At 71.0% G+C, this 56,190-nt stretch carries 54 protein-coding genes (2 of these 54 cut by a window edge); 39 read left to right on the top strand and 15 right to left on the bottom strand.

The window, feature by feature from the left end:
- From ACZ5WC_RS00540 to ACZ5WC_RS00520, 5 genes are all read left to right on the top strand, one after another.
- Positions 1-126, top strand: the end of a protein-coding gene (locus ACZ5WC_RS00540; protein WP_468538597.1) for an MHYT domain-containing protein. 669 nt of this gene lie to the left of the window's left edge; the window shows 126 of its 795 coding nt (coding positions 670-795); its start codon lies beyond the left edge, outside the window; the stop codon is at positions 124-126.
- A 39-nt stretch (positions 127-165) separates the two neighbouring features.
- Positions 166-2,298: an excinuclease ABC subunit UvrB gene (uvrB, locus tag ACZ5WC_RS00535; RefSeq protein ID WP_468538595.1), complete on the top strand. Its 2,133-nt coding sequence runs from the start codon at positions 166-168 to the stop codon at positions 2,296-2,298.
- Between the two features lie 147 nt (positions 2,299-2,445).
- Positions 2,446-3,024 carry a TerD family protein gene (locus tag ACZ5WC_RS00530; protein ID WP_096629140.1) on the top strand — a complete coding sequence of 193 codons (579 nt, stop codon included), beginning with the start codon at positions 2,446-2,448 and terminating at the stop codon, positions 3,022-3,024.
- Positions 3,025-3,244: 220 nt separating this feature from the next.
- Complete coding sequence (locus ACZ5WC_RS00525; protein WP_468538594.1) at positions 3,245-5,191, top strand: TerD family protein; 1,947 nt, start codon at positions 3,245-3,247, stop codon at positions 5,189-5,191.
- A 239-nt stretch (positions 5,192-5,430) separates the two neighbouring features.
- Positions 5,431-6,450 carry a TerC family protein gene (locus ACZ5WC_RS00520; RefSeq protein WP_468538593.1) on the top strand — a complete coding sequence of 340 codons (1,020 nt, stop codon included), beginning with the start codon at positions 5,431-5,433 and terminating at the stop codon, positions 6,448-6,450.
- Positions 6,451-6,695: 245 nt separating this feature from the next.
- On the opposite strand, the gene ACZ5WC_RS00515 is transcribed toward ACZ5WC_RS00520, so the two are convergent.
- Positions 6,696-7,352, bottom strand: a complete 657-nt coding sequence (locus tag ACZ5WC_RS00515) for an MBL fold metallo-hydrolase (RefSeq protein WP_468538591.1) — start codon at positions 7,350-7,352, stop codon at positions 6,696-6,698.
- A gap of 10 nt (positions 7,353-7,362) precedes the next feature.
- Positions 7,363-8,052: a maleylpyruvate isomerase family mycothiol-dependent enzyme gene (locus ACZ5WC_RS00510; protein WP_468538589.1), complete on the bottom strand. Its 690-nt coding sequence runs from the start codon at positions 8,050-8,052 to the stop codon at positions 7,363-7,365.
- Positions 8,053-8,227: 175 nt separating this feature from the next.
- Between ACZ5WC_RS00510 and uvrA the strand changes: the two genes are divergently transcribed.
- Both uvrA and ACZ5WC_RS00500 read left to right on the top strand, forming a co-directional pair.
- Complete coding sequence (gene uvrA / locus ACZ5WC_RS00505) at positions 8,228-11,281, top strand: excinuclease ABC subunit UvrA (RefSeq protein WP_468538587.1); 3,054 nt, start codon at positions 8,228-8,230, stop codon at positions 11,279-11,281.
- Between the two features lie 266 nt (positions 11,282-11,547).
- A complete protein-coding gene (locus ACZ5WC_RS00500) occupies positions 11,548-11,976 on the top strand; it encodes a Rieske (2Fe-2S) protein (protein ID WP_468538585.1) in 429 nt (142 codons plus the stop codon).
- A gap of 37 nt (positions 11,977-12,013) precedes the next feature.
- On the opposite strand, the gene ACZ5WC_RS00495 is transcribed toward ACZ5WC_RS00500, so the two are convergent.
- Positions 12,014-12,940 carry a hypothetical protein gene (locus tag ACZ5WC_RS00495; protein ID WP_468538584.1) on the bottom strand — a complete coding sequence of 309 codons (927 nt, stop codon included), beginning with the start codon at positions 12,938-12,940 and terminating at the stop codon, positions 12,014-12,016.
- Positions 12,941-13,168: 228 nt separating this feature from the next.
- Here ACZ5WC_RS00495 and ACZ5WC_RS00490 point away from each other — a divergent pair, with 228 nt between their 5' ends.
- The 15 genes from ACZ5WC_RS00490 to ACZ5WC_RS00420 all read left to right on the top strand — a co-directional run bounded on the left by ACZ5WC_RS00490 (position 13,169) and on the right by ACZ5WC_RS00420 (position 28,846).
- Positions 13,169-13,795: a papain-like cysteine protease family protein gene (locus ACZ5WC_RS00490; protein WP_468538582.1), complete on the top strand. Its 627-nt coding sequence runs from the start codon at positions 13,169-13,171 to the stop codon at positions 13,793-13,795.
- Positions 13,796-13,799: 4 nt separating this feature from the next.
- Complete coding sequence (locus ACZ5WC_RS00485; RefSeq protein WP_468538581.1) at positions 13,800-14,714, top strand: hypothetical protein; 915 nt, start codon at positions 13,800-13,802, stop codon at positions 14,712-14,714.
- A gap of 119 nt (positions 14,715-14,833) precedes the next feature.
- Positions 14,834-16,876 (top strand): excinuclease ABC subunit UvrC, encoded by a 2,043-nt coding sequence (uvrC, locus tag ACZ5WC_RS00480; protein WP_468538579.1) that lies wholly within the window; start codon positions 14,834-14,836, stop codon positions 16,874-16,876.
- A complete protein-coding gene (rapZ, locus tag ACZ5WC_RS00475; protein ID WP_468538577.1) occupies positions 16,873-17,832 on the top strand; it encodes an RNase adapter RapZ in 960 nt (319 codons plus the stop codon). Before uvrC ends, rapZ begins: the two co-directional genes overlap by 4 nt.
- Positions 17,829-18,863 carry a gluconeogenesis factor YvcK family protein gene (locus ACZ5WC_RS00470; protein ID WP_468538575.1) on the top strand — a complete coding sequence of 345 codons (1,035 nt, stop codon included), beginning with the start codon at positions 17,829-17,831 and terminating at the stop codon, positions 18,861-18,863. Before rapZ ends, ACZ5WC_RS00470 begins: the two co-directional genes overlap by 4 nt.
- A complete protein-coding gene (gene whiA / locus ACZ5WC_RS00465; protein WP_030919772.1) occupies positions 18,854-19,843 on the top strand; it encodes a DNA-binding protein WhiA in 990 nt (329 codons plus the stop codon). The genes ACZ5WC_RS00470 and whiA overlap by 10 nt, the downstream gene beginning before the upstream one ends.
- A gap of 270 nt (positions 19,844-20,113) precedes the next feature.
- On the top strand, positions 20,114-21,124 hold the full coding sequence (gene gap / locus ACZ5WC_RS00460) for a type I glyceraldehyde-3-phosphate dehydrogenase (protein ID WP_007448512.1): 1,011 nt from the start codon (positions 20,114-20,116) through the stop codon (positions 21,122-21,124).
- 143 nt (positions 21,125-21,267) lie between these two features.
- Entirely contained in the window at positions 21,268-22,479 is a 1,212-nt protein-coding gene (locus ACZ5WC_RS00455) for a phosphoglycerate kinase (protein ID WP_468538573.1), read from the top strand.
- A 6-nt stretch (positions 22,480-22,485) separates the two neighbouring features.
- Positions 22,486-23,262 carry a triose-phosphate isomerase gene (gene tpiA, locus ACZ5WC_RS00450; protein ID WP_468538572.1) on the top strand — a complete coding sequence of 259 codons (777 nt, stop codon included), beginning with the start codon at positions 22,486-22,488 and terminating at the stop codon, positions 23,260-23,262.
- A gap of 115 nt (positions 23,263-23,377) precedes the next feature.
- On the top strand, positions 23,378-23,611 hold the full coding sequence (gene secG, locus ACZ5WC_RS00445; RefSeq protein ID WP_096629166.1) for a preprotein translocase subunit SecG: 234 nt from the start codon (positions 23,378-23,380) through the stop codon (positions 23,609-23,611).
- Between the two features lie 111 nt (positions 23,612-23,722).
- Positions 23,723-24,058, top strand: a complete 336-nt coding sequence (locus ACZ5WC_RS00440) for an RNA polymerase-binding protein RbpA (protein WP_096629167.1) — start codon at positions 23,723-23,725, stop codon at positions 24,056-24,058.
- Positions 24,059-24,255: 197 nt separating this feature from the next.
- Complete coding sequence (pgi, locus tag ACZ5WC_RS00435; RefSeq protein ID WP_468538570.1) at positions 24,256-25,914, top strand: glucose-6-phosphate isomerase; 1,659 nt, start codon at positions 24,256-24,258, stop codon at positions 25,912-25,914.
- A 4-nt stretch (positions 25,915-25,918) separates the two neighbouring features.
- Positions 25,919-26,425 (top strand): PH domain-containing protein, encoded by a 507-nt coding sequence (locus tag ACZ5WC_RS00430; protein ID WP_468538568.1) that lies wholly within the window; start codon positions 25,919-25,921, stop codon positions 26,423-26,425.
- On the top strand, positions 26,422-27,966 hold the full coding sequence (locus ACZ5WC_RS00425; protein WP_468538567.1) for a PH domain-containing protein: 1,545 nt from the start codon (positions 26,422-26,424) through the stop codon (positions 27,964-27,966). The genes ACZ5WC_RS00430 and ACZ5WC_RS00425 overlap by 4 nt, the downstream gene beginning before the upstream one ends.
- Before the next feature lie 40 nt (positions 27,967-28,006).
- Positions 28,007-28,846 (top strand): poly-gamma-glutamate hydrolase family protein, encoded by an 840-nt coding sequence (locus ACZ5WC_RS00420; RefSeq protein ID WP_468538565.1) that lies wholly within the window; start codon positions 28,007-28,009, stop codon positions 28,844-28,846.
- Positions 28,847-28,922: 76 nt separating this feature from the next.
- Here ACZ5WC_RS00420 and ACZ5WC_RS00415 read toward each other — a convergent pair whose 3' ends face one another.
- Positions 28,923-29,285: a VOC family protein gene (locus ACZ5WC_RS00415; RefSeq protein ID WP_468538563.1), complete on the bottom strand. Its 363-nt coding sequence runs from the start codon at positions 29,283-29,285 to the stop codon at positions 28,923-28,925.
- A 78-nt stretch (positions 29,286-29,363) separates the two neighbouring features.
- On the opposite strand from ACZ5WC_RS00415, the gene ACZ5WC_RS00410 reads away from it, so the two are divergent.
- Complete coding sequence (locus tag ACZ5WC_RS00410; RefSeq protein WP_468538562.1) at positions 29,364-30,146, top strand: barstar family protein; 783 nt, start codon at positions 29,364-29,366, stop codon at positions 30,144-30,146.
- Positions 30,147-30,237: 91 nt separating this feature from the next.
- Here the strand turns inward: ACZ5WC_RS00410 and pgl are convergent, their stop codons facing one another.
- The 5 genes from pgl to tkt are packed head-to-tail and all read right to left on the bottom strand — an operon-like array spanning position 30,238 to position 36,850.
- The gene (gene pgl, locus ACZ5WC_RS00405) at positions 30,238-31,020 is read right to left on the bottom strand and encodes a 6-phosphogluconolactonase (RefSeq protein WP_468538560.1); all 783 of its coding nucleotides are present in this window, start codon (positions 31,018-31,020) and stop codon (positions 30,238-30,240) included.
- The gene (gene opcA, locus ACZ5WC_RS00400) at positions 31,017-32,075 is read right to left on the bottom strand and encodes a glucose-6-phosphate dehydrogenase assembly protein OpcA (protein WP_468538558.1); all 1,059 of its coding nucleotides are present in this window, start codon (positions 32,073-32,075) and stop codon (positions 31,017-31,019) included. Before opcA ends, pgl begins: the two co-directional genes overlap by 4 nt.
- Positions 32,072-33,604 carry a glucose-6-phosphate dehydrogenase gene (gene zwf, locus ACZ5WC_RS00395; RefSeq protein WP_096632846.1) on the bottom strand — a complete coding sequence of 511 codons (1,533 nt, stop codon included), beginning with the start codon at positions 33,602-33,604 and terminating at the stop codon, positions 32,072-32,074. The genes opcA and zwf overlap by 4 nt, the downstream gene beginning before the upstream one ends.
- A 5-nt stretch (positions 33,605-33,609) precedes the next feature.
- Entirely contained in the window at positions 33,610-34,728 is a 1,119-nt protein-coding gene (gene tal, locus ACZ5WC_RS00390; protein WP_468538557.1) for a transaldolase, read from the bottom strand.
- Between the two features lie 34 nt (positions 34,729-34,762).
- Entirely contained in the window at positions 34,763-36,850 is a 2,088-nt protein-coding gene (gene tkt, locus ACZ5WC_RS00385; RefSeq protein WP_468538555.1) for a transketolase, read from the bottom strand.
- A gap of 288 nt (positions 36,851-37,138) precedes the next feature.
- Here tkt and ACZ5WC_RS00380 point away from each other — a divergent pair, with 288 nt between their 5' ends.
- From ACZ5WC_RS00380 to ACZ5WC_RS00370, 3 genes are all read left to right on the top strand, one after another.
- Positions 37,139-38,092, top strand: a complete 954-nt coding sequence (locus tag ACZ5WC_RS00380; protein ID WP_179500355.1) for a heme o synthase — start codon at positions 37,139-37,141, stop codon at positions 38,090-38,092.
- A 103-nt stretch (positions 38,093-38,195) separates the two neighbouring features.
- On the top strand, positions 38,196-38,573 hold the full coding sequence (locus tag ACZ5WC_RS00375) for a hypothetical protein (protein WP_468538553.1): 378 nt from the start codon (positions 38,196-38,198) through the stop codon (positions 38,571-38,573).
- Between the two features lie 94 nt (positions 38,574-38,667).
- A complete protein-coding gene (locus ACZ5WC_RS00370) occupies positions 38,668-39,801 on the top strand; it encodes an amidohydrolase family protein (RefSeq protein ID WP_468538551.1) in 1,134 nt (377 codons plus the stop codon).
- Positions 39,802-39,866: 65 nt separating this feature from the next.
- Here the strand turns inward: ACZ5WC_RS00370 and ACZ5WC_RS00365 are convergent, their stop codons facing one another.
- The 3 genes from ACZ5WC_RS00365 to ACZ5WC_RS00355 form a co-directional block, all read right to left on the bottom strand.
- Complete coding sequence (locus ACZ5WC_RS00365) at positions 39,867-40,853, bottom strand: COX15/CtaA family protein (RefSeq protein ID WP_468538549.1); 987 nt, start codon at positions 40,851-40,853, stop codon at positions 39,867-39,869.
- Positions 40,854-40,931: 78 nt separating this feature from the next.
- Positions 40,932-41,699, bottom strand: coding sequence for an ABC transporter permease (locus ACZ5WC_RS00360; RefSeq protein WP_468538547.1), 768 nt, complete (start codon positions 41,697-41,699; stop codon positions 40,932-40,934).
- Positions 41,696-42,622, bottom strand: a complete 927-nt coding sequence (locus tag ACZ5WC_RS00355) for an ABC transporter ATP-binding protein (protein ID WP_468538545.1) — start codon at positions 42,620-42,622, stop codon at positions 41,696-41,698. Before ACZ5WC_RS00355 ends, ACZ5WC_RS00360 begins: the two co-directional genes overlap by 4 nt.
- 136 nt (positions 42,623-42,758) lie before the next feature.
- Between ACZ5WC_RS00355 and ACZ5WC_RS00350 the strand changes: the two genes are divergently transcribed.
- The 9 genes from ACZ5WC_RS00350 (at position 42,759) to ACZ5WC_RS00310 (ending at position 49,746) form a co-directional block, all read left to right on the top strand.
- Entirely contained in the window at positions 42,759-43,502 is a 744-nt protein-coding gene (locus ACZ5WC_RS00350; protein WP_468538543.1) for a helix-turn-helix transcriptional regulator, read from the top strand.
- Positions 43,499-44,920, top strand: coding sequence for a Fe-S cluster assembly protein SufB (gene sufB / locus ACZ5WC_RS00345; protein ID WP_468538541.1), 1,422 nt, complete (start codon positions 43,499-43,501; stop codon positions 44,918-44,920). The genes ACZ5WC_RS00350 and sufB overlap by 4 nt, the downstream gene beginning before the upstream one ends.
- A 68-nt stretch (positions 44,921-44,988) precedes the next feature.
- Complete coding sequence (gene sufD, locus ACZ5WC_RS00340; protein ID WP_311119042.1) at positions 44,989-46,170, top strand: Fe-S cluster assembly protein SufD; 1,182 nt, start codon at positions 44,989-44,991, stop codon at positions 46,168-46,170.
- Positions 46,170-46,487 (top strand): bifunctional 3-phenylpropionate/cinnamic acid dioxygenase ferredoxin subunit, encoded by a 318-nt coding sequence (locus tag ACZ5WC_RS00335; protein WP_014156911.1) that lies wholly within the window; start codon positions 46,170-46,172, stop codon positions 46,485-46,487. Before sufD ends, ACZ5WC_RS00335 begins: the two co-directional genes overlap by 1 nt.
- Before the next feature lie 7 nt (positions 46,488-46,494).
- On the top strand, positions 46,495-47,259 hold the full coding sequence (sufC, locus tag ACZ5WC_RS00330; protein ID WP_096632668.1) for a Fe-S cluster assembly ATPase SufC: 765 nt from the start codon (positions 46,495-46,497) through the stop codon (positions 47,257-47,259).
- Positions 47,256-48,524, top strand: a complete 1,269-nt coding sequence (locus ACZ5WC_RS00325; protein WP_468538539.1) for a cysteine desulfurase — start codon at positions 47,256-47,258, stop codon at positions 48,522-48,524. Before sufC ends, ACZ5WC_RS00325 begins: the two co-directional genes overlap by 4 nt.
- A gap of 10 nt (positions 48,525-48,534) precedes the next feature.
- The gene (gene sufU, locus ACZ5WC_RS00320; RefSeq protein WP_096632664.1) at positions 48,535-48,990 is read left to right on the top strand and encodes a Fe-S cluster assembly sulfur transfer protein SufU; all 456 of its coding nucleotides are present in this window, start codon (positions 48,535-48,537) and stop codon (positions 48,988-48,990) included.
- Positions 48,987-49,325, top strand: a complete 339-nt coding sequence (locus ACZ5WC_RS00315; protein WP_468538537.1) for a metal-sulfur cluster assembly factor — start codon at positions 48,987-48,989, stop codon at positions 49,323-49,325. The genes sufU and ACZ5WC_RS00315 overlap by 4 nt, the downstream gene beginning before the upstream one ends.
- Positions 49,326-49,380: 55 nt before the next feature.
- A complete protein-coding gene (locus tag ACZ5WC_RS00310; RefSeq protein WP_468538536.1) occupies positions 49,381-49,746 on the top strand; it encodes a VOC family protein in 366 nt (121 codons plus the stop codon).
- Between the two features lie 60 nt (positions 49,747-49,806).
- Here ACZ5WC_RS00310 and ACZ5WC_RS00305 read toward each other — a convergent pair whose 3' ends face one another.
- Positions 49,807-50,796 carry a DUF7847 domain-containing protein gene (locus tag ACZ5WC_RS00305; RefSeq protein ID WP_468538534.1) on the bottom strand — a complete coding sequence of 330 codons (990 nt, stop codon included), beginning with the start codon at positions 50,794-50,796 and terminating at the stop codon, positions 49,807-49,809.
- Positions 50,797-51,058: 262 nt separating this feature from the next.
- Between ACZ5WC_RS00305 and ACZ5WC_RS00300 the strand changes: the two genes are divergently transcribed.
- A complete protein-coding gene (locus ACZ5WC_RS00300; protein ID WP_096632658.1) occupies positions 51,059-51,385 on the top strand; it encodes a DMT family transporter in 327 nt (108 codons plus the stop codon).
- Entirely contained in the window at positions 51,385-51,948 is a 564-nt protein-coding gene (locus ACZ5WC_RS00295; RefSeq protein ID WP_468538533.1) for a TetR/AcrR family transcriptional regulator, read from the top strand. The genes ACZ5WC_RS00300 and ACZ5WC_RS00295 overlap by 1 nt, the downstream gene beginning before the upstream one ends.
- Before the next feature lie 124 nt (positions 51,949-52,072).
- Here the strand turns inward: ACZ5WC_RS00295 and ACZ5WC_RS00290 are convergent, their stop codons facing one another.
- Positions 52,073-52,954 carry a winged helix-turn-helix transcriptional regulator gene (locus ACZ5WC_RS00290; protein WP_468538531.1) on the bottom strand — a complete coding sequence of 294 codons (882 nt, stop codon included), beginning with the start codon at positions 52,952-52,954 and terminating at the stop codon, positions 52,073-52,075.
- A gap of 92 nt (positions 52,955-53,046) precedes the next feature.
- On the opposite strand from ACZ5WC_RS00290, the gene ACZ5WC_RS00285 reads away from it, so the two are divergent.
- Both ACZ5WC_RS00285 and dapD read left to right on the top strand, forming a co-directional pair.
- Positions 53,047-54,291, top strand: a complete 1,245-nt coding sequence (locus tag ACZ5WC_RS00285) for an MFS transporter (RefSeq protein ID WP_468538530.1) — start codon at positions 53,047-53,049, stop codon at positions 54,289-54,291.
- Positions 54,292-54,301: 10 nt separating this feature from the next.
- Positions 54,302-55,300, top strand: coding sequence for a 2,3,4,5-tetrahydropyridine-2,6-dicarboxylate N-succinyltransferase (gene dapD, locus ACZ5WC_RS00280; protein WP_468538528.1), 999 nt, complete (start codon positions 54,302-54,304; stop codon positions 55,298-55,300).
- Between the two features lie 18 nt (positions 55,301-55,318).
- Here the strand turns inward: dapD and dapA are convergent, their stop codons facing one another.
- A protein-coding gene (dapA, locus tag ACZ5WC_RS00275) for a 4-hydroxy-tetrahydrodipicolinate synthase (RefSeq protein WP_468538527.1) crosses the window boundary here: on the bottom strand, positions 55,319-56,190 show its 3' portion. It continues 10 nt past the right edge of the window; only the last 872 of its 882 coding nucleotides appear in the window; the start codon falls outside the window, past its right edge; its stop codon occupies positions 55,319-55,321.

Raw genomic sequence — 56,190 nt, 5'->3', positions numbered from 1 at the left:
ATCGGCCCCGGCTGCTTCCTGCTGCTGGCCGCGCTGGTGCTCATGTTCGACCCGCGCGCGGTGACCGACGAACCGGAGCGGCGCCCAGGGGCCCGGGAGGCCGCCGTACGGCCCCGGTACCGCTGATCCGGGGCTGTTGTCAGTGGGGAGCCGTACGGTGGTTGCATGCGGCCCGTTTCCAAGATCGAACGTTCGGTGGCGCCCTTCGAGGTCGTCAGTCCCTACCAGCCCAGCGGCGACCAGCCGGCGGCCATCGCCGAGCTGGAGCGGCGCATCCGCGCCGATGAGAAGGACGTCGTCCTGCTCGGCGCGACCGGCACCGGCAAGTCGGCGACCACCGCCTGGATGATCGAGAAGCTTCAGCGACCGACCTTGGTGATGGCGCCGAACAAGACGCTCGCCGCCCAGCTGGCCAACGAGTTCCGCGAGCTCCTCCCGAACAACGCGGTGGAGTATTTCGTCTCGTACTACGACTACTACCAGCCCGAGGCGTACGTCCCGCAGTCGGACACCTACATCGAGAAGGACTCCTCCATCAACGAGGAGGTCGAGCGGCTGCGCCACTCGGCGACGAATTCGCTGCTCACCCGGCGCGACGTCGTCGTGGTCGCCTCCGTCTCCTGCATCTACGGCCTCGGTACGCCCCAGGAGTACGTGGACCGCATGGTCCGGCTCAAGGTCGGCGAGGAGATCGACCGCGACCAGCTGCTGCGCCGCTTCGTCGAGATGCAGTACACCCGCAACGACCTGGCGTTCACCCGTGGCACCTTCCGGGTCCGCGGCGACACCATCGAGATCTTCCCGGTCTACGAGGAGCTCGCCGTCCGCATCGAGATGTTCGGTGACGAGATCGAGGCCCTGTCCACGCTTCACCCGCTGACCGGCGAGGTCATCAGCGAGGACCCCACGGTCCACGTCTTCCCCGCCAGCCACTACGTCGCGGGGCCCGAGCGCATGGAGAAGGCCGTCGGGGGGATCGAGCGGGAGCTGGAGCAGCGCCTGGCCGAGCTGGAGAAGCAGGGCAAGATGCTGGAGGCCCAGCGGCTGCGCATGCGCACGACGTACGACATCGAGATGCTCCGCCAGATCGGCACCTGCTCCGGCGTCGAGAACTACTCGATGCACTTCGACGACCGCGCCCCCGGCACCGCCCCCAACACCCTCCTCGACTACTTCCCGGACGACTTCCTGCTCGTCCTGGACGAGTCCCACGTCACGGTCCCGCAGATCGGCGCGATGTACGAGGGCGACGCCTCCCGCAAGCGGACCCTCGTCGACCACGGCTTCCGGCTGCCCTCCGCGATGGACAACCGGCCGCTGAAGTGGGAGGAGTTCCTGGAGCGGATCGACCAGACGGTGTATCTGTCGGCCACACCGGGGAAGTACGAACTCTCGCGTGGCGACGGGTTCGTCGAGCAGATCATCCGCCCCACCGGCCTCGTCGACCCCGAGGTCGTGGTCAAGCCCACCGAGGGCCAGATCGACGACCTGGTGCACGAGATCCGCAAGCGCACCGAACGCGACGAGCGGGTCCTGGTCACCACGCTCACCAAGAAGATGTCGGAGGACCTCACCGACTACTTCCTGGAGCTCGGCATCCAGGTCCGCTATCTGCACAGCGACGTCGACACCCTGCGCCGTATCGAGCTGCTGCGCGAACTGCGCTCCGGTGAGTACGACGTGCTCGTCGGCATCAACCTCCTGCGCGAGGGCCTCGACCTCCCCGAGGTGTCCCTCGTGGCCATCCTCGACGCCGACAAGCAGGGCTTCCTGCGCTCGGGCACTTCGCTCATCCAGACCATCGGCCGCGCCGCCCGAAACGTGTCCGGCCAGGTCCATATGTACGCCGACAAGATCACCCCGGCGATGGAGCAGGCGATCGACGAGACCAACCGCCGCCGCGAGAAGCAGATCGCGTACAACACCGAGCGCGGCATCGACCCGCAGCCGCTGCGGAAGAAGATCAACGACATCGTCGCCACCATCGCCCGCGAGGAGGTCGACACCGAGCAGCTCCTCGGCACCGGCTACCGGCAGGGCAAGGAGACCAAGGCCCCGGTGCCCGCGCTCGGCGGCAAGGCGGCCGAGGCCGGGGCGAAGGGCCGGACGGCGGCCTCGGCCGGCGCGGTGGTCAGCGACCGCCCCGCGACCGAACTGGCCGGGATCATCGAGGAGATGACCGAGCGGATGCGGGCCGCCGCCGCCGATCTGCAGTTCGAGGTGGCCGCCCGGCTCCGCGACGAGGTCGGCGAACTGAAGAAGGAACTGCGCCAGATGAAGGAAGCGGGCCTCGCCTGATTCCGCCGAGCCGGGCCCGGGGCGCCCGGTGTGTTGCAAGACCGACACAAAAACGGACCGAACCTGCTGCCGCCCGAGGGGGAATGCGTAGGGTGCGGGGAAACCGCACACGGACGGTTGCGGGGCAATGCCGAGAGGGGACAGCGCGTGACGGTCAATATGACCAAGGGTCAGGCCATCAGCCTGCAGAAGAGTGACGGGGGGACCCTGACCGCGGTACGGATGGGGCTCGGCTGGCAGGCGGCTCCGCGCCGCGGCCTGTTCGGCTCGCGCACCCGGGAGATCGACCTGGACGCCTCGGCGGTGCTCTTCGCCGACAAGCAGCCGGTCGACGTCGTGTTCTTCCGCCACCTCGTCAGCGATGACGGCTCGGTCAAGCACACCGGCGACAACCTGGTCGGCGGCGCCGGCTCCGGCGGGGACGACGAGGCGATCCTCGTCGACCTCCAGCGCGTGCCGGTCCACATCGACCAGATCGTCTTCACGGTGAACTCCTTCACCGGGCAGACCTTCCAGGAGGTCCAGAACGCCTTCTGCCGCATCGTCGACGAGACCAACGGCCAGGAGCTCGCCCGGTACACGCTGGACGGCGGCGGCCAGTACACCGCCCAGATCATGGCGAAGGTGCACCGCGCGGGCAGCGGATGGCAGATGACGGCCCTCGGCAACCCGGCCAACGGCCGCACCTTTCAGGACCTGATGCCGTCCATCCTGCCGCACCTGTAGGCGGCGGACCGGGCCGGAACGGACGGGATCGGCCCGGCTCCGTACCGGACCGGTACCGGTCTCGGCACGAGCAGCTCCCGGAGGCACCCGCCGCCGGGAGCTGCCCCACGCACGGCATACATCAGCACCGGCACAACGCGAACGCGGCACCGCACGAAACGCGCGACACCGCGCGGCACCGCACCCGTGGGCGCGGGCCATCGTCGAGGGGGACAGGGCAATGACGGCCGAACTGGTCCGGGGGCAGAACCACACCTTGCCCCAGACCCGTCTGGAGATCCGGGTGTCCGCGGGCACGCCCGTCATCGCCGGAGCGACCCTCGGCGATGAGCGGGGCACGGTGCGCGGCGCCGAGCGGATCGCCCACCCCGGCGCACCCCAGCTCCCCGGGCTCGAAGTCTCCCAGCAGGCGGCGGCCGACCACCGGCTCGCCGTCGACCTGGAGGCGCTGCCTGCCGAGGTGCACCGGGTGACCGTGCTGCTGGCGCTGCCCGTGGGCGTCGGCGGCCCGGTGCGCTTCGGCGCGGTCCCCGCCCCCTTCGTCGCTGTCACCGGCCTCGACGGCGCCGAGATCGCCACCTTCACGCTGACCGGCCTCGACGCCGAGTCCGCGGTCAGCGCCCTGGAGCTCTACCGCCGCCAGGGCGCCTGGAAGGTCCGCGCCGTCGGACAGGGGTACGCGGCGGGGCTCGCCGGAATGCTCGCCGACCAGGGCGTGGCCGACGCCGACGCCCTGGCCGGTTCCATACAGGAGGCCGTCACCCGGGGGCTGGCCCGCTCCGTGGCGCCACCGCCGCCCCGGACCCCGGAGGGCGACCGCGTACGGCAGGCCAACGGCCCTGCGGACCGCCGCCGGCCGTCGGCCTCCCCGGCGACCCCGGCCGCCCAGCCCTCCGAGCCGCTGACCGACCCCGCCGCACCCGGCCCGCCGACCGCCGCGGGAGGGCCCATCGACTACGCCCACCCGCGCCGCCGGCACGCCGCGCCCCCGTCGCCGCCGCCCACCGCACCCCCGGCCCAGCCCGGGCAGCCCGCGCAGCCGGTCGCCGGGGACGCCACGGGCTGGTCGATGGACGAACGCCTCTACAACCAGATCTGGGGCATGTTCGAGGATCTGGCCCGGGCGGTGGCCGCCTATCGCAGTGCCGTGGACTTCGCCGAGTCCCGGATGAGCCAGGAGCTCGACCACGTCCTGTCCGACCCGCGCAACCGGATCGGCGGCGCGGGCGACCACGCCCGCGCGCAGGCCCGCGCCAAGCGTGACGAGCTGACCGCCCGGGCCCGGGAGGCCCTCGACCGGGACCTCGGCCAGCTGGCCGCCGAGGCGGCCGTCGTCGAGCCCGCGCTCCCCGCCGCGTACGCGGGCTGGGGCAACCCCGTCTGGCACGCCCACCGCATCCCCATGGAGATACCGATGGCCCTGCGCATCGGTGACCTCCATCTGCCCGAGCGCACCGACCTGCGCATCCCGTTGCTGGTCCGGCTGCCGCTGGAGCGCGGGATGTGGGTGGACAGCGGCCGGACGGCGTCCGAGGCCGCCGCCCTGACGGACTCCGACCGGTTGCGCCGACTGGCCATGGAGACCGCGGTGGCCCACGCGGCCCGGCTGCTCGCGGTGTATCCGCCCGGTGAGTTCGCGGTGCACGTCATCGACGCGGCGGGTGCCGCGGCCGGTCCGCTCGCGCCGCTGGTCGAGGCGGGGGTCCTCGCCGGGCCGCCCGCCGCGGGACCCGGGGGAGTGTCCTCGGTCCTGGCCCACCTCACCCGGCGGGTGGACCTGGTGCAGATGGCGGTCCGGGCCGGGGCGGCCGACTCGCTCCCGCCGGACCTGGACACCGCCGAGCAGCTCCTCGTCGTCAACGACTTCCCGCTCGGCTTCGACGACCGGGCCGTCACCCAGCTCCGCTACCTCGCCGACGAGGGCCCCTCGGTCGGGGTGCACCTCCTGATGGTCGCGGACCGGGAGGACGCCACCGCGTACGGGCCGGTGCTCGACCCGCTGTGGCGTTCGCTGCTGAGGATCACCCCGGTCGCCGACAATCACCTCGCCGACCCCTGGGTCGGGCACGCCTGGACGTACGAGCCGCTGGCGATTCCGCCGGCCAGCCGTGTCCTGGAGCAGGTGCTCACAGCGGTGGCAGCCGCTCGCCGGGCTGCGGGCCGCTGATCAGGCAGCAGCCCCGACCTGCGAATTTGACTGTCCCTTTACCATTTCCTTTACCTTTCCTTGGTGGTGCCTGTACTGTTCGGGGTACGGAGGGGAGTACTCCTTACGCGACGTCCCGTCAATACGGACCGTTGACCGGTCCCGGGGCGTCGGCCCAGGCGCGCCGTGCGCCAGGGTGGAAGAGACCTTCGGCAGCGACGACGCTGAATCAGTAGCCGTAGCGAACTGCCGGAGGCGCAGTGGACGTTTCATGGACCCTTTGGGCTCTGACCATCTTCGGTCTGTCAGCCCTGATCGCCGTCGACTTCTTCATCGGGCGCAAGCCCCATGACGTGTCGACCAAGGAAGCAGGGATCTGGACGATCGTCTGGATCGTGCTGGCGGTCATCTTCGGACTCGGCCTGCTGGTGTTCGGCAACAGCCAGGCCTCCGGCGAGTTCTTCGCCGGATTCATCACCGAGAAGTCGCTGAGCGTCGACAACCTCTTCGTCTTCGTCCTGATCATGGCGAAGTTCTCGGTGCCCTCGCACCTCCAGCAGCGGGTACTGCTGATCGGTGTGCTGATCGCCCTGGTGCTCCGGGCGATCTTCATCGCCGCCGGCGCCGCCGTGATCGCGAACTTCTCCTGGGTCTTCTACATCTTCGGCGCGTTCCTGATCTACACCGCCTGGAAGCTCATCCAGGAGGCACGGGCCGGTGAGGAGGAAGAGGAGTTCGAGGAGAACCGTCTCCTCAAGTCGATCGAGCAGCGCTTCGGTGTCGCCGACCAGTACCACGGCACGAAGCTCTTCATCCAGCGGAACGGCAAGCGCATCCTGACCCCGCTGATGGTGGTCATGCTCGCCATCGGCACCACCGATGTCCTGTTCGCGCTGGACTCCATCCCGGCGATCTTCGGCCTGACCCAGGACCCGTACATCGTGTTCACGGCCAACGCGTTCGCGCTGATGGGTCTGCGCCAGCTGTACTTCCTCATCGGCGGTCTGCTGAAGAAGCTGGTCCACCTCAGCTACGGCCTGTCGGTGATCCTCGGCTTCATCGGCGTCAAGCTGGTGCTGCACGCCCTGCACGAGTCCGGGGTGGACGTCCCCTCGATCTCCATCCCCTTCTCCCTCTCCGTCATCTGCGGCGTGCTGGTGATCACCACGGTCACCAGCCTCATCGCCAGCAAGAAGCAGACGGCGGCCGAGGCGGAGAAGGCCGAGAAGGCGGAGGCCGTCGGCCCCGCCGACGAGGAGAGCGAGCGCGTCGGCAGCTGACCCCGGGCCGCCCGGAGCGGCAACAGGGACACACCGGCAGCGGCCGGGGCGGGAACGGCGAAGACCGTTTCCACCCCGGCCGCTGTGCGTGCGTGACCGGTCGGCGTGCGCCCCGGCGGGGGATCGCGACCGGGGGCCCGGGTGACCGGGCGGTACGCGACCGGTCGGCGGCGTTGCCGACCGCGGGCGCGCTACTCGGGCGGGCGCTGCTACTGGCCGCGGGTGTGCCACTCGGGCAGGCGGGGTTACCAGCCGCGGGTGTGCCACTCGGGCAGGTGGGGCCGCTCGTCGCCGAGCGTGGTGTCGTGCCCGTGGCCGGGGTAGACCCACGTCTCGTCCGGCAGCCGGTCAAACAGCTTCGTCTCGACGTCGTGCAGCAGGCTCGCGAACGCCTCCGGGTCCTGGTGCGTGTTCCCGATCCCGCCGGGGAAGAGGCAGTCCCCGGTGAACAGGTGCGGGGCCCCGTGCGGGTCGTCGTAGACCAGCGCGATGGAGCCCGGAGTGTGACCGGTCAGATGGCGGGCGGTCAGCTCGACCCGGCCCACGGTGATCGTGTCGCCGTCCTCGACCAGGACGTCGGTCGGCACCGGGATGCCCTCGGCGTCGTAGCGGCCCGCGTACGTCCGGGCGCCGGTGGCCGCCACCACCTCGGCCAGTGCCTGCCAGTGGTCCCCGTGCTGATGGGTGGTGACGACGGAGGCGATGCCGTCGTCACCGATCAGGGCGAGCAGGGTCCCCGGCTCGGCGGCCGCATCGATCAGCAGCTGCTCGCCGGTGGCCCGGCACCGCAGCAGATAGGCGTTGTTGTTCATCCCGCCGACGGCGACCTTGGAGATCATCAGGTCCGCCAGTTCATGCACGCTCGCCGGTCCGCCGACCTTCACCGCTCCGCTGTACGTCATGCGGCTCAGCCTATAGCGGGGGCAGGGCGGGCAGCGGGCCCCCGGCCACCGTCAGGGCGGAGCCGTCACGGCGTCCGGCGAGCCAGCCCAACAGCCCGGCGGCCGTCCCCTGGACCGTGACCAGGGCACTCCGCGGACCGCCCCCGGTGCTCCAGGTGCGGCCGTCCTCGTCGGTCAGCGCGGTGGCGGGCACATCGGGGTTGCCGGTGAAGCGCTCGGCGAGGAAGGCGATCTCCCGGGACGTGAAGTCCGCGGGCAGGTCCTCCAGCTCGTAGCCCACATCGAGGTCGACGTGGTGCACGTCCACCTCGATCCAGCGGCGGAAGGGGATCCGGGAGGCCGGGTCCGTCACGCCGTTGCGCAGGGTGACGATACGAGTCCAGTCCGCCGGTTCCGCGGCGGTCGCGAAGAGGCGGTCCGCGCTCTCCCGGAGGTCGGCCAGCTGCTCGGCCAGGGGGCGCGAAGCGCCCTCGGCGATGTCGGCGTCCCGGGTTTCGCTGCTCGCGTACATCGGGAGACCCCGGAGAACATTTCCGAGCGCGTCGGCGTTACGTGACAGGTGGGCCAGTACATGGCCCCGACTCCATCCGGGCAGCCGTGACGGCTCGGCGACAGCGGCGTCGTCCAGTTTGCCGACTGCGTCGAGCAGCCGTTCGGTCGCTTCGCGTACAGCTCCCAGGTCGTGCGCATGATCCATCATGCGGCCGAGCCTAGCCCTGCCACTCGTTCGGGTGAAGGAGTGGCAGGGTGACCGTAAATCGAATGTGCGTGCTATACGCTCGGAGTCGAAAGCTTCGTACACCGCTGTGGCGCCCCCCATACCCTGGGACAGGGGCTCAGTTCCCCCGCTTCTCTCTAGAAAGGTGCGGACCGGCGTGGCCGACCGTCTCATCGTCCGTGGCGCGCGCGAGCACAACCTGAAGAACGTCTCGCTCGACCTGCCCCGTGACTCCCTCATCGTCTTCACCGGGCTCTCCGGGTCGGGCAAGTCGTCCCTCGCGTTCGACACGATCTTCGCCGAGGGGCAGCGGCGCTACGTGGAGTCGCTCTCCTCGTACGCCCGGCAGTTCCTCGGCCAGATGGACAAGCCGGACGTCGACTTCATCGAGGGGCTTTCGCCCGCCGTCTCCATCGACCAGAAGTCCACCTCGCGCAACCCGCGCTCGACGGTCGGCACCATCACCGAGGTCTACGACTACCTCCGGCTGCTCTTCGCCCGGATCGGCAAGCCGCACTGCCCCGAGTGCAGCCGTCCCATCTCCCGCCAGTCGCCGCAGGCCATCGTCGACAAGGTCCTCGGCCTGCCCGAGGGCAGCCGCTTCCAGGTCCTCTCGCCGCTGGTGCGCGAGCGCAAGGGCGAGTTCGTCGACCTCTTCGCCGACCTCCAGACCAAGGGCTACAGCCGGGCCCGGGTCGACGGCACCACCATCCAGCTCGCCGAGCCGCCCACGCTCAAGAAGCAGGAGAAGCACACCATCGAGGTGGTCGTCGACCGTCTCACCGTCAAGGACAGCGCCAAGCGCCGGCTGACCGACTCGGTCGAGACCGCGCTCGGCCTCTCCGGCGGCATGGTCGTTCTGGACTTCGTCGACCTCCCCGAGGACGACCCCGAGCGTGAGCGGATGTACTCCGAGCACCTCTACTGCCCGTACGACGACCTCTCCTTCGAGGAGCTGGAGCCGCGCTCCTTCTCCTTCAACTCGCCCTTCGGCGCCTGCCCCGACTGCACCGGCATCGGGACGCGCATGGAGGTCGACCCCGAGCTGATCGTCCCGGACGAGGAGAAGTCGCTCGACGAGGGCGCGATCCACCCCTGGTCCCACGGCCACACCAAGGAGTATTTCGGCCGGCTGATCGGCGCGCTCTCCGAAGCCCTCGGCTTCCGCACGGACATCCCCTGGGCCGGACTGCCGCAGCGCGCCAAGAAGGCACTCCTCTTCGGTCACAAGATCCAGACCGAGGTCCGCTACCGCAACCGCTACGGGCGCGAGCGCGCCTACACGACCCCCGCCTTCGAGGGCGCGGTGCAGTTCGTGAAGCGGCGGCACACCGAGGCCGAGAGCGACTCCAGCCGGGAGCGCTTCGAGGGCTATATGCGCGAGGTGCCCTGCCCGACCTGTGAGGGCACCCGCCTCAAGCCGATCGTCCTCGCGGTGACGGTGATGGAGAGGTCCATCGCCGAGGTCGCCGCGATGTCGATCAGCGAGTGCGCCGAGTTCCTCGGCCGCCTCAAGCTGAACGCCCGCGACAAGAAGATCGCCGAGCGGGTCCTCAAGGAGGTCAACGAGCGGCTGAAGTTCCTCGTCGACGTCGGCCTGGATTACCTCTCACTGAACCGCGCGGCGGGCACCCTGTCCGGCGGCGAGGCCCAGCGCATCCGGCTGGCCACCCAGATCGGTTCCGGCCTGGTCGGCGTGCTGTACGTCCTGGACGAGCCGTCCATCGGCCTGCACCAGCGCGACAACCACCGACTCATCGAGACCCTGGTCCGCCTCCGCGACATGGGCAACACGCTCATCGTCGTTGAGCACGACGAGGACACCATCAAGGTCGCCGACTGGGTCGTCGACATCGGCCCCGGCGCCGGTGAGCACGGCGGCAAGGTCGTCCACTCCGGCTCTTTGAAGGAGCTGCTGGCCAACAAGGACTCGGTCACCGGCCAGTATCTGTCGGGCAAGCGGTCGATCCCGACCCCCGACATCCGCCGCCCGGTCGACCCGGCCCGCAGCCTCACCGTCCACGGCGCCCGGGAGAACAACCTTCAGGACATCGACGTCTCCTTCCCTCTCGGCGTCCTCACCGCCGTCACCGGTGTCTCGGGCTCCGGAAAGTCGACCCTGGTCAACGACATCCTCTACACCCACCTGGCCCGCGAGCTGAACGGCGCGAAGTCGGTGCCCGGCCGCCACACCCGGGTCGACGGCGACGACCTCGTCGACAAGGTGGTCCACGTCGACCAGTCGCCGATCGGCCGGACCCCCCGGTCCAACCCGGCCACGTACACCGGGGTCTTCGACCACGTCCGCAGGCTGTTCGCCGAGACGATGGAGGCGAAGGTGCGCGGCTATCTGCCGGGCCGCTTCTCCTTCAACGTCAAGGGCGGCCGCTGCGAGAACTGCTCCGGCGACGGCACGATCAAGATCGAGATGAACTTCCTGCCCGACGTGTACGTCCCGTGCGAGGTCTGCCACGGTGCGCGCTACAACCGGGAGACCCTGGAGGTCCACTACAAGGGCAAGTCCATCGCCGAGGTGCTGGACATGCCGATCGAGGAGGGCCTGGAGTTCTTCGAGGCCGTCCCGACGATCGCCCGCCACCTCCGTACGCTCAACGAGGTCGGCCTCGGCTATGTGCGGCTCGGCCAGTCCGCGCCCACCCTCTCCGGCGGCGAGGCACAGCGCGTCAAGCTGGCGAGCGAGCTCCAGAAGCGGTCCACCGGCCGCACGGTCTACGTCCTGGACGAGCCGACCACCGGTCTGCACTTCGAGGACATCAGCAAGCTGATCACCGTGCTCTCCGGCCTTGTCGACAAGGGCAACTCGGTGATCGTCATCGAGCACAACCTCGATGTCATCAAGACCGCCGACTGGGTCGTCGACATGGGCCCCGAGGGCGGCAACGGCGGCGGTCTGGTCGTCGCCGAGGGAACCCCGGAGCAGGTCGCCTCGGTCCCCGCGAGCCACACCGGGAAGTTTCTCCAGTCCATCCTGGACGCGGACCGGATCAGCGAGGCCGCAGTGCCCTCGGGCGGGGGGACGCCCCGCAAGGCGGCCGCCCGCAAGACCGCCCCGGCGAAGAAGTCGGCGGCCACGAGGACGGCGGCCGCGGCCAAGAAGGCCACGGCGGCCAAGGCGAAGGCGACGGTGACCAAGGCGACGGCGACCAAGGCGAACGCCGCCAAGAAGACCACCCGGGCCCGCAAGGCCTGAGCGCGGCCTTCACCGACCGCGGCGGCCCCCCCTGCCACAGGAGGAAAGGGGGCTGCCGCGGTCTGCCGGGGCAGCGGGTACGGCCCGGCCGCAAGGCTTCCACCGGCCGCCGGTATCGTCGGTTCTGTCACCGGCGCCAGGGGGCGTGGTCGTCGCCCTGACGCATGTCCGGCGACCCCACCCGCACCACGGTGATCCTCACCCACACCCACCGTGATCCGCTCCGAGCCGCTGATCCGCCTCGAACGACAACCCGTGGAGTCCGCATGCCCGGCCTGCCCGCCGCCCGCCGTACCGTGCTGAAGGGGGCCGCGCTCGCCGGTGCCGCCGGGCTGGGGGCGGCCGCCTGCTCGACCGAGTCCAAGCTCGGCCACGCCAAGAACCCCGTCCCGACCGCGCCCGTCGACCTCGGAGCCGCCGCTGACGTCCCCGTCGGCGGAGCCAAGCTCTACCGCGAGCAGCGTCTCGTCGTCAGCTGTCCGGCGAAGGGCGAGTACAAGGCGTTCAGCGCCCAGTGCACCCACGGCGGCTGCGTCCTGACCAAGGTCGAGGGCACCGAGGGCCACTGCGCCTGCCACGGCAGCCGGTTCGACGCGACCACCGGCGAGGTCGTCCAGGGCCCGGCCACCGTGCCGCTGCCCTCCGTCCCCGTCACCGCCGAGGGCGGAAAGCTCGTCGCGGGCCCCGAGGCCTGAGCGGCCCGAGCCACCGGATTCCGGCCCTGCCCCGGCCTCACTCCCAGTCCCAGTCGATCCCGATCAGGCCGGGCCGTACACCCTCCTCCACCAGGTGCACGGTCCGGTGCCGGCCGGTCAGCGTGAGGTCCCCGCGGGACCCGCGCGCCGCCCCCGCCGACGCCTGCGCGAACCGGCGGCACCGCACCGGGAGCGCCGCCTCGTCGAAGCCGACCTGAAGCACGTACTGGCCGCCCCCGAAGGTGAAGCCGCGTACGTACTCACCGCTGGCCCCGCCCGTACCGTCCTCGAAGCCGTAGCCGAAGACGTACGTCTCGCCGGACCGAAGCCGGGTGTCGAAGAGCAGCTCCGCCACCAGCAGCCCCGCCTCCCGGTCCCAGCGGACCCGGCCCGTCCGGCAGTTCTCCAGCGCCAGCACCGTGATCCGCGACGGGTCGCACCCCGGATCGCCCCGGTGCACCGCGAGATAGCGGTCGACGCCGTCCCGGTGCGCGCGCACCACATGGCGCGAGGTGCGGCCCGCCAGTTCCCGCCGCGCCCCGATCCGTACCCGCTCCTGGTGCCCCACGGTGTGCAGCCCGCCGTCCACGGGTGACTCCATCGCCGCGAGGAGCCGTTCCACCGAGCCCGACGCCTCCATCAGTGAGCGGTACGAACGGGCCGCCGGGCGGTCCGCGTCCGCCGGGGTGTCGTCGTTCCGCAGCAGGCGCAGCAGTGAGCCGTCCGGCAGCGCGAGCACGCCCTCCAGCGCGCTCACGGCCCGCAGGGACTCGGCGCGCCGGGGGCGGCGCACGCCCTGCTGCCAGTAACTGAGACTGGTCACCCCGAGCTTGATGCCCCGGTGCGCCAGATGGTGCTGCACCCGCTGGAGCGGCAGCCCGCGCACCGCCAGGGCAGTGCGCAGCGCCAGATGGAACGGGCCGGTCCGCAGCACCTGCGCCAATTCGGTGTCGGTCTGCCGCATGGCGGGCCTCCGGTGAACGTTCACGTGGGGGGTGGTGACATCGGCCCCCGGGGGATGCGGGGGAGCAGGTGACGGGGGCGGAGTTGTTCACACGGGTGCCGTGCCGTTCACACCGTGATGTCACCTCGCATTGAAGCGTGTTGACCTGCTCCGGACAACGCCGGATGCTCCTCATCAGCGTCCGGACGCGCTCCTCCGATCCCCACCCCCCGCCTTGGGAGGACCGCCATGCGCAACCGAAGAGTCAGGCCCGGAAGGTTCTCGTTCACCGCCCTCCTGGCCGCCGCCCTGCTCGCCGTCCCCGCGGCGACCGCCACCGCCACCGCGTCCCCGGCCCCTGCCCCGTCCACGGAAAAGGCCGACCTCGGCATCGCCGCCGCCCAGCGGCTGAACATCACCATGCAGGCCCAGCAGAAGAGCAACTGGTGCTGGGCGGCCGGAGGCAACACCATCGCCGCCTGGTTCGGCCGCGACTACTCCCAGAACCAGTTCTGCAACGCCTCCTTCAGGCGGAACCAGAACACCACGTGCCCCAACTCGCAGGCCACCCTCGGCAACGTCCAGACCGGCCTGTCCTGGACCGGGATCAGGCCCGGCTCGTACGTCACCGGCTGGCTGCGCTACTCGACCGTGCGGACCGAGATATCCGCTCAGCGCCCCATCGAGACCCGTATCCAGTGGTCCTCCGGCGGCGGCCACATGCACGTCATCTACGGCTACGACGACGCCAACAGCTGGGTCTACTGGGGCGATCCATGGCCCTCCAGCCACCGCTACAACTGGGCCTCGCACGCCTGGTACGTGAACAACAACGAGTTCTCCTGGACCCACTCGCTCTACCGGATCGGGGCGTGAGGACATGACCGCGACCACCCGGCGCCTCGCCGTCGCCACCGCACTCACCGCCACCGCCCTGTTCACCGCCGCGCCCCTGGCAACCGCCGACGAGGGCCCCGCCGCCCCGCCGAAGCTGACCGCCGCCACCCTCGAAGCCGCCCACGAAGCGGCCACCGAGGCCGCCACCCTGGACACCCTGTCCCGGTTCTTCGCCCGGGAGGGAGCGGTGAGCCGGGCGAAGGCCGCACCCCGGATCACCGAGAGGGCCGTCCCCGTACGGACGCTCTCCGCCGCGTTCGTCGCAGGCAAGCCGGGGGCTGCTCCCAGCACCCTGGACTACCTCGCCAGCACCGCCGTCTCCTCCGACGGCCAGAAGGCCTCGCTCTGGACGGTCCCGGGAGCGGGCGGCGGCGATGACTGGCAGGTGGTGAACATCGCCACCGGCGACGACGAGGCCCGCTACACCGCCCGGGGCGCCCGCGCCCTCCCCGGCGGCACCGTGTTCCGGGAACCGCAGATCGACGCCTGGTACGTCCACGACGCCTCCCGGGTCCTCCCGCTGGACGAGGACGCGACGGCCGCCGTGGGCACGAAGGGCACGACCCTGAACGCCTACCGGGCCCGGGTGCAGGAGGCGTACGGCGACAAGCTGCCCGGCTCCGGGTACGCGAAGTCCGGCAAGGCGGGCGGCTACGGCCCCGGGGCGACCGGTGCCGACGCGGCGGCCGGCACCGCCCCCGGCCCGGCCCCGGACCGGGCCCCCGAAGCCGCCGGAGGCCCCGCGCCCGCCGGAGCGGCGTCGGGCTCCCCGGACACCGCCCTGACCGCCGTCTCCACGGTCGCCGGAGCCGGGGCCCTGCTCGCCCTGGTCCTGTGCGGGGCCGCCGCCCTGCGCTGCCGGGGCCGCACCGCGGGAGCCCCGGCCGCGGACGCCTGAGCAGGAGTCCCACCGGACCGCAGGCCCGCGCTCCGGGGTGCGAACACCCCACGGCACCCCGGAGCGCGGTACCACCCGACGACGACGTTCTGTCACACCCCGCAAGTAGGGTGTGAGACATGGCAGACCCCTCCAGCTACCGCCCCAAGCCGGGACAGATCCCCGACTCCCCGGGGGTCTACAGATTCCGCGACGAGCACCGCCGGGTGATCTACGTCGGGAAGGCCAAGAACCTCCGCCAGCGCCTTGCCAACTACTTCCAGGATCTCGCCGGCCTCCACCCGCGCACGCGCACCATGGTCACGACGGCCGCCTCCGTCGAGTGGACGGTCGTCTCCACCGAGGTCGAGGCGCTCCAGCTGGAGTATTCCTGGATCAAGGAGTTCGACCCCCGGTTCAACGTCAAGTACCGCGACGACAAGAGCTATCCGTATCTCGCGGTCACGCTGAACGAGGAGTTCCCCCGCGTCCAGGTCATGCGCGGCGCCAAGAAGAAGGGCGTGCGCTACTTCGGTCCGTACGGCCACGCCTGGGCGATCCGCGAGACCGTCGACCTGATGCTGCGCGTCTTCCCCGTCCGTACCTGCTCCGCCGGGGTCTTCAAGAACGCCGCGCGCACCGGCCGCCCCTGCCTCCTCGGCTACATCGGCAAGTGCTCGGCCCCCTGCGTCGGCCGGGTCACCCCCGAGGAACACCGGGAGCTGGCCGAGGACTTCTGCGACTTCATGGCCGGACGCACCGGCACGTACATCCGCCGCCTGGAGAAGGACATGATGCAGGCGGCCGAGGAGATGGAGTACGAGCGGGCCGCCCGCCTCCGCGACGACGCCGAGGCCCTCAGGCGGGCCATGGAGAAGAGCGCCGTCGTCCTCGCCGACGCCACCGACGCCGACCTGATCGCCGTCGCAGAGGACGAGCTGGAAGCCGCCCTCCAGATCTTCCACGTGCGCGGCGGCCGGGTCCGCGGCCAGCGCGGCTGGGTCACCGACAAGGTGGAGGCGGTCGACACCGCCGGGCTCGTCGAGCACGCCCTCCAGCAGCTGTACGGGGAGGAGCGCGGCGACGCCGTCCCCAAGGAGGTCCTGGTCCCCGCCCTGCCCGAGGACACCGAAGCGGTCTCCCAGTGGCTCGCCGAGCGCCGGGGCTCCCAGGTCAGCCTGCGCATCCCGCAGCGCGGCGACAAGAAGGACCTCATGGTCACCGTCCAGCGCAACGCCCAGCAGGCGCTCGGACTGCACAAGACCAAGCGCGCCTCCGACCTCACCACCCGCTCCCGCGCCCTGGAGGAGATCGCCGAGGCGCTGGGCCTGGACAGCGCCCCCCTGCGCATCGAGTGCTACGACATCTCCCACCTCCAGGGCGACGACGTGGTCGCCTCCATGGTCGTCTTCGAGGACGGCCTCGCCCGCAAGAGCGAGTACCGCCGCTTCCAGATCAAGGGCTTCGAGGGCCAGGACGACGTCCGCTCGATGCACGAGGTGATCGGCCGCCGCTTCAAGCGCTACCTCCAGGACAAGGAGCGCACCGGGGAGTGGGAGGGGGCGCAGGACGCCCCGCTCACCCCGCAGGACGCCCCGCCCGCCCCCGCGGGCGGCCCTGGCACCGCTGCCGACGACGGAGAGCCCCGCGAGGACGACGGCCGCCCCAAGCGGTTCGCCTACCCGCCGCAGCTCGTCGTGGTCGACGGCGGGCAGCCCCAGGTCGCCGCGGCCAAGCGCGCCCTGGACGAGCTGGGCATCGACGACATCGCCGTCTGCGGCCTCGCCAAGCGCCTCGAAGAGGTCTGGCTCCCCGATGACGACGACCCTGTCGTCCTGCCCCGCTCCAGCGAGGGTCTCTACCTCCTCCAGCGCGTCCGGGACGAGGCCCACCGCTTCGCCATCACCTACCAGCGCGCCAAACGGGCCAAGCGCCTCCGCTCCAGCCCCCTCGACGACGTGGCCGGCCTCGGCGAGACCCGGAAGCAGGCCCTGATCAAGCATTTCGGCTCCGTGAAGAAGCTCCGGCAGGCGACAATCGACGAGATCTGCGAGGTCCCCGGGATAGGTCGCAGGACGGCGGAATCGGTGGCCGCGGCCCTCGCCACGACCGCTCCCGCGGCGCCTGCCGTGAACACGGCCACAGGAGAGATCATTGAAGAGGACGACGGGGGCAGCTCATGACCGAGAACACCCACGAGACCGCACAGAACACCGCAGACCGAGCAGACGGAGCAGCAGACGTGAGTACGAACACCCCGAACGAGCCGGGTGAGGCGGCCATCCCCGAGCTGGTGATCATCTCCGGGATGTCGGGCGCCGGCCGCAGCACCGCCGCCAAGTGCCTGGAGGACCTCGGCTGGTTCGTCGTCGACAACCTGCCGCCCGCGCTGATCCCCACCATGGTCGAGCTCGGCGCCCGCTCGCAGGGCAACGTGGCCCGGATCGCCGTCGTCGTCGACGTGCGCGGCCGGCGCTTCTTCGACAACCTCCGCGAGTCCCTCGCCGACCTGGAGGCCAAGCACGTCACCCGGCGGATCGTTTTCCTGGAGTCCTCGGACGACGCCCTGGTCCGCCGCTTCGAGTCCGTCCGCCGCCCGCACCCCCTCCAGGGCGACGGCCGCATCGTCGACGGCATCGCGGCCGAGCGCGACCTGCTGCGCGAGCTGCGCGGCGACGCCGACCTGGTCATCGACACCTCCAGCCTCAACGTGCACGAGCTGCGGGCCAAGATGGACGCCCAGTTCGCGGGCGAGTCGGAGCCGGAGCTGCGAGCCACGGTGATGTCCTTCGGCTACAAGTACGGACTGCCCGTCGACGCCGATCTGGTCGTCGACTGCCGCTTCCTGCCCAACCCGCACTGGGTCCCCGAACTGCGCCCCTTCACCGGAGTGAACGAGGAGGTGTCCGACTACGTCTTCGACCAGCCGGGCGCCAAGGAGTTCCTCAACCAGTACACGGAGCTGCTCCAGCTGATCGCCGCCGGTTACCGCCGCGAGGGCAAGCGGTACGTGACCATCGCCGTGGGCTGCACGGGCGGCAAGCACCGCTCCGTCGCCATGTCGGAGAAGCTCTCGGCCCGCCTCGCCACCGAAGGCATCGAGACCGTCCTCGTGCACCGGGACATGGGGCGAGAGTGACCGGACGCAATCTGCGGATGCGGCGACTGAGCCGTGCCACCTCGGCGCTCTCGGGCCGCAAACGCGGTGCCCAGCCCAAGGTCGTCGCCCTCGGCGGCGGCATGGGCCTCTCGGCGTCCCTGGCGGCGCTGCGCCGGATCACCGGCGATCTCACGGCCGTGGTCACCGTCGCCGACGACGGCGGCTCCAGCGGCCGGCTGCGCGAGGAGCTGGGCGTGCTGCCGCCCGGCGACCTCCGCAAGGCGCTCGCCGCGCTGTGCGGCGACGACGACTGGGGCCGCACCTGGTCCCGGGTCATCCAGCACCGCTTCGAGTCCAAGGGCGACCTCCACGAGCACGCGGTCGGCAATCTGCTGATCGTCGCCCTCTGGGAGCAGCTCGGCGACCACGTCCAGGCGCTCGACCTGGTCGGCAAGCTGCTCGGCGCGCACGGCCGGGTGCTGCCGATGTCGGCCGTCCCGCTGGAGCTCCAGGCGCTGGTCAAGGGCCACGACCCCGAGCTGCCCGACGCGATCGTCACTGTGCGCGGCCAGGCCACGGTGGCGCTCACCCCGGGCGAGGTGCAGTCCGTGCATCTCGTCCCGCCCGACCCGCCGGCCGTCCCGGAGGCCGTGGAAGCGGTCCTGGACGCCGACTGGGTGGTGCTCGGTCCCGGCTCCTGGTTCTCCTCGGTGATCCCGCACCTGCTCGTGCCGGAACTGCTCGACGCCCTGGTCACCACGAAGGCCCGTAAGGTCCTCTCGCTGAACCTCGCGCCCCAGCCCGGGGAAACAGAAGGCTTCTCACCGCAGCGTCATTTGGAGGTTTTGGGACGACACGCCCCTAAACTCGCCTTGGACGTGGTGCTGGCCGACGAGGCCGCCGTGCCCGACCGCGAGTCCCTCTCCCATGCCGCGCAGCGGCTCGGAGCCGCGGTCGAGCTGGCGCCGGTGGCCTCGCCCGACGGCGTTCCGGTTCATGATCAGGAGCTGTTGGCCGCCGCGTACGACCGTATTTTTCGGATGCATGGAAGGATCGGCCCATGGCGATGACGCCAGCGGTGAAGGACGAAATCTCTCGGCTTCCCGTCACCCGGACCTGCTGCAGAAAAGCAGAGGTCTCGGCGATTCTTCGGTTCGCGGGCGGGCTGCACCTGGTGAGCGGCCGGATTGTGATCGAGGCGGAGCTGGACACCGCGATGGCGGCGCGCCGGCTCAAGCGCGACATCCTGGAGATCTTCGGGCACAGCTCGGAGCTGATCGTGATGGCCCCCGGCGGGCTGCGGCGCGGCTCGCGCTATGTCGTACGCGTGGTGGCGGGCGGTGACCAGCTGGCCCGCCAGACCGGCCTGGTGGACGGCCGCGGCCGCCCCATCCGCGGGCTGCCCCCGCAGGTGGTCTCGGGGGCCACCTGCGACGCCGAGGCGGCCTGGCGCGGGGCCTTCCTGGCGCACGGCTCGCTCACCGAGCCCGGCCGCTCCTCCTCCCTGGAGGTCACCTGCCCCGGCCCGGAGGCGGCCCTCGCCCTGGTCGGCGCGGCCCGCAGGCTCTCCATCGCCGCCAAGGCCCGTGAGGTGCGCGGTGTGGACCGGGTCGTCGTCCGCGACGGCGACGCCATCGGCGCCCTGCTGACCCGGCTCGGCGCACACGAGTCGGTGCTGGCCTGGGAGGAGCGCCGGATGCGGCGCGAGGTCCGCGCCACGGCCAACCGCCTCGCCAACTTCGACGACGCCAACCTGCGCCGTTCGGCCCGCGCGGCGGTCGCCGCCGGGGCCCGGGTGGGCCGCGCGCTGGAGATCCTCGGCGAGGAGGTCCCCGAGCACCTCGCGGCGGCCGGCCGGCTGCGCATGGAGCACAAGCAGGCCTCCCTGGAGGAGCTGGGCGCCCTCGCCGACCCGCCGCTGACCAAGGACGCGGTCGCGGGCCGTATCCGCCGCCTGCTGGCCATGGCCGACAAGCGGGCCCAGGACCTGGGCATTCCGGGCACGGAGTCGACCCTCAGCGAGGAGCTCGCCGACGGCCTCGTCGGCTGACCCGGCCGACTCGGCGGCGAGCGGGGGACGTTGGTCCCGAGCGGCCGGGACCGACGTCCCGGCGGCGCCGGGACCCAAGTCCCGACCGGCGAAACCGAGGCCCGTACCCCTACTGGCGAGTACGGGCCTCCGGCCGTGTCCGGTGGCGTGTACGGGCCCTCTCGATGTCACTCCCGGGCCCTTGGAGAGGTAGGGTCGGAAGCGGTCGGGGACATCCCTATACAACTCGCCGGCGTCGAAAACCGGCGTACCTAACGAGGAGATCGGTTCGTGACGATCCGCGTAGGCATCAACGGCTTCGGCCGCATCGGTCGCAACTACTTCCGCGCGCTGCTTGAGCAGGGTGCGGACATCGAGATCGTGGCTGTCAACGACCTGGGTGACACTGCGACCACGGCTCACCTGCTGAAGTACGACACCATCCTGGGCCGCCTCAAGGCAGAGGTCAGCCACACCGCCGACACCATCACCGTCGATGGTCACACGATCAAGGTGCTCTCCGAGCGCAACCCGGCGGACATCCCCTGGGGTGAGCTGGGCGTCGACATCGTCATCGAGTCGACCGGCATCTTCACCAAGAAGGCCGACGCCGAGAAGCACATCGCGGGCGGCGCCAAGAAGGTCCTCATCTCGGCTCCGGCCAAGGACGAGGACATCACCATCGTGATGGGCGTCAACCAGGACCAGTACGACGCGGCCAACCACAACGTCATCTCCAACGCCTCCTGCACCACCAACTGTGTGGCGCCGATGGCCAAGGTTCTCGACGAGAACTTCGGCATCGTCAAGGGCCTGATGACGACGGTCCACGCGTACACCAACGACCAGCGGATCCTGGACTTCCCGCACTCGGACCTGCGCCGCGCCCGCGCCGCCGCCGAGAACATCATCCCGACCACCACCGGCGCCGCCAAGGCCACCGCCCTGGTCCTCCCGCAGCTCAAGGGCAAGCTCGACGGCATCGCCATGCGCGTCCCGGTCCCGACCGGCTCCGCCACCGACCTCGTCGTGACGCTGGCGCGCGAGGTCACCAAGGACGAGGTCAACGCCGCGTTCAAGAAGGCCTCCGACGACGGCGCCCTCAAGGGCTTCCTGACGTACACCGAGGACCCGATCGTCTCCTCGGACATCGTCGGCGACCCGTCGTCCTGCACCTTCGACTCCTCCCTGACCATGGTCCAGGAGGGGAACTCGGTGAAGATCCTCGGCTGGTACGACAACGAGTGGGGCTACTCCAACCGCCTCGTCGACCTCACGGTCTTCGTCGGCGAGCAGCTCTGATCCTCGGATCGCGGGCAACACGTTGTGAGTAAGGGGCTCGACCGGCGCAGCGCGGCGCCGGTCGAGCCCCTGGCCGTGTCCACGAACACGCCGACACGGCCTAGCATGCTCATCCGTCCTTGCAAGGAGTAACGGAAGACCAGATGAAGACGATCGACGAACTTCTCGCCGAAGGGGTCGCGGGCAAGCGGGTATTCGTCCGCGCCGACCTCAATGTGCCGCTGGACGGCACCACGATCACCGACGACGGCCGTATCCGTGCCGTGGTCCCGACGGTCGCCAGGCTGGCCGAGGCCGGCGCGCGCGTCGTCGTCGCCTCCCACCTCGGCCGCCCCAAGGGCGCCCCGGACCCGGCCTACTCGCTGGCGCCCGCCGCCGCGCGGCTGGGTGAACTCCTCGGCGCCGAGGTCGCGTTCGCGACCGACACGGTCGGCGAGTCCGCCCGCGCCACGGTCGCCGGCCTAGCCGACGGCCGGGTCGCCGTCATCGAGAACCTCCGGTTCAACGCCGGTGAGACGGCCAAGGACGACGCCGAGCGCGGCGCGTTCGCCGACCGGCTGGCCGAGCTCGCCGACGTCTACGTGGGCGACGGCTTCGGGGCCGTGCACCGCAAGCACGCCTCGGTCTTCGACCTCCCGGCCCGGCTGCCGCACTACGCGGGCTTCCTCATCGCCACCGAGGTCGGCGTTCTGAAGAAGCTCACCACCGACGTCCAGCGCCCGTACGCGGTCGTCCTCGGCGGCGCCAAGGTCTCCGACAAGCTCGGGGTCATCGACCATCTGCTGGAGAAGGCCGACCGCATCCTGGTCGGCGGCGGCATGGCGTACACCTTCCTCAAGGCCCAGGGCCACGAGGTCGGCATCTCGCTGCTCCAGGAGGACCAGGTCCCGACCGTCCAGGAGTACCTGAAGCGGGCGGCGGAGCGCGGTGTGGAGTTCGTGCTTCCCGTCGACGTCCTGGTGGCGGGCGAGTTCCCGGACCTGAAGACGAAGGCCCCGGCCAACCCCACCACGGTCGCCGCCGACGCCATTCCGGCCGACCAGGAGGGTCTGGACATCGGTCCCGAGACCCGCAAGCTCTACGCCTCGAAGCTCGCCGACGCGGCCACCGTCTTCTGGAACGGCCCGATGGGCGTCTTCGAGCACCCCGACTACGCCGAGGGCACCCGCGCGGTCGCCCAGGCACTCGTCGACTCCCCGGCCTTCAGCGTCGTCGGCGGTGGCGACTCCGCCGCGGCCGTCCGCATCCTGGGCTTCGACGAGAATGCTTTCGGACATATTTCGACCGGTGGTGGCGCGAGCCTCGAATACCTTGAGGGCAAGACGCTTCCCGGGCTCGCCGCACTGGAGGACTGACTTTTCATGACCACCCGCACCCCGCTGATGGCGGGCAACTGGAAGATGAACCTCAACCACCTTGAGGCCATCGCCCACGTCCAGAAGCTCTCCTTCGCGCTGGCCGACAAGGACTACGAGGACGTCGAGGTCGCCGTCCTTCCGCCCTTCACCGACCTGCGCTCCGTGCAGACCCTGGTCGACGGCGACAAGCTGAAGATCAAGTACGGCGCCCAGGACATCTCCGCGCACGACTCCGGCGCGTACACCGGTGAGATCTCCGGCCCCATGCTCGCCAAGCTGCGCTGCACCTACGTGGCCGTCGGCCACAGCGAGCGCCGCCAGTACCACGGCGAGAGCGACGAGATCTGCAATGCCAAGGTGAAGGCCGCCTACAAGCACGGCCTGACCCCGATCCTCTGCGTCGGCGAGGGCCTGGACGTCCGCAAGGCCGGTGAGCAGGTCCCGTACACGCTCGCGCAGCTCGACGGCGCCCTCAAGGACATCCCGGTCGAGCAGGCCGAGACCATCGTCATCGCCTACGAGCCGGTCTGGGCCATCGGGACCGGCGAGGTCGCCACCCCCGAGGACGCCCAGGAAGTCTGCGGTGCGATCCGCGGCCGGCTGGCCGAGCTGTACTCGCAGGAGCTGGCCGACGCCGTCCGTATCCAGTACGGCGGCTCGGTGAAGTCGGGCAACGTGGCGGCCATCATGGCGCAGCCCGACGTGGACGGCGCCCTGATCGGCGGCGCCGCGCTGGACGCCGACGAGTTCGTCAAGATCGTCCGCTTCCGCGACCAGTGAGTATGCCGTAGCGTCGATCCGTCGTAGTCTTGCGGGGGCCGAAGGGGTTATCGCCCTTCGGCCCCCGGTGTACGTACACGCAGTAGTCAAGAATTCCGGAAAGTAGGGACCAGCCGTGGTTTTGGCGTTCCAGATCGCTCTGATCGTCTTCAGCCTGCTGCTGATGCTGCTGGTGCTCATGCACAAGGGCAAGGGCGGCGGCCTCTCCGACATGTTCGGTGGCGGAATGCAGTCCTCCGTCGGTGGCTCATCGGTCGCCGAGCGTAACCTCGACCGGATCACCGTCGTGGTCGGTCTGATCTGGTTCGCGTGCATCGTCGTCCTCGGGCTGCTCATCAAGCTGGACTGAACCAGCCGTTCCGAGATTCCGGTAACGGTGTAACTCCTTCCACTGGACGCGCGTTGGGCCTTACGTAGACTGGGGCATCCTCCGAGCACCATCACGCAGGGAGTTACGACCGTGGCAAGTGGCAACGCGATCCGGGGAAGCCGGGTCGGAGCGGGGCCGATGGGCGAGGCCGAGCGCGGCGAGTCCGCGCCGCGCCTGCGCATCTCCTTCTGGTGCTCGAACGGGCACGAGACGCAGCCGAGCTTCGCCCATGACGCGCAGGTGCCGGACACCTGGGACTGCCCGCGCTGCGGCTTCCCGGCCGGCCAGGACAAGGACAGCCCGCCCGACCCGCCCCGCACCGAGCCGTACAAGACGCACCTCGCGTACGTACGGGAGCGGCGCAGCGACGCCGACGGTGAAGCGATCCTCGCCGAGGCGCTGGCCAAACTCCGCGGCGAGATCTAGAGCTTCACCGCCCCGGTCCGCCCCGTTTCCCCGCACCACCCGAGCCTTCCCCGGCCGGACACCCGCCTCACGGGTGTCCGGCCGGTCGCGTTCCCGCCCCCCACCGCTCGCCTCCGCGCCACCCGTCCCCCCGATCAATTAGGTTGGAGGGGCAGCGGGGATGCTGAGGTACGAGAAGAAGTGGGCTGATATCCCGGATGAACGCAGCAAGCCGAGCCAAGCTCAACCAGACGCCCGAGTGGGCGGCTCTCGCCAAGCACCGTGAGGAGTTCGGAGCGACGCGGCTGCGCGAGCTGTTCGCGCGACAGCCGGACCGCGCCGCCGACTGCACCCTCCGGGTCGGCGAACTCTCCGTCGACTACTCCAAGAACCTGGTCACCGACGAGACGCTGCGCCTGCTGCGCGAGCTCGCCGCCGCGACCGGCGTCGCCGAGCTGCGGGACGCCATGTTCCGCGGCGAGAAGATCAACACCACCGAGGACCGGGCCGTCCTGCACACCGCGCTCCGCGCCCCGCGCGACGCGGTGATCGAGGTCGACGGCGAGAACGTCGTACCCGGTGTCCACGCCGTCCTGGACAAGATGGCCGCCTTCTCCGAGAAGGTCCGGACAGGACAGTGGACCGGCCATACCGGCCGCCCCGTCAAGAACATCGTCAACATCGGCATCGGCGGCTCCGACCTCGGCCCCGCCATGGCGTACGAGGTGCTGCGCTCCTACACGGACCGCGCTCTCACCCTCCGCTTCGTCTCCAACGTGGACGGCGCCGACCTGCACGAGGCGGTCCGCGATCTCGACCCGGCCGAGACGCTGTTCATCGTCGCGTCGAAGACGTTCACCACGATCGAGACCATCACCAACGCCACCTCCGCCCGGGACTGGCTGCTGACCGAGCTGAGGGCCGGTCAGGACGCCGTCGCCAAGCACTTCGTGGCCCTGTCGACCAATGCCGAGAAGGTCGAGGAATTCGGCATCGACACGGGCAACATGTTCGAGTTCTGGGACTGGGTCGGCGGCCGCTATTCGTACGACTCCGCGATCGGCCTCTCGCTGATGATCGCGGTGGGCCCGGAGCGGTTCCGCGAGATGCTCGACGGCTTCCACCTCGTCGACGAGCACTTCCGCACCGCCCCCGCCGAGGAGAACGTCCCGCTCCTGCTCGGTCTCCTCGGCGTCTGGTACGGGGAGTTCTTCGACGCCCAGTCGCACGCGGTGCTGCCCTACAGCCACTACCTGTCCAAGTTCACCGCGTATCTCCAGCAGCTCGACATGGAGTCCAACGGCAAGTCCGTCGACCGCGACGGCAACCCGGTGGACTGGCAGACCGGCCCGGTCGTCTGGGGCACCCCCGGCACCAACGGGCAGCACGCGTATTACCAGTTGATCCACCAGGGTACGAAGATGATCCCGGCGGACTTCATCGGCTTCGCCGCCCCGGTCCACGATCTGCTGCCCGGCCTCATCGCCCAGCACGACCTGCTGATGGCCAACTTCTTCGCCCAGACCCAGGCCCTCGCCTTCGGCAAGACGCCCGACGAGGTCCGTGCGGAGGGCGTGCCCGAGGCGCTGGTGCCGCACAAGACGTTCCGGGGCAACCACCCCACGACGACGATCCTGGCCGACCGGCTCACCCCCTCGGTCCTCGGTCAGCTCATCGCGCTCTACGAGCACAAGGTCTTCGTCCAGGGCGCCATCTGGAACATCGACTCCTTCGACCAGTGGGGCGTCGAACTGGGCAAGGTCCTCGCCAAGAAGATCGAGCCGCTCCTGACCGGGGACAGCGGCGCGGACACCGGGCAGCTCGACAGCTCCACCGCCGCCCTGGTCGCCGCCTACCGCACGCTGCGGGGGCGCTGAGCCCATGGCACCGGGGGAGGGGACGACGGTACGGCTGCGGCCGCCGCGCAACACGCTGAACGAGCGGGCCGTCGGCTGGTGGCGGGTCCAGTGGCTGCTGTTCACCGTCGGGCACGTCGTGCCGCTCGTGGTGCTGGGCGCGCTGATCGGCCCCGCCCGCTTCTGGCTGCTGCTGTCCGCCGCGGTCCTGGCCGCGGCGGGGGCGGCGGCCACCGTCCTCCTCCCCCTGTGGTGGTTCCGCACGCACCGCTGGGAGATCACCGAGGACGCGGTGTACGTCCGCACCGGGTTCTTCTGGCAGGAGTGGCGGATCGCCCCGATGTCCCGGATCCAGACCGTCGACACCGTACGGGGCCCGCTGGAGCAGCTCTACCGGCTCGCCACCGTCACGGTCACCACCGCCTCCGCCAAGGGCGCGGTACGCATCCAGGGGCTGGACCACGAGGTGGCCGCCGAACTGGCCCGGCAGCTCACCCGCATCACCCGCGACACCCCGGGCGACGCCACATGAGCGCCGCCGCCCCGGAAGGCGACTGGCGCCGTCTCGACCCCCGTACGGTTCTGGTCGCCGCCGTCGTCGTGGCGGGCGTCGTCGCGGGCGCCGCCATCCCCGCCACCCTCGGGCTCTCCCGCTGGCTCGGCCTCCCCCTCGCCGTCCTCTGGGCGCTGGCCGGGGCCCTCCTGGTCATCGCGGCCGCGGCGGGCGCCGACCGGGTCCGCTGGCACCGCACCCGCTACCGCATCGGCGATCAGCACGTCGAGCTCCACACCGGCCTGCTCCTCGTCAAGCGCCGTTCCCTGGCCCGGACACGCATCCGCACGGTCGACCTCACCGCCAACCTGCTGCTGCGCCTCCTCGGCCTGGTCACCGTCCGCATCGGCACGGGGGAACAGGGCCACGACTCGACGCTCACCCTGGACCCGGTCACCCGAGCCGAGGGCGAGCGGCTGCGCCGTCTGCTGCTGGAACGCGCCGCGGCCCCGCAGTCCGGCGGCCACCGCGAGGGCGAGCTGGCGGTGCTGGACCCCCGGTGGATCCGCTACGCCCCGGTCTCCTTCGTCGCCCCCATGCTCGGCGGTGCGGCGGCCGGAGCCGTGATGCAGATCAGCGACTGGGTCGGGGCCCAGGGAGCGGTCATCGCCTGGGTCGGCGACCGCTTCCGGGACACCCCGCTGACCTGGGTGATCCTCAGCCTGGTCGTGGCGGCCCTGGTCGCGGGCGCCGCCGGGGCGCTCGGCCTCTGGATCGAGATGTGGTGGAACTACCGCCTGGAGCGCGAGCCGGGCGGCACGCTGCGGGTGCGGCGCGGGCTGTTCACCTCCCGGTCGATCTCCGTGGAGGAGGCCCGGCTGCGCGGCGTCGACCTGGTCGAGCCGCTCGGTGTCCGGCTGCTCGGCGCGGCCCGGCTGGAGGCCATCACCACCGGGCTCGCCAAGGACCACGAGGGCCAGAGCGCAGACCACAACACCCTGCTTCCGGCGGTGCCCCGGCCCAGGGCCGACACCGTCGCCGCCGATGTGCTGCGCGAGGCGGTCACCCCGACCGGCGCCACGCTGATCCGCCACCCGTACGCCGCCCGGGGCCGCCGACTGCGCTGGTCGCTCGCCACGGCCCTGGCCCCCCTCCTGCTCCTCGTCCTCCTCGGGGCCCTGCTCACCCCTGTGCTGCTCTGGATCGCCCTGGGCTGCGCGGTGGTCTTCGTTCCGCTGGCGGTGGCCCTGGCCCTGGACGCATACCGGGGGCTCGGGCACGCACTCTCCGGGCGCTATCTGGTGACCCGCTCCGGCACGGTCCGCCGCTCCACCGCTGCCCTGGAACGGGCCGGGGTGATCGGCTGGACGGTCAAGCAGTCGGTCTTCCAGCGCCGCGCCGGGCTGCTCAGCATCACGGCCACCACCGCCGCCGGCGGGGGCGCGTACACCGCCTACGACACCGACGCGAGCGAGGGCCTCACCTTCGCCGCCGAGGCCGTACCGGGACTGCTGGAACCCTTCCTGGAGCGCCCGGACCACCGTCGGGGCGACCGGCCCGTGACCGACTGCACAACCTGACCCCTGGGCAGCGGGGCCGCCGTCGGCGACGATGTCGATCATGACCTTCACCCACCGCCGTACCGTGCTCACCGCCCTCGCCACCGCCGCCGTCAGCGGCCCGCTGCTGGGCTCGATCACCGCGACCGACGCCCATGCCACCGGCGACCTGGACATCTACACCTCCAACTCCGACCTCTACAAGAAGCTCGCGGGCAAGGAGGGCGTCGAGTTCGCCCGCCGCTACAAGAGGCACGAGTACACCGACCACTCGCTCCCGCAGAGGTATCCGTACAACCGCACCACGGTCATGGCGATGCACGGCGGCGGCATCGAGATGGGAACCTCCGAGCTCTGCCTCGCCATCGCCGGTTACCACCCCGCCACGCTGGAGCCCCTCCAGGACGGCCACGGGGTCTTCGACTACTGGATGTTCGAGGGGCTGCGCTCCTCCGGCAACCGCGATCTGCACGTCACCGCCAAGAACTGCGACGACCACGTCGCCCTCTCCATGGCCGCGAGCAGCCTCAACGTGCTGAGCCTGCACGGCTGCACGTCGGCGCAGGCGGGCACCGGCCCGCAGGCCGTGGTCGTCGGCGGACTGAACACCCGCTTCAAGACCCTGCTCAAGGCGGAGTTCGACGCGGTCGGCATCGCCTGGCGGGACGGAAGCGAGGTGCCCAACCTGGCCGGGGTCAACCGCGTCAACCCCGTCAACCGCACGATGCTCGCCAAGGGCGGTCAGCTGGAGCTCACCACGGAGCTGCGCGCCGCCATGTTCACGGTCAACACCCGCGCGGGCCGGGCCGGCAGCACGACCCCGCTCTTCGACCGCTTCGTCGGCGCCTGCCGGGCCGCGATCACGAAGCTGGAGCAGGGATCGGACCAGGTCGTCCTCTGACCTCAGGGCCCCAGCACCTCAGCACTCCAGGCCCCCGGCGCCCAACACTCCAGGCCCCCAGCACTCCGGGGGCGCCTCAGCCCCCGTGCGTCGTGTCGATGACGCAGAAGCGGTTGCCCTCGGGGTCGGCGAGCACCACGAAGTCCGGGTCCGGGGGGTAAAGCTCCCACGCGACCCTTTCGGCACCGAGCCGGATCAGCCGCTCCACCTCGGCCTCCTGGACGTCGGAGTAGAGGTCGAGGTGGACCCGGGGGACTTCCTGGACGGGGGAGGCGGAGCGGCCCAGCGCCACCCCGACGCCCGGGCCCTCGACCGGGACCAGTACCACCCAGTCGTCCGTGCCCGGCTCGCGCTCGGTGTAGTCCAGTGCCGCCTTCCAGAAGGCGGCGGCCCGCCGTACGTCGGACGCGCCCATCACCACGGTTCCGATATGCACCATGGGCCGAGCCTTTCATGCCGCGGGCTGCGCCGACGCGTCGCGCGGCTTCGGCTTTCACGTTGAACGGAATGGTCACGCATGAGCCCCGAGAACGAAGGCATCGACGATACGCAGGGCATCCTGTACCGACTTATCGACAAGGAGTCCGGAAAGCTCCTTCTGGCCGCCGAGGACCTCCGCGGCTACTTCGTGGAGGAGGACCCGGAGCCGCCGGAGGCCGTCACCGTCACCTTCGTCCGAGCGCACCAGGTCGGCCGTGCCCGGCGGAAGACCGAGCGGGCCGAGCTCCAGGTCGTCGACCGGCAGGGGAGGACAATCGGGGCGTACCACCTCGGGAGGGTGATCGCCGCGTTCCGGCACGAGCTCGTGCCCTCCGGCGCGGACCGCCCCGACCTCGACTACTCCTTCGGACACACCTGCGAGTACCCCCGGGCCGGAGAGATCTGGCGGAAGTGGGCCACGGACCGACCCGTCGAGCGCGGAGAATGGGCCCGCTACCCGTCCGACTGGCACGAGAGCTGGCTGCACGTCGTGCAGACCGCCTGGTTCGACTCCGGGCGGAATGCGACGCGCTACGAGACCGACGGGACGGCGGTCATCGACGGCACCGGGATCAGCACGAGGGCAGGCTTCTACTGCGCCCTGGGAGAAGCCGTCAACGGGCCCGGCGGCTACTTCGGTTCGAACCGCGACGCGGTCGTCGACTGCCTTCGGACCATGCGGCGCGACGGAGCGACGCCGTTCCGCCTGGTGTGGCGGAACTTCGCGGCCTCCCGCGAGGCGCTGGGCAGCGATTTCACCGAGAGCGTTCTCGCGCTGTTCGAGGAGTGCGGTGTGGAGACCGAGCTGTCCTCGGAGTGATGTTCCGCGCCGCTCCTTGAGCGGCGCGTCTGTCACGCCGCAGGCCCGGACCGCTCGGTGGAAGCGGTCCGGGCCTGCGAAGTGCCGGGGCTCAGGCAGAGGCCGGCGGATACAGCGCGCGCGGCAGTCGCGAGGCCGCCGGCTCGTCCAGCAGCCACAGCGTCCGGCTGCGCCCGTACGCGCCCGCCGCAGGGGCCTGGATCTCCCCGGCCCCGGACAGGGCGATGGCCGCGGCCTCCGCCTTGTCCTCGCCCGCCGCCAGCAGCCACACCTCACGCGCCGCGCGGATCGCGGGCAGCGTGAGGGAGACCCGGACCGGCGGAGGCTTGGGCGCCCCGCGCACACCGACGACGGTGCGCTCCGTCTCCCGTACGGCAGGCAGCTCGGGGAAGAGCGAGGCCACGTGCGTGTCCGGGCCGACGCCCAGCATCAGCACGTCGAACGTGGGCACCGGGCCGTGGTCCTCGGGGCCCGCTGCGGCGGCCAGTTCGGCCGCGTACGCCGCTGCCGCGTCGCCCACGTCCTTGCCGTGCGGGCCGTCCGACGCGGGCATCGGGTGGACCCGGGCCGGGTCCAGCGGCACCGCGTCGAGCAGCGCCTCGCGGGCCTGGGTGACATTGCGCTCCGGGTCCCCCTCGGGCAAGAACCGCTCATCGCCCCACCACAGGTCCAGGCGTGCCCAGTCGATCGCGTCCCGGGCGGGCGCGGCGGCGAGCGCCGCCAGCAGGCCGTTGCCGTTGCGCCCGCCGGTCAGCACCACCGAGGCATGGCCACGGGCGGCCTGGGCATCCACGATCTTCGTGATCAGCCGGGCCGCCGCGGCCTGCGCCATCAGCTCCTTGTCACGGTGCACGACGAGCTGAGGAGGCGTCACTTGGCGGCCGCCTTCTTGGCCGGGGCCTTCTTCGCCGCGGGCGCCTTCGGCTCGGCGGACTTCTCCGGCTTGTCCGCCGAGCCCGCCGTGTCCGACGCGCGGCCGAGGGGCGTGGCCGTGACGTCGCCGCCCTGGTGCAGCTTCTCGACGCCGAACTTGACCGAGGACTCGTAGGTGTTGTCCGGGTCGAGCCGGCGCAGCTCCTCCGCCAGCAGCTCTGCGGTCTCGCGCCGTTTGAGCGCCACCGCGCGGTCCGGCTGGTTCTGCATGGAGAGCGTGGCCAGCGAGCCGTCGGGGCGGTCCAGGACGATGACGCCGTTCTTCGTCTCCATCCGGACCGCGGTGAGCCCCGGCCCCCCGGAGTGCGTGCGCTCCACCGGGACGCCCAGCCGGTCCGCGAGCCACATGGCCAGCAGCTCGCAGCTCGGGTTGTCGCTCTCGCCCTCCACGGTCGCGCCGATGACCTCGGCGGGCTGCTGGTCGAGCGCGGCGGCCAGCATCGAGCGCCAGGGCGTGATCCGGGTCCAGGCCAGGTCGGTGTCGCCCGGACTGTAGGCCGCGGCCCGCACCGCCAGCTCGTCGAGCGGGCGCTCGGCGGAGTAGGCGTCGGTGATCCGGCGCTGGGCGAGGGCCCCGAGCGGGTCCTTCGCCGGGTCGGCGGGCGCGCCCTCGGGCCACCACACCACGACCGGGGCGTCCGGCAGCAGCAGCGGAAGGACCACCGACTGGGCGTGGTTGGCCAGTTCGCCGTGGAGCCGCAGGACGACGGTCTCACCGGTGCCCGCGTCGGAACCGACCCGGACCTCGGCGTCCAGGCGGGCGTCCCGCCGGGCCCGCGGCGAGCGGCTGACCCGCTTGATCACCGCGATGATCCGCGAGGGGTGCTCGCGCGAGGCGTCACCGGCCGACTTGAGCGCGTCGTAGGCGTTCTCCTCGTCGGTGACGATGACCAGCGTGAGCACCATGCCGATGGCGGGGGTGCCGATGGCCCGGCGGGCCGAGACCAGTGCCTGGTTGATCTTGCTGGATGTGGTTTCCGTGAGATCGATCTTCATGGCCGCCTCCAGCTCCGTCCGTCGCGTGCGAGCATCTCGTCCGCCTCGGCCGGACCCCAGGTCCCGGCCGCGTACTGCGCGGGCTTGCCGTGCTTGTCCCAGTACTCCTCGATCGGGTCGAGGATGTTCCAGGAGAGCTCGACCTCCTGGTGACGGGGGAAGAGGTTGGCGTCGCCGAGCAGGACGTCCAGGAGGAGCCGCTCGTACGCCTCCGGGCTGGACTCCGTGAAGGATTCGCCGTACGCGAAGTCCATCGTGACGTCCCGGACCTCCATCGAGGTGCCGGGGACCTTGGAGCCGAAGCGCACGGTGACGCCCTCGTCCGGCTGGACCCGGATGACCAGGGCATTGCCGCCGAGCTCCTCGGTCGCGCCGGACTCGAAGGGGAGGTACGGGGCGCGCTTGAAGACGACCGCGATCTCCGTGACCCGGCGGCCGAGCCGCTTGCCGGTCCGGAGGTAGAACGGGACGCCCGCCCAGCGGCGGTTGTTGATCGTCAGCTTGATCGCGGCGAAGGTGTCGGTCGTCGACTTGGGGTCGATGCCGTCCTCCTCCAGATAGCCGAGGACCTCCTCGCCGCCCTGCCAGGCGTGCGCGTACTGGCCGCGCACCGTGTGCTTGCCGAGGTCCTCGGGCAGCTCGACGGCGGTGAGGACCTTGAGCTTCTCGGCGACCAGGGCCTTGGGATGGAAGGAGCCGGGCTCCTCCATCGCGGTCAGCGCCAGCAGCTGGAGCAGGTGGTTCTGGATGACGTCACGGGCGGCGCCGATGCCGTCGTAGTAGCCCGCCCGGCCGCCGATGCCGATGTCCTCGGCCATCGTGATCTGTACGTGGTCGACGTAGGACCGGTTCCAGATCGGCTCGAACATCGTGTTGGCGAACCGCAGCGCCAGGATGTTCTGGACCGTCTCCTTCCCCAGGTAGTGGTCGATCCGGAAGACCTCGTTGGGCGGGAAGACGGCGTGCACGAGCTGGTTGAGCTCCTGCGCGCTGGCCAGGTCGTGGCCGAACGGCTTCTCGATGACGGCACGCCGCCAGGAGCCCTCGCTCTGGTCGGCCAGGCCGTGCTTCTTGAGCTGCTGGACGACCTTGGGGAAGAACTTCGGCGGCACCGACAGGTAGAAGGCGAAGTTGCCGCCCGTGCCCTGTGCCTTGTCGAGCTCCTCGATGGTCGCCTTCAGCGTCTCGAACGCCTCGTCGTCGTCGAAGTTGCCCTGGACGAAGCGCATCCCCTGGATGAGCTGCTGCCAGACCTCCTCGCGGAACGGCGTACGGGCGTGCTCCTTGACGGCGTCATGGACGACCTGGGCGAAGTCCTCGTCCTCCCAGTCGCGGCGAGCGAAACCGATGAGCGAGAAGCCCGGCGGCAGCAGGCCGCGATTGGCCAGGTCGTAGACGGCGGGCATCAGCTTTTTACGGGACAAATCGCCCGTGACGCCAAAGATGACCAGGCCCGACGGCCCCGCGATACGCGGGAGCCGTCGGTCCTGGGCGTCACGGAGCGGGTTGGCTCCGGGAACACCAGACAAAGTGGTCAGCCCTCCGAAGGGGCGAGGCGGTCGAGCTCTGCCTCGGTCGACTTGAGCAGGTCGTTCCAGGACGCCTCGAACTTCTCGACGCCCTCGTCCTCCAGCACCTGCACGACGTCGTCGTACGAGATGCCGAGCTTGTTGACCGTGTCGAGGTCGGCGCGGGCCTGGTCGTAGCCGCCGGTGACGGTGTCGCCGGTGATCCGGCCGTGGTCGGCCACCGCGTCCAGGGTCGCCTCCGGCATGGTGTTGACCGTGTTGGGCGCGACCAGGTCGTCGACGTACAGCGTGTCCTTGTACGCCGGGTCCTTGACGCCGGTGGAGGCCCACAGCGGGCGCTGCTTGTTGGCCTGCGCCTTGTCGAGCGCGGCCCAGCGGTCGGAGGAGAAGACCTCCTCGTACGCCTCGTAGGCCAGCCGGGCGTTGGCCAGCGCGGACTTGCCCTTGGCCGCCTTCGCCTCGTCCGAGCCGATTGCGTCGAGCCGCTTGTCGATCTCGGTGTCCACACGGGACACGAAGAACGAGGCGACCGAGTGGATCTTGGAGAGGTCCAGGCCCGCGGCCTTGGCCTTCTCCAGGCCCGCCAGGTAGGCGTCCATGACCGCGCGGTAGCGCTCCAGCGAGAAGATCAGCGTCACGTTCACGCTGATGCCCCGGCCGATGACCTCGGTGATGGCCGGCAGGCCGGCCTTCGTCGCCGGGATCTTGATCAGGGTGTTCGGCCGGTCCACCAGCCAGGCCAGCTGCTTGGCCTCGGCGACGGTGGCCGTGGTGTTGTGCGCCAGGCGCGGGTCCACCTCGATGGAGACCCGGCCGTCCTGGCCGTCCGTCGCGTCGAAGACCGGGCGCAGGATGTCGGCGGCGTCACGGACGTCCGCCGTCGTGATCATGCGGAGGGCTTCCTCGACGGTGACCTTGCGGGCCGCGAGGTCGGTGAGCTGCTGCTCGTAACCGTCGCCCGACGAGATCGCCTTCTGGAAGATCGACGGGTTGGTGGTGACGCCGACGACATGGCTCTGGTCGATCAGCTCGGCCAGATTGCCGGAGGTGATCCGCTTGCGCGACAGGTCGTCGAGCCAGATCGCCACGCCCTCGTCGGAGAGGCGCTTGAGTGCGTCTGTCATGAGTTGCATCTCCTACTAGTCGTATACACCGGCGTCAGCGTGTGGCGGCGGCGAGAGATTCCCGCGCGGCGGCGGCCACGTTCTCGGGCGTGAAGCCGAACTCGCGGAAGAGCACCTTCGCGTCGGCCGAGGCCCCGAAGTGCTCCAGCGAGATGATCCGCCCGGCGTCACCGACGTAGCGGTACCAGGTCAGGCCGATGCCCGCCTCGACGGCGACGCGCGCCTTCACCGACGGCGGCAGCACGCTGTCCTTGTATGCCTGGTCCTGCTCCTCGAACCACTCGACCGACGGCATCGAGACCACCCGGGTCGGCACCCCGGCCGCCTGGAGCTGCTCGCGCGCCTCGACGGCGACGTGGACCTCGGAACCGGTGGCGATGAGCAGCACCTGCGGCTTGCCGCCCTCGGCCTCGAACAGGACGTAACCGCCCTTGGCCGCGTCCTCGTTGGGCTCGTACGTCGGCACGCCCTGCCGGGTCAGCGCCAGACCGTGCGGGGCGCCCTTGCCGAAGACCTTGGTGTAGCGGCGCAGGATCTCGCGCCAGGCGATGGCGGTCTCGTTCGCGTCGGCCGGGCGCACGATGTTCAGGCCCGGGATGGCGCGCAGCGCGGCCAGGTGCTCGACCGGCTGGTGCGTCGGGCCGTCCTCGCCGAGACCGATCGAGTCGTGCGTCCACACGTAGGTCACCGGCAGGTGCATCAGCGCGGAGAGCCGCACCGCGTTGCGCATGTAGTCGGAGAACACCAGGAAGGTGCCGCCGTAGATGCGGGTGTTGCCGTGCAGCGCGATGCCGTTCATGGCGGCGGCCATGGCGTGCTCGCGGATGCCGAAGTGGATCGTCCGGCCGTACGGGTCGGCCTCCGGCAGCGGGTTGCCCGCCGGGAGGAACGACGACGTCTTGTCGATCGTGGTGTTGTTCGAGCCCGCGAGGTCGGCGGAGCCGCCCCACAGCTCGGGCACGACCTCGCCCAGCGCCTGGAGCACCTTGCCGGAGGCGGCACGGGTGGCCAGGCCCTTGCCGGGCTCGAAGAAGGGGAGCTTCTCCTCCCAGCCCTCGGGCAGCTCGCCCGCGGAGATCCGGTCGAAGGCGGCGGCGCGCTCCGGGTTGGCGGTGCGCCACGCGGCGAACGCCTTGTCCCACTCGGCACGGGCCTCGCGGCCGCGGTCCAGGGCCTGCCGGGTGTGGCCGATGACCTCGTCGGATACCTCGAAGGTCTGCTCCGGGTCGAAGCCGAGGACCCGCTTGGTCGCCGCGATCTCGTCGTCGCCGAGCGCCGAGCCGTGCGCGGCCTCGGTGTTCTGGGCGTTCGGGGCGGGCCAGGCGATGATCGAGCGGGCCGCGATGAACGAGGGGCGCTCGGTCTCGGCCTTGGCCGCCTGGAGCGCCGCGTACAGACCCGCCGGGTCCAGGTCGCCGCTGGGCAGCTGGTCGACACGCTGGACGTGCCAGCCGTACGCCTCGTACCGCTTGAGGGTGTCCTCGGAGACCGCGGTCTCCGTGTCGCCCTCGATGGAGATGTGGTTGTCGTCCCAGAGCAGGACCAGGTTGCCCAGCTTCTGGTGCCCGGCCAGCGAGGACGCCTCGGCCGAGATGCCCTCCTGGAGGCAGCCGTCACCCGCGACGACCCACACCATGTGGTCGAACGGGGAGGTGCCGGGGGCCGCTTCCGGGTCGAAGAGACCGCGCTCGTAGCGGGCGGCCATCGCCATGCCCACGGCGTTGGCGACACCCTGGCCCAGCGGCCCGGTCGTCGTCTCCACGCCGACGGTGTGGCCGTACTCCGGGTGGCCCGGGGTCTTGGAGCCCCAGGTGCGGAAGGCCTTGAGGTCATCGAGCTCCAGGCCGTAACCGGCCAGGTAGAGCTGGATGTAGAGGGTCAGGCTGGAGTGGCCCGCGGAGAGGACGAACCGGTCGCGACCGGTCCAGTCGGCGTCCGCCGGGTCGTGCCTCATCACCTTCTGGAAGAGGGTGTACGCGGCAGGAGCCAGGCTCATCGCCGTGCCCGGGTGGCCGTTTCCGACTTTCTGTACGGCGTCCGCGGCGAGGACGCGGACGGTGTCCACGGCCCGCTGGTCCAAATCGGTCCACTGGAGGTCTGTGGTGGTCGGCTTGATGCTCACCCTGAGTCAGGGCTCCTCTCCACTGTCGTAAACCGGTGACTGTTACCGCACCGGGCGCTGTCGAGCCTACCCCCGCCGCGGGGGACACTTTCCGAGCACTTTCCAGGGTGCGGGCGAGCCGGTCGGTTCGCCTCCCGGCGGAAAGCGCCCCCCCGGGTACACAGTCACCCCCAACACGACCCCACCCCCGCGAAGGACGGCGTATCCCCAACGTCTACAGTGGTCGGGTTCGCGCAAGTCTTCACCGGGCCTCCACGCCCGGAGCTTGCTGGGATTTCTCTGTCAGGGGTGTGCGTGACGGCCGTCGAGTCCCGACCCGCAGGGGTCGCCTTGACTCCCAGCCCAGGGGGCCATCGCCCGTTCGGGGCCCGCGTCAAGGCATTCGTGGCGCTTACCAAGCCACGGATCATCGAGCTGTTGCTCATCACCACCGTTCCGGTGATGTTCCTCGCTGCCCAGGGTGTACCCGACCTGTGGCTCGTTCTCACCACCACCGTCGGGGGCTATCTCTCCGCCGGCGGTGCCAACGCGCTCAACATGTACATCGACCGCGACATCGACGCGCTGATGGACCGCACCTCGCAGCGCCCGCTGGTCACCGGGATGGTCAGCCCGCGTGAGTGCCTGGTGTTCGGCATCTCCCTCGGGGTGGTCTCCACCCTATGGTTCGGGCTGCTCGTCAACTGGCTCTCCGCCGCCCTCGCGCTCGGCGCGCTCCTCTTCTACGTCGTCGTCTACACGATGCTGCTGAAGCGCCGCACCTCGCAGAACATCATCTGGGGCGGGATCGCGGGCTGCCTGCCGGTGCTCATCGGCTGGTCCTCCGTGACGAACTCCCTCTCCTGGGCCGCCGTCATCCTCTTCGCCGTCATCTTCTTCTGGACGCCGCCGCATTACTGGCCGCTGTCGATGAAGGTCAAGGAGGACTACGCCCGGGTCGGCGTCCCGATGCTCCCGGTCATCGCCTCCAACCGGGTGGTCGCCCGGCAGATCGTCATCTACAGCTGGGTGATGGTCGGAGTCTCCCTCCTGCTCACCCCGCTGGGCTACACCGGCTGGTTCTACACCGCGGTGGCCCTGCTGGCGGGCGGTTTCTGGCTCTGGGAGGCCCACGGCCTGCAGAACCGGGCCAGGGCCGGGGTGACCGGCGGCAAGCTCAAGGAGATGCGGCTGTTCCACTGGTCCATCACCTACGTCTCCCTCCTCTTCCTCGCCGTCGCGGTGGACCCCTTCCTCCGCTGAGCACGCTCAAGGGCCGACTCAAGGGCCGACGGGCGGGTCACGTGGCACAAGCCACGTGACCCGCCCGTCGCCAGTTGATCTACTCGTCGGTAGCATCCTGTCCATGGCAGAGAAGGCAGCAGAAGCGGCAGACACCGAGCAGACCTCGCGCACCGACGCCAGGAAGGCGGCGCGCGCGGACCGCAGGGCGGCGAAGCTCGCCCGCGAGATCGGCTCCTTCGCCAAGGAGCACGGCGGCGCCGAGGGGCAGCTCGCCTACATCGGCCAGGCGGGCGCCCGTATCGTCCTGGTCGGCGAGGACGGCGCCTGGGGCGACCTCGTCGCACCGACCTACGCCGTCGCCGAGAGCGCGGCGAAGAAGTCCGGCATCACGCTGCACGAGGAGTTCGACGGCGAATTCGCGCTCAAGGTCCGCACCGGCCCGTACGAGTGGTCCCGGATGGCCGGGATGCAGATCGGCGGCCCCTCCAACGACCGCTGAACGGCACGGGCGCTTTCCCCGCCTCCCGGGCAACACCTGAGCCGGGGCTCACCCGTTAGGCCGTGCATACGCACGCCGTCCCAGGGAGCCCCGGATGACCGACACCGTGCCCGTGGCCGACCTGGTCGACCAGAACTGCCACGGCATTCTCCGTACGGAGCTGGGCCTCGGCACCTTCGAGGCCCGGCTCACCGCCGCCCCGGCCCCGGCCGCCCCCGGCACCACCTTCTTCGACACCCAGACCGGCTTCGCCGTGCGCCGCTGGTGCCCGCCCCTGCTGGGCCTCGAAGCGCACTGCCCGCCCGCCCGCTATCTGGCCCGCCGCCGGGAGCTGGGCGTCGCGGAGACCTCCCGCCGACTGCTGCGCGCCACCGGCGTCACCGCCCACCTCGTCGACACCGGCCTCCCCGGCGACCTCACGGGCCCGGCCGAGATGGCATCGGCGGCCGGGTCCGAGGCCCGCGAGATCGTCCGCCTGGAAGTCCTCGCCGAGCAGGTCGCCGACACCTCCGGGACCGTCGACACCTTCCTGGTCAACCTCGGCGAGGCCGTGCACACCGCCGCCTCCTCGGCTGTCGCGTTCAGCTCCGTCACCCGTGCCCCGGACGCCCGCGCCGCCGCGCCCGAGCCGCCGGGGCCGGGGCGGGTGCGGGCGGCGGCCGGGCGCTGGCTCGCCCGGCGGGAGGCGGAGCGCCGGGCCGCCCGCCGGGGCGCGGTGCCGCGGGGCAGCGGCCGCGGGGCGCCCGCCGAGCCGGAGCTGCTGGACCATCTGCGGTGGAGCGCGGTCGCCTGCGGGCTGCCGCTGCAACTGCGCCTGGGCGCCGGGGACCCGGCGTGCCTCGCGGACTTCGCCGCCGCGACCGAGGGCCACGGCTGCGACCTGATCCTGCTGCACGGGTACCCGTACCACCGGCAGGCCGCCGCGCTGGCGGGGCGGCACCCGCACGTCTACGCCGACCTGGGGACCGTGCCGGCGCGGACCGGGGCGCGGGCCGCGGGCGTGCTGGCGGAGATCCTGGAGCTCGCGCCGTTCGGCAAGCTGCTGTTCTCCAGCGGGGCCCAGGGGCTGCCGGAGCTGCACCTGGTGGGTGCGCGGCAGTTCCGCGAGGCGCTGGGCCGGGTGCTGGGGGACTGGGTGGCGGACGGCGCGTGGACCCGGGGCGACGCGGCCCGGGTCGCCGCGATGATCGGGTCGGGCAACGCGCGCCGGGTGTACGGGCTGGGGTGAGGAGCCGTCATACGGGAGGGGGCGACGGGCACCCGGCCCGTCGCCCCCTCCCGTACAGAGCTCTCTCAGACGGCCGTGGCCGTCGCCGTCTCCGGTCGCCCGGCGGACGGGCCGGGCAGCGGGGCGGGGGCCTCGTCGTCGCGCTCGCGCATGCTCAGCACGAGGCGGATCACGGCGATCCACATGATGGCCGAGCCGAACATGTGGATGCCCACCAGGATCTCGGGGACCTCGGTGAAGTACTGGACGTACCCGATCGCGCCCTGGGCGAGCAGCACGACCAGCAGATCGCGGGCGCGGGCCCGGGTGTCGGCGGGCGCGTCCACCACCCGCAGGGCCAGCCACATGGCGATGGCCAGGGCGCAGACCACCCAGGCGGCGATGGCGTGCACATGGGCGGCCACCGACCAGTCCCACGGCATGCGCGGTACGTCGCTGCTGTCGCCCGCGTGCTTGCCGGAACCGGTCACCGTGGTGCCGAGCACGATCAGGACCACCGTGGTCGCCACGATCGCCCAGGCCAGCCGTCGCACCGGCAGGGGCGCGCGCGGGCGCGGCGGTCCGTCGCCCTCGCCGACCCGCACCCAGGTGATCACCGTGACCGCGAGGAGGGCGTTGGCGAGCAGGAAGTGCCCGGCCACCGTCCACGGGTTGAGGCCCGCCCACACCGTGATCCCGCCGAGGACCGCGTTCCCCAGCACGATCCAGAACTGCGACCAGGCCAGCCGGGTCAGCTTGCGGCGGCGCGGCTTGAGGCAGCTGACCGCGATGATCGCCCAGCCGACGGCCGCCGACAGGACGTAGGTCAGCATCCGGTTGCCGAACTCGATCGCGCCGTGCAGACCCTGTTCGGGCGTCGCGAACAGGCTGTCGTCGGTGCACTTGGGCCAGGTGTCGCAGCCGAGCCCCGAACCGGTCAGCCGGACCGCTCCGCCCGTGACGATGATGAAGACGCTCATCATGACGGCGGAGAGCGCTGCGCGCTTCACCACCCGGGTGGACGGCGTCCAGCGCTTGGCGATGAGGGAGATGGGGGTTTCCACGCGGACCATCGTAGGACGGGGCTTGTGCATGATTTCACGAGGGGTGGGTTCGTACCCGCTTGCCCGTGAAGATCCCTGCTGCCGGACCTACTCCCAGCGGAAGAACCTCGCCGCCGCGCCCAGCCCCAGCACCGCCCAGACCGCGAGGATCCCGGCCTGGGCCCACGGCATCGACGCGCCGTGCTGGAGGACGTCCCGCAGCCCCTCGGAGAGCGCCGAGATGGGCAGCAGCCCCAGCACCGACTGCACCGCGTCCGGGAACTTGTCCAGCGGCACGATCACCCCGCCGCCGACCAGCAGCAGCAGGAACACCAGGTTGGCGGCGGCGAGCGTCGCCTCGGCCTTCAGCGTCCCGGCCATCAGCAGCCCGAGCCCGGAGAACGCGGCGGTGCCCAGGACGAGGAGCAGCAGGACGGACAGCGGGCCGCCCGCGGGCGACCAGCCCAGCGCGAAGGCGATGGCCGTCAGCAGCACGATCTGGAGCACCTCGGTGACCAGCACCGACAGGGTCTTCGCGGTCATCAGCGCCCAGCGCGGCAGCGGGGAGGCCCCGAGCCGCTTGAGGACCCCGTATCGGCGCTCGAAGCCGGTGGCGATGGCCTGGCCGGTGAAGGCGGTGGACATCACGGCGAGAGCGAGGATGCCCGGGGCCAGGAAGTCGACCGACGAGCCCGAGCCGGTGTCCACGATGTCGACCGCGCTGAACAGCACGAGGAGCAGCGTCGGGATGATCACCGTCAGCAGCAGCTGCTCGCCGTTGCGCAGCAGCATCCGGGTCTCCAGCGCGGTCTGCGCGGCGATCATCCGGGGGAGCGGGGCGGCGCCGGGGCGCGGGGTGTACGTACCGGCGCTCATGCGCGCAGCTCCTTGCCGGTCAGTTCGAGGAAGACGTCCTCCAGGGTGTGCCGCTCGACGGAGATGCCCTCGGGCATCACGCCGTGCTGGGCGCACCAGGAGGTCACGGTGGCCAGCAGCTGCGGGTCGATGCTCCCGGTGATGCGGTACGTCCCCGGCAGCGGCTCGGCCGCCCCGGAGCCGTCGGGGAGCGCCTTGACCAGCGAGCCGAGGTCGAGCCCCGGGCGGCCGGTGAAGCGCAGGGTGTTCTCCGCGCCGCCCCGGCAGAGCTGCTCGGGGCTGCCCTGGGCGATGACCCGGCCCGCGTCGATGATCGCGACGTCGTCGGCGAGCGCTTCGGCCTCGTCCATGAAGTGGGTGGTGAGCACCACGGAGACCCCGTCGGCCCGCAGTTCGCGCACCAGGTCCCAGGTGGAGCGGCGGGCCTGCGGGTCCAGGCCCGCCGTCGGCTCATCCAGGAAGACCAGCTCGGGCCGGCCGACGACCGCCATGGCCAGGGCGAGCCGCTGCTGCTGGCCGCCGGAGAGCCGCCGGTAGGCGGTACGGCCGCAGGAGCCGAGGCCCAGGCGCTCGATCAGGGCGTCCACGTCGAGGGGGTGGGCGTGCAGCTTCGCCATGTGGCGGAGCATCTCCTCGGCCCGGGCGCCGGAGTAGATCCCGCCGGACTGGAGCATCACCCCGATCCGGGGGCGCAGCCGCTCCGCCTCGGCGACCGGGTCGAGCCCGAGGACCCGTACGGTGCCGGCGTCGGGGCGGCGGTAGCCCTCGCAGGTCTCGATCGTGGTGGTCTTCCCGGCGCCGTTCGGGCCGAGCACGGCGGTCACCGCGGCGGCCGGGACCGTCAGGTCGAGGCCGTTCACCGCGGTCTTCGTGCCGTACCGCTTCACCAGGCCGCTGACCTGTACGACGGGCTCGTTCTCCATGGCGAGCCAGTCTAGGCAGGGCCCGGCGGGGACCCGGCTCCGGGGCCAGATTAGGTAACCCTAAGTGACGAACCACACCGTAGATCGTTTCGGACCGTGGTTGTCAGGGTCGAACGAATTACGCAACAATGGTGTTGTGAAATACGACGGACGGGCTCCTCAGGAGGAACTCGCGACCGGAGAGCGCTCGACGCGCAACCGGGTCGCGCGCTCCATCCTGGACCACGGTCCGTCCACCGTCGCCGATCTCGCCAAGCGCGTAGGCCTCACCCAGGCCGCCGTCCGTCGCCACCTGGACGCCCTCGTCTCCGACGATGTCGTCGAAGCCCGTGAACAGCGGGTCTACGGAGCACGGACCCGCGGCAGGCCCGCCAAGGTGTTCGCCCTGACGGACTGCGGCCGGGACGCCTTCGACCAGTCCTACGACAAGCTGGCCGCCGACGCCCTGCGCTTCATCGCCGAGTCCGGGGGTGACGACGCGATCATCGCCTTCGCCCGTGCCCGGATGGCCGCGACGGGCGAGGCGTACCGCGCCGCGGTCGAGGCGGCGGAGCCCGAGCGCCGTACGGAGGCGCTGGCCAGGGCCCTGACGGCCGACGGGTACGCTGCTACGGCGCGAAGCGCGCCCGGCCACCAGCAGGGCGAGCAGCTGTGCCAGCACCACTGCCCGGTGGCGCATGTCGCCGAGCAGTTCCCACAGCTGTGCGAGGCGGAGACGGAATTCTTCTCCAGCCTCCTCGGGACCCATGTGCAGCGTCTGGCCACCCTCGCCCACGGCGACGGCGTGTGCACGACATACGTGCCGCGCAGTGGCCACGCAGCACCCCCCAAGACCACCCATTCAGCATCTGCAAGCACGGCCGGGAGGAACCCCGCATGACGCTCCCCACGGAGACTGCCCACCCTGAGCTCGAGGGTCTGGGCACGTACGAATTCGGCTGGGCCGACTCCGACGCGGCAGGCGCGGCGGCGAAGCGCGGTCTGTCCGAGGCTGTCGTCCGCGACATCTCGGAGAAGAAGAACGAGCCCGAGTGGATGCTGAAGCTGCGGCTCAAGGGCCTCAGGCTCTTCGACAAGAAGCCGATGCCCAGCTGGGGCTCGGACCTGTCGGGCATCGACTTCGACAACATCAAGTACTTCGTGCGGTCCACGGAGAAGCAGGCGGCCTCCTGGGAGGACCTGCCCGAGGACATCAAGAACACCTACGACAAGCTCGGCATCCCCGAGGCGGAGAAGCAGCGCCTCGTCGCCGGTGTCGCCGCGCAGTACGAGTCCGAGGTCGTCTACCACCAGATCCGCGAGGACCTGGAGGAGCAGGGCGTCATCTTCCTGGACACCGACACCGCGCTGAAGGAGCACCCGGAGCTCTTCCAGGAGTACTTCGGCACCGTCATCCCGGTCGGCGACAACAAGTTCGCCTCGCTGAACACGGCCGTGTGGTCCGGCGGATCGTTCATCTACGTCCCCAAGGGCGTCCACGTGGACATCCCGCTCCAGGCCTACTTCCGTATCAACACGGAGAACATGGGCCAGTTCGAGCGGACGCTGATCATCGTCGACGAGGACGCCTACGTCCACTACGTCGAGGGCTGCACCGCCCCGATCTACTCCTCGGACTCGCTGCACTCCGCGGTCGTCGAGATCATCGTGAAGAAGGGCGGCCGCTGCCGCTACACGACCATCCAGAACTGGTCGAACAACGTCTACAACCTGGTGACCAAGCGGGCCGTGGCCTACGAGGGCGCGACCATGGAGTGGGTCGACGGCAACATCGGCTCCAAGGTCACCATGAAGTACCCCGCCGTCTACCTGATGGGCGAGCACGCCAAGGGCGAGACCCTGTCCATCGCCTTCGCGGGCGAGGGCCAGCACCAGGACGCCGGCGCCAAGATGGTCCACATGGCCCCGAACACCTCCTCCAACATCGTCTCCAAGTCGGTGGCGCGAGGCGGCGGGCGTACGTCCTACCGCGGTCTGATCGAGATCGGCGAGGGCGCGCCGGGCGCGAAGTCCAACGTCCTCTGCGACGCTCTGCTGGTCGACACGATCTCGCGTTCCGACACCTACCCCTACGTCGACGTCCGCGAGGACGACGTGTCGATGGGCCACGAGGCGACTGTCTCCAAGGTCTCCGAGGACCAGCTCTTCTACCTCATGAGCCGCGGACTCACCGAGTTCGAGGCCATGGCGATGATCGTGCGCGGCTTCGTCGAGCCGATCGCGAAGGAGCTGCCCATGGAGTACGCCCTGGAGCTCAACCGGCTGATCGAGCTGCAGATGGAGGGTTCGGTCGGCTAGGTCCCGTTCGGACCGGCCCCCCACCGAACCGCCCCTTCTTGACTGAGAAAGCGAGCACTACGACAGCCATGGCTGAGGCTCAGAACATCCCGGCGGGCTCCACCACCGCCGGTTCCATCGCGGTCGCCGCCGAGTCGACCGTCGCCACCCGTATGAGCGCACCCCCGTCGTTCGACGTCGCGGACTTCCCCGTCCCGCACGGCCGCGAGGAGGAGTGGCGCTTCACCCCGCTGGAGCGGCTGCGCGGGCTGCACGACGGCACCGCCGTCGCGAACGGTGGCGGCGTGAAGGTCGCGATCGAGGCCCCCGAGGGCGTCACGGTCGAGACCGTCGGCCGCGACGACTCCCGGCTCGGCAAGGCCGGTACACCGGTCGACCGGGTCGCCGCCCAGGCGTACAGCTCCTTCGAGCAGGCCTCGGTCGTCACGGTCGCCAAGGAGGCCGTGCTCACCGAGCCGATCCGGATCGCCGTGCACGGCGAGGGCGGCGTCGCCTACGGCCACCAGGTCATCGAGCTGGGCGCCTTCGCCGAGGCCGTCGTCGTCATCGACCACACCGGTGACGCGGTGCTCGCCGCCAACGTCGACTACGTGCTGGGCGACGGCGCGAAGCTGACCGTCGTCTCCGTCCAGGACTGGGACGACACCGCCGTCCACGTCGGCCAGCACAATGCGCTGGTCGGCCGGGACGCCTCCTTCAAGTCGATCGTCGTCACCTTCGGCGGCGACGTGGTCCGGCTGCACCCCCGGGTCGCCTACGCGGCCACCGGCGGCGAGGCGGAGCTCTTCGGTCTGTACTTCACCGACAAGGGCCAGCACCAGGAGCACCGCCTCCTGGTCGACCACAACACCCCGCACTGCAAGTCCAACGCGGTGTACAAGGGCGCCCTCCAGGGCGACGGCGCGCACGCCGTCTGGATCGGCGACGTCCTCATCCAGGCCGCGGCCGAGGGCACCGACACCTACGAGATGAACCGGAACCTCGTCCTCACCGACGGTGCCCGGGTCGACTCCGTGCCCAACCTGGAGATCGAGACCGGCGAGATCGTCGGCGCCGGCCACGCCTCGGCGACCGGCCGCTTCGACGACGAGCAGCTCTTCTACCTCCAGTCCCGCGGTATCCCGGCCGAGGAGGCCCGCCGCCTGGTCGTGCGCGGCTTCTTCGCCGAGCTGGTCCAGCAGATCGGCCTGCCGGACGTGGAAGCGCGTCTGCTCGACAAGATCGAGACCGAGCTGAAGGCGTCCGTCTGATGGCCTTCGTCAAAGCCTGTGCGCTGAGTGAGCTGGAGGACGACACCCCCAAGCGGGTGGAGCTCGACGGCACACCGGTCTCCGTCGTCCGCACCGAGGGCGAGGTGTTCGCGATCAACGACATCTGCTCGCACGCGAACGTCTCCCTCTCGGAGGGCGAGGTGGAGGACTGCGCGATCGAGTGCTGGCTGCACGGATCGTCGTTCGACCTCCGCACCGGCAAGCCGTCCGGCCTTCCCGCGACGCGCCCCGTCCCCGTATACCCCGTAAAGATCGAAGGGGACGATGTGCTCGTCTCCGTCACCCAGGAGTCCTGAGTCACCCATGGCAACGCTTGAAATCCGCGACCTGCACGTCACCGTCGAGGCCGACAACGCCACGAAGGAGATCCTCAAGGGCGTCGACCTGACCGTGAAGCAGGGCGAGACCCACGCCATCATGGGCCCCAACGGGTCCGGCAAGTCCACCCTCGCGTACTCGCTGGCGGGTCACCCCAAGTACACGATCACCAGCGGCTCGGTCACCCTGGACGGCGAGGACGTCCTGGAGATGTCCGTCGACGAGCGGGCCCGCGCCGGCCTGTTCCTCGCCATGCAGTACCCGGTCGAGATCCCCGGCGTCTCGGTCTCCAACTTCCTGCGCACCTCCGCCACCGCCGTCCGCGGCGAGGCCCCCAAGCTCCGTACGTGGGTCAAGGAGGTCAAGGAGACGATGGCCGGGCTCCAGATGGACCCGTCCTTCGCCGAGCGCAACGTCAACGAGGGCTTCTCCGGCGGTGAGAAGAAGCGCCACGAGATCCTTCAGCTGGAGCTCCTCAAGCCGAAGATCGCCGTCCTGGACGAGACCGACTCCGGCCTCGACGTCGACGCGCTCAAGACCGTTTCCGAGGGCGTCAACCGCGTCCGGGCGACCGGTGAGGTCGGCACCCTGCTGATCACCCACTACACCCGCATCCTGAAGTACATCCAGCCCGACTTCGTGCACGTCTTCGCGGGCGGCCGGATCGCGGCCTCCGGCGGCGCCGAGCTCGCCGACCAGCTGGAGAACGAGGGCTACGAGGCCTACACGAAGGGTGGCGCTTCCGCGTGACTGACGCCCGACAGGGGCTCACCGGCCTCCTCGACACCGAGGCGATCCGCAAGGACTTCCCGCTCCTGGACCGCACGGTCCACGACGGCAAGAAGATCGTTTACCTGGACTCCGCGGCGACCTCGCAGAAGCCGCGCCAGGTCCTCGACGCGCTCAACACGTACTACGAGCGCCACAACGCGAACGTGCACCGCGGCGTCTACACGATCGCCGAGGAGGCCACCGCGCTGTACGAGGGCGCCCGCGACAAGGTCGCAGCCTTCATCAACGCACCCAGCCGTGACGAGGTGATCTTCACGAAGAACGCCTCCGAGTCGCTGAATCTCGTGGCGAACATGCTCGGCTGGGCGGATGAGCCCTATCGGGTGGACCGCGACACCGAGATCGTCACCACGGAGATGGAGCACCACTCCAACATCGTGCCGTGGCAGCTGCTCGCGCAGCGCACCGGCGCGAAGCTGAAGTGGTTCGGCATCACCGACGACGGCCGCCTCGACCTGTCCAACATCGACGAGATCATCACCGAGAAGACGAAGATCGTCTCCTTCACGCTGGTCTCCAACATCCTGGGCACGGTCAACCCGGTCGAGCAGATCATCCGCCGCGCCCAGCAGGTCGGCGCGCTGGTCTGCATCGACGCCTCGCAGGCGGCCCCGCACATGGTGCTCGACGTGCAGGCCCTCCAGGCCGACTTCGTGGCCTTCACCGGCCACAAGATGGTCGGCCCGACGGGCATCGGCGTGCTGTGGGGACGGCAGGAGCTCCTGGAGGACCTGCCTCCGTTCCTCGGCGGCGGCGAGATGATCGAGACCGTGTCGATGCACTCGTCGACGTATGCTCCGGCGCCGCACAAGTTCGAGGCCGGTACGCCCCCGATCGCCCAGGCCGTCGGCCTCGGTGCGGCCGTGGACTACCTCTCGGCGATCGGCATGGAGAAGATCTACCAGCACGAGAAGGCGATCACCGAGTACGCGGTGAAGCGCCTCCTGGAGGTCCCGGACCTGCGGATCATCGGTCCGGCGACGGCCGAGGACCGCGGGGCGACGATCTCCTTCACGCTCGGCGACATCCACCCGCACGACGTGGGCCAGGTCCTCGACGAGCTGGGCATCGCCGTCCGGGTCGGCCACCACTGCGCGCGGCCGGTCTGCCTGCGGTACGGAATTCCCGCGACGACGCGAGCGTCGTTCTATCTGTACTCCACGCCCGCCGAGGTCGACGCCCTGGTGGACGGTCTGGAGCACGTCCGGAACTTCTTCGGCTGAGGGCTGACTGGTGAAGCTTGATTCCATGTACCAGGAAGTGATCCTGGACCACTACAAGCACCCCCACGGGCGTGGCCTGCGGGACGGCGACGCCGAGGTGCACCACGTCAACCCGACGTGCGGTGACGAGATCACACTCCGGGTGAAGTACGACGGCGAGACCATCGCCGACGTGAGCTACGAGGGCCAGGGCTGCTCCATCAGCCAGGCCAGCGCCTCCGTGCTGAACGAGCTGCTCGTCGGCAAAGAGCTGTCCCAGGCGCAGAAGATCCAGGACACCTTCCTGGAGCTGATGCAGTCCAAGGGCCAGCTGGAGCCGGACGACGCGATGGAGGAGGTGCTGGAGGACGCGGTCGCGTTCGCCGGCGTCTCCAAGTACCCCGCCCGGGTCAAGTGCGCGCTGCTGAGCTGGATGGCGTGGAAGGACGCGACGGCCAAGGCGCTGTCCGAAGGGAAGACCGCATGAGCGACAACGAGACCGTGACCATGAAGCCGGCCTCCGAGGAGGAGGTCCGCGAGGCTCTGTACGACGTCGTCGACCCCGAGCTGGGCATCGACGTGGTCAACCTGGGCCTGATCTACGGCATCCACATCGACGACGCCAACATCGCCACCCTCGACATGACCCTGACGTCCGCGGCCTGCCCGCTGACCGACGTCATCGAGGACCAGGCGAAGTCCGCCACCGACGGCATCGTCAGCGAGCTGCGGATCAACTGGGTCTGGATGCCGCCGTGGGGCCCGGACAAGATCACCGACGACGGACGCGAGCAGCTCCGCGCGCTGGGGTTCAACGTCTGACACGTCCCGGGACAGCAGCGGTGAACGGCCATACCCGCCAGGCATACTGGCGGGTATGGCCGTTCGCTTGTACCACCTCGCCGTCGATGCCCACGACCTGCCGCTCATGGCCCGCTTCTGGAGCGCGGTGCTGGACTGGAAGGTGCTCTTCGAGGACGAGGAGGAGATCGTCATCGGCGCGGACGAGACCGCGTTCCCGGGGATGTGCTTCCTGCCCGTGCCGGAGGGGAAGACGGTCAAGAACCGGCTGCACATCGATCTGACGCCGGACGACCGGGACGCCGAGGTCGAGCGGATCATCGCGCTCGGCGCCCGGCGGCTGGACGTCGGCCAGGGGCCGGACAGCACCTGGGTGGTGCTGGCCGACCCGGAGGGCAACGAGTTCTGCGTGCTGCGCCCGAAGCGGACGCTGACCGACTGAGAACCGGCTGAGAACCGGCTGGGAGAGGCCCGCCCCGGGCCTTGTCCGTGAGGACACGGCCTACGCGTGGGCGGGCGGCGGCGGGCCGTACTGCTCGGGCAGGGTCTGTGCCGCCGCCTCGGCCAGGACCGGGCCCAGGTTCTCGGCGCGCATCCGGCGGTCCACGTAGAGCAGGCCGACCACCAGCGGCGGGAAGACCGCCGAGAACAGCTGGGCGATCATCTGGCTGATCAGGGACAGCGCCATGAGGCCGCCGAACAGTGCGATGAGCTCCCCGCCGCTCGGGTCGGAGTCGACGTCGGCGGGGTCGAAGATGCCGGGGAGCATGCCGAGCATCTGGAACGGCATCTGGATCATGTAGCCGATCATGGACGCCAGTGTGTAGGCGAGCAGCGTGACGCCGAAGACCCGCCACCAGCTGTCCCGCACCAGCTGGGCGGAGCGGCGCAGGGCCGCGACCGGGCGCTGGCCCTCGAAGACCACGACGGTCGGGGCGAGGGCGAACTTCACCCAGAGCCAGATAGCCACCGGACCGACGGCCAGCGCGCCCGCGATGCCGAACCACATCAGCGGCAGGATGCCGTCCGCGTCGCCCAGGGAGATGGCGTAGACCATCAGCCCGAAGACGCCGGCCATGGCGAGCACCACCGGGACGCTCGCGATGAGTCCGACCAGGAACACCGTGCCGATCATCGCCCCGGCTCGCGACCAGGCGCGGCTCCACACCGCACCGAAGCGGATCGGGCGGCCGAGGACCGCCTCCTGGAGGACCACCGGAACCGCCGCCTGCACGACGGCCGACGCCAGCAGGTACACGATGATCCCGATGACCATGAGCACCCCGAACGCGATGCCGAACGGGACCAGTTCCGACGTGTCGGGGGAGCCCGGTGATTCGGACGTCAGCTCGTCCCAGTTGGCCGCCACGGCGGCGAACGCGACGGCCACCGCCGCACCCATCACGAGCGCCGCCGCGCCGAACAGCGTGAGCGCCACCCCGATCAGCGGTTTCCAGTAGCGCCCCAGCGTCGAGAAGGCGCCGCTGAGCATGTCGGAGATCCTCAGCGGCGCCAGGGGTATCACCCCCGGCTTGGGCGGTGCGGCCCATCCGCCGCCCCATCCGCCCGGTCCCTGCGCTCCCCCGTGGAAGGGCCCCCCACCGTGAGGCGCGCCCCCGTAAGGACCGCCACCCCACCCTGCATCCTGCGCCACTGCGTCTCCGCTCCGTCGATCGTCGGTCGGGACACGGTAGCGCCCCGGCGCGATCCGATGATATGTACGGGCGTACGCAACATTGTGTACTGTCGTACACATGGGATACGCATACGGACTGCTCGCCGCGGCCATCGCGGCGGAGGTGGCCGGGACGACGGCCATGAAGTACAGCGAGGGCTTCACCCGGCTCTGGCCCTCGATCGGCACCGCGGTGGGCTATCTCATCGCGTTCACCCTGCTCGCCCAGACCCTCAAGACGCTGTCCGTGGGCACCGCGTACGCGATCTGGGCCGGCGTCGGCACCGCGGCCGTCGCCCTCATCGGCATCCTCTTCCTGGGGGAGTCCAGCAGCCTCGTCAAGATCACGGGCGTGGCCCTGATCGTCGCCGGGGTCGTCGTGCTCAACGTCGGAGGAGCCCACTGATGGCCCGGCGGTACGACCCCGACCGGCGGACGCGCATCATCGAGGCGGCGCTCGCCGTGATTGCGGCCGACGGTATAGCCGGGCTGAGCCATCGCACGGTCGCCGCCGAGGCCGATGTGCCGCTGGGCTCGACCACGTACCACTTCCGCTCGCTCGACGAGCTCCTGATCGCCGCCCTGCGCCGCTGCAACGAGAACTTCGCCCAGGCGCTGCGCGGCAGCGAGGTCCTCGCCGCGCCTCCCACGGCGGGCGCACCCGGCGCCGGTCTCGCGGACGAGCTGACCCGGTTGCTGGGCCAGTGGTTCGCGGGCGAACGCGGGGCGATCGAGCTGGAGTACGAGCTGTATCTCGCGGCCCTGCGCCGCCCCGCGCTGCGCCCGGTGGCCGCCGAGTGGACCGAGGCCGCCGTCGAGGTGCTGTCCCGGCGCACCGACCCGGAGACCGCGCGGGCGCTGGTCGCGCTGATGGACGGCATCTGCCTCCAGGTGCTGCTGACCGGGGGCAGGTTCGACGCGGACTACACCCGGGAGATGCTGGCGCGCGTGGCTGACGGGCGGGGGTGAGGTCGTCAGGGCCTGTCGTCACACATTCCCGCCCGCCGGACGCGACGGGCCCCGGGACCTGCGCGGGCCCGTGCCGTGATGGGCCGATCCTTGTCGCGGCCGTGCGGCTCGCCGCCCGCTCCGCTCAGTCCCTCGCGCGCGCCCGCACCGCCTCCAGCGCCGCCCGCACGCTCGCCTCGATGTCCGTGATCGGGTACAGCACCTCGCGGATCGTCCGGTCCCGGTCCACCACCAGCGTCAGCCGCTTGAGCCTGCTCACCCCCGCCGCGCGGAACGTCGGCAGCCGCAGTGCCGCCGTCAGCGCCAGATCCGCGTCCGAGAGCAGCGGGAAGCGCAGCCCCTCCTTCTCCGCGAACGCGCGCTGCTCGTCCGGGCGCTGCACGGACACCCCGTGCACGGTCGCCCCCGCCGCGGTGAACTCCGCCAACTGGTCGCGGTACGTGCACGATTCGAGGGTGCAGCCGCTCGCCCCGGGGATTCCCGCCCAGCCCGGCGGATAGGCGTCGCGGTGGGCGTAGGCGCTGGGGAAGCAGTACAGAACGGTGCAGGGGGTGTCGGCGACCGGGTCGCGCGGCTGCCCGTCGTTCCCCGTCAGCAGCAGCTCCGGCAGCCGCGTCCCCCTCAGTCCCCGCACCCGGGCCGCCTCCCGCGAGGCCTCCGCCGTCGTCGCCATCGCTTCCCCTTCTCCCAGTACCCAGGTGTCGCCCCAGTCCTGGAGGGCGATCAGCACGGGCAGCAGTGCCCGGCCGCGCGGGGTGAGGCGGTACTCGTACCGGACCGGGCGGTCCTGGTACGGCTCCCGCGTGAGCACCCCCGCGTCGACCAGCAGCCGCAGCCGTTCGGTCAGCACCTTGCGCGAGACGCCCAGCTCCTGCTGGAGCGCGTCGAACCGGTGCACCCCGCGCGCGGTGTCCCGCACGATCAGCAGGGTCCACCAGTCGCCCACGACATCGAGGGCCTGCGCGATCGAGCAGTCGGCGTCGGCCAGGCTGGTGCGCTGGGGCATGGTCGTCCCTCCAGTAGCGGGTTGACCTTGATGGAATCATGCTGCCATAGTCCGTTCCCTCAGGGAACTCAGTGGCTCACGGGGGGCGGGGCATGGGCATGGTGCGCGGAGTGCCGCGAACGGTACGGCTGCTGGCGCTCGGGGCGTTCTTCAACGCCGTCGTCAGCTTCACTTTCGTCTATCTCTTCGTCTATCTCGTCGGGCCGCGCGGCCTGACCGTCACCCAGGCCGGAGTCATCAGCGGTATCGGCGGCATCGGCCTGGTCGCCGGGAACTTCACCGGCGGCTGGTTCGGCGACCGCTTCGGCCACCGCCGCGCCCTGCTCACCGGGGCCTGCGTCAGCGGGGCGGCACTCCTCGTCCTGCCCGCACTGCCGGTCACCGCGCTGTACGCGGTGCTCCCCGTCGCCCAGTACGCGGCGGGCGTCGTCCGCGCGGCCAACGCCGCCCTCGTCGCGGTCTCCGTCCCCGAGGGCGGCAGCCGCCGCCAGAGCTTCGCCCTCACCCGCTTCGCGAGCAACGGGGGCTTCGCCGTCGGACCACCGCTCGGCGCCCTGGTCGCCACCCGGTTCTCGTACGACTGGCTCTTCGTCGCCGACGGGATCGGCACCCTGCTCTTCGCCGCCTACGCCTCACGGATCCTGCCCGCCCGCGGCAGCGCCCACTCCGCACCCGCCCACGACCCCGACGCGCCGGGCCTCTGGCGGGAACTGCGGGCCAGGCCCGCCGTGCTCGTACTGCTCGCCGCGATCGTCTGCGTCGACCTCGTCTACCGCCAGCAGTATGCGACCCTGCCGGTCTTCCTGGCCGACCACGGGCACACCACCCAGCTCTACGGCTGGCTGCTCGCCATCAACGGCGGGGTGATCCTCTGCCTCGAACTCCCCGCGGCCCACGCCCTGCGCAAACGCTCCCCGCTCGGCACCGTCGGCGTCGGACTGCTCCTCGTCGGACTCGGCTACGCGATCCTGATCCCCGGCGCGGGCGTGCTCTTCGCCGTCACGATGATGCTGTCGCTGACCCTCGGCGAGATCCTCTACAAGACCCCCGCCACCGTCTACGTCGCCGACCGGGCCCCCGCCCACGCTCAGGGCCGCTTCCAGAGCCTGTACGCCGGGGCCTCCATCAGCGGCCAAGTGCTCGCCCCGCCGCTGGGGGCCGCCCTGTACACGGCCGCGCCGACGCTGCTCTGGCCGGTCTGCGCCCTGCTCGCGGCGGGTGCGGGGGCCGCGGTGCTGGCGGCGCGGCGGCTGCCGGGGCCCGGGGGGCGGGTGCGCCCGGTCCTGCGGCGGCCGGAAGCTGAGACCGGTTCGCCCGAGCGGGCCCCGGCCGGTTAGGTTGCTGTTCATGACCGACACGACTTCCCAGGGTTCTGCCCGTACCACCGGCGCCGTCGCCGCCGGCCTCGCCACCCTCGCCGGTGACGGCACCGTCCTCGACACCTGGTTCCCCGCCCCCGAGCTGACCTCGGACCCCGGCCCCGCCGGTACGCAGCGGCTCACCCCGGACGAAGCCGTGAACCGGCTCGGTGAGGGCGCCGCCAAGGCCATCGGCGTGGACGCCCGGCGCGGGGTAGAGGTCGTCGCGGTCGCCACGGTCATCTCCTCGCTGGAGGACAAGCCGCTCGACGCGCACGACGCCTACCTGCGTCTGCACCTCCTCTCGCACCGGCTCGTCCAGCCGCACGGCCAGAACCTCGACGGGCTCTTCGGCCTGCTGTCCAACGTCGCCTGGACCTCGCTCGGCCCGGTCGCCGTCGACGACCTGGAGCGGGTGCGGCTCAACGCCCGCGCCGAGGGCCTCCACCTCCAGGTCACCTCGGTCGACAAGTTCCCGCGGATGACGGACTACGTCGCCCCCAAGGGCGTACGCATCGCGGACGCCGACCGCGTGCGGCTCGGCGCGCACCTCGCCGCCGGGACCACCGTCATGCACGAGGGCTTCGTCAACTTCAACGCGGGCACGCTCGGCACCTCCATGGTCGAGGGCCGGATCTCCGCGGGCGTCGTCATCGGCGACGGCTCGGACATCGGCGGCGGCGCCTCCACCATGGGCACCCTCTCCGGCGGCGGCAACGTCCGCATCGTGATCGGTGAGCGCTGCCTGGTCGGCGCGGAGGCGGGCGTCGGGATCGCGCTCGGCGACGAGTGCGTCGTCGAGGCCGGTCTGTACGTCACCGCCGGCACCCGCGTCACGCTGCCGGACGGCCAGATCGTCAAGGCCCGCGAGCTCTCCGGCGCCTCGAACATCCTCTTCCGCCGCAACTCGGTCACCGGCGCCGTCGAGGCCCGCCCGAACAACGCGGTGTGGGGCGGGCTGAACGAGGTCCTGCACGCCCACAACTGACCTGCTTCCCAGGCCTTCCTAGGCCGCGAGGAGCTCCTCGTACGCCGCCCGCAGCCCGTCGGTCGCCCCGCGCCCGGCGGGCTGCAGCGGTTCCCGGACCGGCCCCGCGTCCAGGAGCGCCTTCGCGGTGACGGTCCCGGGCAGCCCGCTCGCCATCATCAGCTCGACGAGCCGGGCCGTGAGCCCGTTCAGCCGGGCCGCCTCGTCGGTGCGGCCCGCGTCGAACGCGTCCAGCGGCGCCCGCATCCGACGCGGGGCCACGTTCGCGACCGTACTGACATAACCCGCGCCGCCCACCGCGTACAGCGGGAGGTTCAGCTCCTCGCTGCCCGAGTAGTACGCCAGTGAGGTGCGGGCGATCACCTTCGTCGAGCCGAGCAGGTCGTTGGAGCAGTCCTTCACCGCCACGACACGCGGGTGCCCGGCGAGCCGCAGCAGGGTGTCCGGCTCGATCCGGACGCCGGTGCGGCCGGGGATGTCGTACAGCATCAGCGGCAGCCCGGTGGACTCGGCCACGCGCAGGACGTACGCCTCGATCGCGGCCTGCGGCGGACGGCTGTAGTACGGGGCGACCACCAGCAGCCCGTCCGCGCCCGCCTCCTCGGCCTCCCGCGCGAGCCGCACGGTGTGCGCGGTGTCCGGACCGCCGACGCCGGAGAGCAGCGGCACCCCGTCGCCGACCTCCGCGCGGACGGCCCGCAGCAGGGCGGACTTCTCGGCGTCCGTCGTGGTGGGGGACTCCCCGGTGGTCCCGCTGAGGACGATCCCGTCGCAGCCCTGTGCCACCAGCCGCGCGGCGTGCGCGCGGGCGGCGTCCTGATCCAGGGCGCCGGTGGCGGTGAAGGGCGTGATCATGGCGCAGAGGGTGCGGCCGAAGGGGCGCGGTGCGG

This window comes from Streptomyces sp. NPDC033165 (assembly GCF_055577965.1).
Note: the sequence above shows the minus strand (reverse complement) of the source record. Positions and strands in the feature narration are given on the sequence as shown.

Coding starts and splice junctions, on each gene's coding strand:
- ACZ5WC_RS00485 (WP_468538581.1), top strand. CDS start 13,800: ATGACCGCGACCACCCGGCGCCTCGCCGTCGCCACCGCACTCACCGCC.
- rapZ (WP_468538577.1), top strand. CDS start 16,873: ATGACCGAGAACACCCACGAGACCGCACAGAACACCGCAGACCGAGCA.
- ACZ5WC_RS00300 (WP_096632658.1), top strand. CDS start 51,059: ATGGGATACGCATACGGACTGCTCGCCGCGGCCATCGCGGCGGAGGTG.
- ACZ5WC_RS00500 (WP_468538585.1), top strand. CDS start 11,548: ATGCCCGGCCTGCCCGCCGCCCGCCGTACCGTGCTGAAGGGGGCCGCG.
- ACZ5WC_RS00365 (WP_468538549.1), bottom strand. CDS start 40,853: ATGGTCCGCGTGGAAACCCCCATCTCCCTCATCGCCAAGCGCTGGACG.
- ACZ5WC_RS00430 (WP_468538568.1), top strand. CDS start 25,919: ATGGCACCGGGGGAGGGGACGACGGTACGGCTGCGGCCGCCGCGCAAC.
- ACZ5WC_RS00315 (WP_468538537.1), top strand. CDS start 48,987: ATGAGCGACAACGAGACCGTGACCATGAAGCCGGCCTCCGAGGAGGAG.
- ACZ5WC_RS00410 (WP_468538562.1), top strand. CDS start 29,364: ATGAGCCCCGAGAACGAAGGCATCGACGATACGCAGGGCATCCTGTAC.
- ACZ5WC_RS00425 (WP_468538567.1), top strand. CDS start 26,422: ATGAGCGCCGCCGCCCCGGAAGGCGACTGGCGCCGTCTCGACCCCCGT.
- ACZ5WC_RS00495 (WP_468538584.1), bottom strand. CDS start 12,940: ATGCGGCAGACCGACACCGAATTGGCGCAGGTGCTGCGGACCGGCCCG.
- ACZ5WC_RS00295 (WP_468538533.1), top strand. CDS start 51,385: ATGGCCCGGCGGTACGACCCCGACCGGCGGACGCGCATCATCGAGGCG.
- uvrC (WP_468538579.1), top strand. CDS start 14,834: ATGGCAGACCCCTCCAGCTACCGCCCCAAGCCGGGACAGATCCCCGAC.
- ACZ5WC_RS00420 (WP_468538565.1), top strand. CDS start 28,007: ATGACCTTCACCCACCGCCGTACCGTGCTCACCGCCCTCGCCACCGCC.
- opcA (WP_468538558.1), bottom strand. CDS start 32,075: ATGAAGATCGATCTCACGGAAACCACATCCAGCAAGATCAACCAGGCA.
- dapD (WP_468538528.1), top strand. CDS start 54,302: ATGACCGACACGACTTCCCAGGGTTCTGCCCGTACCACCGGCGCCGTC.
- ACZ5WC_RS00370 (WP_468538551.1), top strand. CDS start 38,668: ATGACCGACACCGTGCCCGTGGCCGACCTGGTCGACCAGAACTGCCAC.
- ACZ5WC_RS00335 (WP_014156911.1), top strand. CDS start 46,170: ATGGCCTTCGTCAAAGCCTGTGCGCTGAGTGAGCTGGAGGACGACACC.
- sufD (WP_311119042.1), top strand. CDS start 44,989: ATGGCTGAGGCTCAGAACATCCCGGCGGGCTCCACCACCGCCGGTTCC.
- ACZ5WC_RS00310 (WP_468538536.1), top strand. CDS start 49,381: ATGGCCGTTCGCTTGTACCACCTCGCCGTCGATGCCCACGACCTGCCG.
- ACZ5WC_RS00290 (WP_468538531.1), bottom strand. CDS start 52,954: ATGCCCCAGCGCACCAGCCTGGCCGACGCCGACTGCTCGATCGCGCAG.
- ACZ5WC_RS00415 (WP_468538563.1), bottom strand. CDS start 29,285: ATGGTGCATATCGGAACCGTGGTGATGGGCGCGTCCGACGTACGGCGG.
- tal (WP_468538557.1), bottom strand. CDS start 34,728: ATGACAGACGCACTCAAGCGCCTCTCCGACGAGGGCGTGGCGATCTGG.
- sufB (WP_468538541.1), top strand. CDS start 43,499: ATGACGCTCCCCACGGAGACTGCCCACCCTGAGCTCGAGGGTCTGGGC.
- tpiA (WP_468538572.1), top strand. CDS start 22,486: ATGACCACCCGCACCCCGCTGATGGCGGGCAACTGGAAGATGAACCTC.
- ACZ5WC_RS00285 (WP_468538530.1), top strand. CDS start 53,047: ATGGGCATGGTGCGCGGAGTGCCGCGAACGGTACGGCTGCTGGCGCTC.
- ACZ5WC_RS00510 (WP_468538589.1), bottom strand. CDS start 8,052: ATGATGGATCATGCGCACGACCTGGGAGCTGTACGCGAAGCGACCGAA.
- ACZ5WC_RS00375 (WP_468538553.1), top strand. CDS start 38,196: ATGGCAGAGAAGGCAGCAGAAGCGGCAGACACCGAGCAGACCTCGCGC.
- sufC (WP_096632668.1), top strand. CDS start 46,495: ATGGCAACGCTTGAAATCCGCGACCTGCACGTCACCGTCGAGGCCGAC.
- uvrB (WP_468538595.1), top strand. CDS start 166: ATGCGGCCCGTTTCCAAGATCGAACGTTCGGTGGCGCCCTTCGAGGTC.
- ACZ5WC_RS00490 (WP_468538582.1), top strand. CDS start 13,169: ATGCGCAACCGAAGAGTCAGGCCCGGAAGGTTCTCGTTCACCGCCCTC.
- ACZ5WC_RS00525 (WP_468538594.1), top strand. CDS start 3,245: ATGACGGCCGAACTGGTCCGGGGGCAGAACCACACCTTGCCCCAGACC.
- ACZ5WC_RS00515 (WP_468538591.1), bottom strand. CDS start 7,352: ATGACGTACAGCGGAGCGGTGAAGGTCGGCGGACCGGCGAGCGTGCAT.
- ACZ5WC_RS00305 (WP_468538534.1), bottom strand. CDS start 50,796: ATGCTCAGCGGCGCCTTCTCGACGCTGGGGCGCTACTGGAAACCGCTG.
- ACZ5WC_RS00455 (WP_468538573.1), top strand. CDS start 21,268: ATGAAGACGATCGACGAACTTCTCGCCGAAGGGGTCGCGGGCAAGCGG.
- whiA (WP_030919772.1), top strand. CDS start 18,854: ATGGCGATGACGCCAGCGGTGAAGGACGAAATCTCTCGGCTTCCCGTC.
- ACZ5WC_RS00360 (WP_468538547.1), bottom strand. CDS start 41,699: ATGAGCGCCGGTACGTACACCCCGCGCCCCGGCGCCGCCCCGCTCCCC.
- pgi (WP_468538570.1), top strand. CDS start 24,256: ATGAACGCAGCAAGCCGAGCCAAGCTCAACCAGACGCCCGAGTGGGCG.
- ACZ5WC_RS00355 (WP_468538545.1), bottom strand. CDS start 42,622: ATGGAGAACGAGCCCGTCGTACAGGTCAGCGGCCTGGTGAAGCGGTAC.